Source organism: Kitasatospora sp. NPDC048194, assembly GCF_043202455.1.
Classification (GTDB): domain Bacteria; phylum Actinomycetota; class Actinomycetes; order Streptomycetales; family Streptomycetaceae; genus Kitasatospora.
The window spans coordinates 1-55,871 of sequence record NZ_JBIDAK010000014.1 but is presented as its reverse complement, the minus strand read 5'-3'; the positions used below and the strand labels follow the sequence as shown (position 1 = coordinate 55,871).

Here is a 55,871-nt window from a genome sequence, read left to right as displayed (position 1 = left end):
CCGGGCCCGCGGCGCGGGAGCCGGTGATGGACCTCCCGGACGTCGAGCGGGTGGTCTGGCTCTCCTGGGCCGCCAACCCGGCGCTCCAGCTGACCGCCGCCCTCCTCGGCCTCGGCGCCGTGGGTACGGCGGTGGCCTCCGGCACCGGACTGACCGACCCGCACTGGATGCTGCTCCTGCCGCTCGCCGCCCTCGCCCTCGGCATCGGAGTGGTCTCCTCCGTGCGGGCCCGGGTGACGGCGAAGGGGCTGGTCGTCGGTTTCGGCCCGTTGGGCTGGCCCCGGCGGAGCTGGTCCCCCGCCGAGATCGAGTCGGCACGCGCCGAACAGCGCACCGCCGCCCAGGCGGGCGGCTTCGGCTACCGGGTGAACCGCCTGGGCACCACGGTGATGCTCCGCAGCGGCGGCTGCCTGGTCGTCCGCACCCGCGCGGGCGCCGAGTTCGCGGTCAGCATCGACGACGCCGAGCGCGGGGCGGCCCTGCTCAACGCCCTCGCCGACCGGGCGGACGCCGGAAGGCCCTGACCCGGGAGGACCTGACACGGGAAGGCCCTGACGCGGGAAGGCCCTGACGCGTGAGGAACCTGGCGCGTGAGGAACCTGGCGCGTCAGGGGCCCCGACCGGGTCGAAGTCAACTCCGCTCCGCCGTAAACCACCTGATCCGGCGGTGGACCACGCCTCCGCGCGGGTACACCAGTTCACGGCCGCTTCCGTGCGGTGGCGCCCCTCGACACCGCCCCCACGTGAACCCCCAGCGGCCGGAGGATCCGCGGGTGAGGCTGCCCGTACGGTAGGCGAGGAGGCGTCCGTGAGCGACGACCTGCGCAGCGAGAGAATTCCCGACTCCCCCCAGCGGCACGACACCCAGGACGAACGGACCGTCACCTTCCTGCGCTTCGGCGTCGGGGCGATCGGCATCCTGCTGCCGCCGGCCCTGCCGCTCGGCGACTGGCTGACGGACGAGGTCATGGGGCGCGCCACGGACGGCTTCTGGCCGGCCACGATGAGCGGCTCGTACTACACCAGCACGCGGAACCTCTTCGTCGGGGCCCTGTGCGCGCTCGGGGTGTTCCTGATCTGCTACCGCTTCGACCGGCGGGACGACCGGTGGAGCACGGCGGCCGGGGTGTTCGCGCTCGGGGTCGCGCTGTGCCCGACGACGCCGGGGAGCCCGACGGAGGTGCAGCGCGTGGTCGGGGCCTTCCACCTGGTCTTCGCCTCGCTGCTGTTCGTGATGCTGGCGCTGTTCTGCCTCTTCTCCTTCCGCAATCCGCGCTCGGCGCAGCCGGCCGGGGTCGGCACGGCCTACCTGGCGGCGGGGGTGCTGATCCTGGTTGCCCTGGGAGCGGCCGTGCTGTGCGGGCTGGTCGGGTTCGGTGACGACTGGGCGGTGCAGCCGATGTACCTGAGCGAGTGGGTGGCGACCTGGGCCTTCGGTGCGGCCTGGATCGGCGCGGCGGTGGAGCTGGCGGCCGGGCGGAGCGGACGGACCGGCACGGGGGCGCTCCCGCACCAGGCGGAGCCGCTCCGGTCCGAGGGCTTCCCGCTTGGCGCTCCGGAGGTCCAGCCCGAAGGTTAGGGCCCGTCTGCGAACCCCGCCCGCGGGCCGACGCTCCCCCAGCCTCCGGCCGGGAGGTGCCCCCACCGCATGGACGCTCCCCCAGCCTCCCGCCGAAAGGCCCCCTCCTCCGCCTTGCGATGCACGCGCTCCGGTCGCTCGGCTCGGTGGTGCTCGCGGTCGCGGTGGTCCGGCGCCGCGACCACGGACGGTCAGAACGCCGCGATGCTGCCCGGCGCCCGCTCGGCCCGGCTGAGCGCCCGCAGCACGCCCACCGCGCCGTGCCGCCGGACCGCCAGCCGGGTCAGCAGGGAGATCACGGACTCGGTCGTCTCCGGCGGCAGTTCGGGCGTCGGGACGCCCGCGCTGATCGCCAGGTCGTCGCCGTGCACGGCCAGCTCCATCGTCCGGGTGGCCAGCAGGTCGTCGAACGTCAACGACCACGGGCCCCAGAACGGCAACCGGACCGGCCGGTCCGCGGTCGCTGACGCGAGGAGGGCGTCCATGGTGCCGAGTGCCTCCGCGAGGCGGCGGCTCAGCGCGGCCGGTCCGGGGGCGGCGACCAGCTCGCCGCCCCGCCGGATCCGCACGTTGATGCCGGCGTCCAGCCCGGTGCCGACCCACTCCGAGCGCCGGTAGTGCTCCAGCAGGGCGACCGTGGCCTCCGCCGGTGCCGGGGCCGCCAGGACCTCCGGCACGCACAGCACCTGGTAGGCCAGGTGCCCGGCCAGGCCGCCGACGCTCCACTCGGGCAGGGCGCTCGGCCGGTCCCAGGCCTCGGCCACCTCCGCCCGACGCAGCAACGACTCGGTTGCCCGGGCCGCGGCCAGGAAGTCCACTCGGGGATTCGTCACGACCCCGGCCTACCGCCGCCGCGGCCGTCGGAAACCCCGGTCCCGGCGCTGCCGGACGGCACCTGGGCCGCCCGCCGGTTCGCCACCTCGTCCACCGTCGCCACCAGCAGGGCCAGCAGGACCAGGCCCGCCGCCACCGCGACCCCCAGCTGGAAGGCCAGCGCCCAGTCCGGGCGGCGGCCGCCGACGTGGGCGAAGAAGACCGAGCCGACCACCGCGATCCCGACCGCCGAGCCGACCCGCTGCGCCGTCTGCAGCACGCCACCGGCGCTGCCCGCCCGGGCCACCGGGACCCGTTGCAGGGTGAGCGTCTGGTTCGGGGTGATCACCAGGCCGCTGCCCGCCCCCGCGACCAGCAGCGGTCCGAGCGTCGTCCAGCCCACCGACGGGCCCGACCACAGCTGCACCGCCAGGGCCGAGGCCAGCAGGCCGACGAGCACCAGCACCAGTCCCAGCACCACCAGCCGCCGCCCGAGCCGGCCCACCAGGCGCCCGCCCACCGCGGCCGACACGCCGGAGCCGACCGCGAACGGAGTGATCGCCAGGCCCGCCGTCAATGCCGAGTAGTGCAGGCCCGCCTGGAGGTAGAGCGTGAAGATGAAGAAGATCGCGGTGAACCCGGCGAAGTACACCAGCGACAGCATCACGCCCGCCGCGTACGGGCGCACCGCGAACAGCGCCATGCTCACCAGGGGTTCGTGCCGGCGCGCGTAGTGCCGCTCCCAGCCGACGAAGGCCGCCAGCAGCACCGCCGCCAGCGGCAGCAGCAGCCAGCGGTCCGGGCTGTGCCACTGCTGCTGCTGGACGAAGGGCAGCAGCAGCGCGACCGTCCCGGCGCCGAGCAGTACCACGCCGAGCGGGTCGAAGTCGCGGTGTCCGGCCCGTTCGGCGGCCGGGCGGGGCGGCGGGAGCAGCCGGTAGGCGACCGGGAGCGCGACCGCGCCGATCGGCAGGTTGACCAGGAACACCCAGCGCCAGCCGTTCTCCGGGCCGAACAGGTGGATCAGCAGCCCGCCGAGCAGCGGCCCGACGGCGGTGGACAGCCCAATGGTCGCCCCGAGCGCTCCGAAGGCCCGGCCGCGCTCGGCGCCCTGGAACAGGGTCTGGATGAAGCCGGACACCTGCGGCACCAGCACGCCGCCCGCCGCGCCCTGGAACAGCCGGGCGAGCACCAGCCACTCCTGGTTCTGCGCCGCCCCGGCGAGGGCGCTGGCCAGGGTGAACAGGGCGAGCCCGGTGAGGAAGACGGCCCGCCGGCTGCGGGCGTCGCCGAGCCGCCCGGCCGGGACGAGCACCAGGCCGAAGGCGAGCGCGTAGCCGCTGAGCACCCACTGCAGGCCGCTGTCGGACATGTGCAGCCCGGCCCGGACGGTCGGCAGGGCGACGTTGACGATGCTGACGTCCAGCAGGGTCATGAACCCGGCGACCAGGCACACGGTGAGCGCCCGCCAGCGCCGTTCATCGGCCCGTCCGCCCACGGCGGAGGCGCCGTGTCGCTCGGGCTTCCCCGCGTCGCGGGGGGACTGGGTGGTCATGGGAGCCCCTTCCCGGTGTCCGGGGGCCGGCGTGCCGGGCAGTCGGACACGCCCTCGGCTCCGGCCCATCGTCACCCGGCCCGATCGCCACCGCCACCGGGCCCCCGGGCCGGGCCTCCCTCACCCGAACAGCCGAACCGGATCGCGACCGGCCCGGACCCGCCCGAGGCTGGCCGCATGACTGTCGCCACCGAGACCCAGCCCTCCGCCCCGCCGGTGCTCGACGTACGGCAGCGGAACGTCGTCTTCGCCACCATCATGCTCGGCATGCTGCTGGCCGCCCTGGACCAGACCATCGTCGGCACCGCGCTGCCCACCATCGTCGCGGACCTCGGCGGGGCCGCGCACATGTCCTGGGTGGTGACGTCCTACCTGCTGGCCGAGACGGTCGCCACCGTGCTGGCCGGCAAGTTCGGCGACCTGTACGGGCGCAAGCTGCTGTTCCAGCTCTCGGCGATCGTCTTCATCACCGGCTCGTTCCTGTGCGGCCTGGCCACGAACATGACCCTGCTGATCGCCTGGCGGGCCCTCCAGGGCATCGGTGCGGGCGGTCTGATGGTGACGGCCATGGCGTTGATCGCCGACGTCATCCCGCTGCGGGAGCGCGGCAAGTACCAGGGCGCGATCGGCGCCGTGTTCGGCCTGGCGACGGTGATCGGGCCGCTGCTGGGCGGGCTGTTCACCGACCACCTGTCCTGGCGCTGGGCGTTCTACGTCAACGTGCCGATCGCCGTCGTGGTGGTGGCGGCCGCCGCCCGGACCATCCCGTCAGTGCGGGCGGCGGTGCGGCCGGTGATCGACTACCTGGGCATCGCGCTGGTCGCGGTCGGCGCCAGCGCCCTGATCCTGGCGACCAGTTGGGGCGGCAACCAGTACGCCTGGGACTCCGGCGTGATCACCGGCCTTTTCGCCGGCGGTGCGGTGGCGCTCGGGCTGTTCTGCTGGGCGGAGACCCGGGCGGCCCAACCGATGCTGCCGATGCGGCTGTTCCGCAACCCGGTGTTCGCGGTCTGCTCGGTGCTCAGCTTCATCGTCGGGTTCGCGATGCTCGGCGCGCTCACCTTCCTGCCGACGTTCCTGCAGTACGTGGACGGTGACTCGGCGACGGTCTCCGGCGTGCGGATGCTGCCGATGGTGATCGGCCTGCTGATCGCCTCCATCGCCAGCGGCAACGTGGTCAGCAGGACCGGCCGGTACCGGATGTTCCCGATCGCCGGCACCCTGGTGATGGCCGTCGGCCTGTACCTGCTCTCCCGGTTGGAGCCCGGCACCAGCACCGCGCTGGCCTCGCTCTACATGTTCGTGCTCGGTGTCGGCATCGGGCTGAGCATGCAGGTGCTGACCATCGCCGTGCAGAACACCGTCGACTACGCGGACCTCGGCACCGCCACCTCCGGGGTGACCTTCTTCCGCACCATCGGCAGTTCCTTCGGCACCGCGGTGTTCGGCACCATCTACGCCAACAGCCTCAAGAACGACCTGGCCGACGGCATCGCCTCCGCCGCCCGGCTCACCGGCGCCGACCCGGCCTCCCTCGCCCGGGCCGCCGAAAGCCCGCAGGGCCTGCACCAGCTGCCCGCCGCGCAGGCCGCGCCGATCGTCCAGGGGTACTCCGACGCCCTGCACACGGTGTACCTGTGGACGATCCCGGTGGCCGTGGTCGGCTTCGTGGTCGCGCTCTTCCTCAAGCAGGTGCCCCTGCGCGACACCACCCGGGCCGGCTCCACCGACATGGGCGAGGGCTTCGCCCAGCCGACGACCAGCGACTCCGACCCGCACCTGGAGTACGCCGTCTGCACGCTCGTGCGCGGTGTCGACCTGGACACGGTACGGACCATCGTCGGCGACGCCGACACCCGGGTGGACCTGGCCGGCGCCTGGGCGCTGATGGAGGTGGCCGGCCACACCAAGGCCGTCGGGTACGCCTCGCTGGACCTGATCGCCGCCCGCAAGCGGGTGCCGCCCGAGGTGCTGGAGCCGGTCTTCGACCGGATGGCCGCCGAGGGCTACCTGATCCGCGACGGCGACCGGCTCACCCACACCGAGGCCGGCACCCGCGAGGTGCAGGCCCTCGGCCGCGCCTGGTCCGGCTGGCTCAACGCCCGCCTCGACGCCGACGCCGGCCGCCCCCGCAGCCCCCGACTGCGCACCGCGGCCGACGCCATCGCCTGGCGGCTCCTGGTCGAGGACCTCACCAACGGCCTCCCGGCGCACGCCCGCCCCAAGGAACCGGCACGCTCCTGACGGGCCGCCGGCTACAGCCGGGTGGTGTCGAGCCGGAGGTCGAAGGGCGCCGGCAGCCGGACCGGCGTGCCGAAGGCGTGCGGGCCGCTCTCCACCGCGTAGCCCGGACGGGTCGGTTCGCTGCACAGTGTGCAGGTGCGGTTCTGGCGGTCGATGAGCAGGTGGAGCGGAGCGCCGTACTGGCCGTAGCGGCGGCGCTTGACGAGGCGGTCGGTCTCCGCACCGGACGGGGAAGTGACCTCGACGATCAGGAGGGTCTGGTCCGGCAGCAGCGCGCCCTCGGTCTTCGCGGCGAGGTCGGCGGGGACGACGGCCAGGTCCGGGACGTACCAGTTCTCGCTGCCGGGCAGGTCCAGGTCGCCGGAGCCGGCCACCAGGCCGAGCTGGTCGAGACGGGGAGCGAGCTGCCGGCGGACGACCTCGGCGGCGGACTCGTTCGCCCAGGACGACGACAGCTCGGGGTCACTGACGGTGCTGTAGTCGCCAGGGGCCCGGGGGGCTGTACTCACGACGCGTCTCCTCTCTCACCCGATGCTCCCCCACTCCGGGCCGCCGGAGGGCTGATCCGCCGCCGCACCGCCCGGAGGAGGGGCGGCGCGGCGGCGGTTGACGGGTACCGCCGGGGGCGGCAGCCGCCGGCCGGTGTGGCGGGGCCCGGGGTTCAGCCGGCGAGCGGGGGGTTGAGGCGGGCGAAGGCCTCCTGGCGGCGGTAGGGGAAGTACGGGTACGGGGCGGTGCGGGCGCTGGCCGCGTCCAGGCGGGCCACCTGGTCCTCCGTCAGGGACCAGCCGACCGCGCCGAGGTTCTGCCGGAGCTGCTCCTCGTTGCGGGCGCCGATGATGACCGAGGAGACGGTCGGGCGGCGCAGCAGCCAGTTGATCGCCACCTGGGGGACGGTGCGGCCGGTCTCGGCGGCGATCCCGTCCAGCGCGTCGACCACCCGGTGGAGCAGGTCGTCCTCGACCGGCGGGCCGTAGTCGGCGGTGTCGTGCAGCCGGCTGCCGGCCGGCAGCGGGTGGCCGCGCCGGATCCGGCCGGTGAGGCGGCCCCAGCCGAGCGGGCTCCACACCAGGGCGCCGACGCCCTCCTCCTGGGCGAGCGGCATCAGCTCCCACTCGTAGTCGCGGCCGACGAGGGAGTAGTAGACCTGGTGGGCGGCGTACCGGGGGCGGCCGTGGCGGTCGGCGAGGGCGAGGGACTTCATCAGCTGCCAGCCGGAGAAGTTGGACACGCCGGTGTAGCGGATCTTGCCCGCGCGGACCAGCTCCTCCAGGGTGGCCAGGACCTCCTCGATCGGGGTGCCGGCGTCGTAGGCGTGCAGCTGGAAGAGGTCCAGGTAGGTGGTGCCGAGACGGCGCAGCGAGTCGTCGACGGCTCGGATGAGCCGGGCTCGGGAGGTACCGGCGTCCTGGGGGCCGTCGCCGAGGGGCAGTCCGGCCTTGGTGGAGATCAGCACCTGGTCGCGCCGGCCGCGCACGGCCTGGCCGAGCACCTCCTCGGAGGCGCCGTCGGAGTAGACGTCGGCGGTGTCGAAGAGGGTGACTCCGGCGTCCAGGGCGATGTCGAGCAGGCGGCGGGCCTCCTGGACGTCGGTGGTGCCCCAGGCGCCGAACAGCGGGCCCCGGCCGCCGAAGGTGCCGGTGCCGAGGCTCAGCGCGGGGACCTTGAGTCCGGAGGCGCCGAGTCGGCGGTACTCCATGTCGGCGGCGGGCGTGGTGGCGGTGCTGCGCGCGCCAGTGTCGGTGGTGGCAGTGGTGGCCATGACGGTCTTCTCCCCTCGAAGCCCCTAATGGGACTCCCATTCCGTTAGGATGCCTCGAACGTAGCAGACCTCTGCCAGCTAATGGAACAGGATTCCCGTTAATGGTTGCCGAGCCCGTCGAGACCTCCACCCCCGGCACGCTCCGCCCCGGCGGCCGCACCGCCCGTGTCCGCGCCGCCGTCCTCCGGGCCGCCGAGGACGCCCTCGTCGAGCACGGCTTCGGCGGACTCGACCTCGGCGACATCGCCCAGCGGGCCGGAGTCGGCCGGACCACCGTCTACCGCCGCTGGGGCAGCACCACCGCCCTGGTCGCCGACCTGCTCACCGACATGGCCGAGCAGTCGCTGCCGCGCACCCGCAGCGGCACGCTCGGCGAGGACCTGCGGGCCAACGCCCGGCTCGTCCAGCGCACCCTCGCCGACCCCCGGCAGGGCGCGCTGTTCCGGGCGGTGATCGCGGCGGCCGACGGCGATCCGGGGACGGCCGAAGCCCTGCGGCTGTTCTACCGGCGCCGGGTCGAGGAGTGGGCGCCGTGCGTCGCCGAGGCGGTCGAGCGCGGGGAGCTCCCGCCGGGAACCGACCCGTCGGAGGTGATCCGGGCCGTCTCGGCGCCGCTCTACTACCGGATGCTCACCACCGCCGAGCCACTGGACGAACCTGCCGCGGACCGCGCCGCGGCCGCCGCCGAGGCGGCCGCCCGGGCCGGGGCGTACCGGCGGTAGAGCTCACGCCCCGTCACCTGATCGCGGTCCCCCGGCTGCGGAGCGCGACGAACGTTCGTAGCTTCATGGCCATGACGATCACTTCACCACGTGCGCGCCTGCCCTGGCTCGCCGCGCTGGCCGGCCTGGTCCTCTCGGCCGGCGCCGGCCCCGCCGTGGGCGCCACCGCCACCCCGGCCGACGCGGTCACGGCGGCCACCGCGGCCACCGCGGCCACGCCGACCGCCGCGAGCGTCCCCTACTACAGCCAGCAGCTCAACGACGACTGCGAGGCCGCCGCACTGCGCATGGTCCTGGCCGCGCGGGGTGTGACCACGGACGACCAGGAGGTGCTGGACCGGATCGGCGTCGACCTGGCGCACCCCGAGTTCGGCCACTCCGGCCCGCTGTCCGGCGACCCCTTCGAGGCCTTCGTCGGCGACCCGGACGGCTCGGAGGAGGACGGCACCGGGTTCGGCGTCTACCATCCGCCGGTGGCGAAGGCCGCCCGCGGCTACGGGCTCACCGTGCTGGAGGACGGCCAGGACCTCCCCACGGCGACGCTCAAGGAGCACCTGGCGGCCGGCCACCCGGCGATCGTCTGGGTGGACTACCTGTGGCGTCACCTCGCGACGACCACCTACACGGCCTACGACGGACGGAGCGTCCCGTACGCCGGGCCCGCCGAACACACCGTCGTCGTCACCGGTTTCAGCAACGGCAGGGTGTCGCTCAACGACCCCGCCCGCGGCCGCACGACGGTCTCCGAGAAGGACTTCGAGAACGGCTACGCCACCTACGGCCACATGGCGGTCGTCGTCGACTGACCACCGGGACGCAACCGGCGGTCGGCCGCCGGCGGACCGCACCCGTCGACCGGCCGGACAGCGGTGCGGGCCGCGGGGCACCCCCGCGGCCCGCACCGGCGCGCTCGCCTCCGGACGGTTTAGAAGAAGTCGTCGTCCTCGTAGTAGTTGTTGACGACCACCTCGGGCGCGTCGTCGCTCAGCGCCTCGTTGAGCAGCACCCCGCCGACCAGCCCCGCCGCACCCGCGCCGATCAGCGCGCCGGTGCCGAAGCGCCGGCCCTGCTCGTGCTGGCCGGGCACCTGGGGGTGGCCCTGCTGAACGGGCTGCGGGTAGCCGCCCTGCTGCGGGTAGCCGGCCTGCTGCGGGGTGTAGAACGGCGGGACGGTGGTCTGGACCCGCTGGGCGCAGGCGCCGCACGCCTCGACCTGGCGCGGCACGCCCCACTGCGGCTGCCACAGCACGGCGGTCGAGCCGTAGCCGTGCGAGGGGTCGAAGAAACACGTCACGGGTGAACTCCCTGTTGCTGGCTGGGTCTTCGGAACGGCGGGCGACACGGCGGGGGCCGGCGGCACCGCGGGGAGGGGAGCGGGAGCCGGGGCGGGCGCCGGAGCGGCGGCGGGCGCGGGCTGGAGGACGTCGACGCCGAAGTCCGTCGCGATGCCCGCGAGGCCCGCGGCGTACCCCTGCCCGACGGCGCGGAACTTCCAGTCCGCACCGTGCCGGTAGAGCTCGCCGAACACCATCGCGGTCTCGCTGCCGGCCTCCGGCCGCACGTCGTAGCGGGCCACCTCGGCGCCGCCGTCCGCGTCGGTGAGCCGGATGTACGCGCCGCGGACCTGCCCGAAGGCCTGTCGCCGCTGCGCCGCGTCGTAGATCGCCACCGCGAAGACGATCTTCTCCACGTCGGCGGCGACGTCCGCGAGCCGGACCTCGATCCGCTCCCGGTCGTCGCCACCGCCGCTGCCGCCCTGGTGCCGGACGGAGCCGTCCGGACTCTGCAGGTTGTTGAAGAAGACGAAGTGCTGGTCCGTGAGGACCTTCCCGGAGGCGCCGCAGAGCAGCGCGCTGGCGTCGAGGTCGTACCCGTCGCCGACGGTCCAGCCGAGGCCCACCCGGACCACTCGCAGCCCGGGGGCCTGCTTGCCCAGGGAGACGTTGCCGCCCTTCGTCAGGGCCACACTCATGGGGTTCCCTCCACCACCGTCCGAATCACGCTGTCCGACCACGACAACGCTGTAGATGTCACGCCGGTTCCCACCCTCCACGTCGGAACCGCGTCAGGACCGCGTCAGGACCGCGTCAGCGGCTCGCGGGTGCCCCGCGGGTGTCCGGGTCAGTACCGGACCGGGAGTTCCAGCAGCCCGCGGGCCCGCAGGGCGGGCCGGTGGCGCAGCTGGCCGGCCGGCGCGTCCAGGGCGAGTCCGGGGAAGCGGCGCAGCAGCGCGGTCAGCGCCACGGAGGTCTCCAGCCGGGCCAGCGGGGCGCCCAGGCAGTAGTGGATTCCGTGGCCGAGGGCGAGGTGGCCGTTCTCGCGGCGCCGCAGGTCGAGCCGGTCCGGGTCGGTGAACTGCTCGGGGTCGCGGTTGGCGGAGGCGAGCGAGAGCAGCACCGTCTCCCCGGCCGGGACGGTGACCTCGCCGATGGTCACGTCCTCGCGCGGGAAGCGGCGGATGGCCAGCGGCGCGGGTCCGTCGTAGCGGGCGAACTCCTCGACGGCGCCGGCGATCAGCTCCGGTTCGGCGCGCAGGGCGGCGAGCTGGTCGGGGTGGGTGAGCAGGGCCAGGACGGCGTTGGCGATCAGGTGGACGGTGTTCTCGTAGCCGGCGAAGAGGATCAGGAAGGCGAGCGAGGTCAGCTCGTCCTCGCTCAGGCGGTCCTGTTCGTCCCGGACGGCGATCAGGTCCGAGAGGAGGTCGTCGGCGGGTTCGGCGCGCTTGCGCTCGATCAGGCCGGCGAGGAATCCGAGCATCGAGGCGACGGCGGCACGGGCCTGCTCGGGGCGGGCCGGGTCCGGGGTGATCAGGGTGTCCGCCGTCCAGGCGCGGAAGTCCCGCCGGTCGTCCTCCGGGACACCGAGCAGGTCGCAGATGACGGCGATCGGCAGCGGCGCGGCGTAGTTCGCCAGCAGGTCGGTGCGGCCCAACGGCTCGACGGCGTCCAGGAGTCGCTCGGCCACCCGCTCGATCGGCGCGCGCAGGGAGCCGATCCGGCGCGGGGTGAAGGCCTGGGAGACGAGGCGGCGAATCCGGGTGTGGTCCGGCGGGTCCATGTTGAGGAGGTTGGCGTCCAGTGCGGGCGGCAGCGAGAGGCCCCGGTAGTTCCCGGGAGCGGCGTGCGCCTTGTCGAGGGCGAGCGCCGGGTCGGCGAGCGCCTGGCGGACGTCCGCGTAACGGGTCACCAGCCAGAAGGGCAGGCCGTCCGGCCCGACGATCCGCCGGACGGGCGTCTCGGCGCGCAACTCGGCGTAGGTGCCGTACGGGTCGGTGAGCAGGGACGTCATGGTCGGGTCGGTGGGTGTCACCCGCCCACCCTACGGTCGCGCGGCAGGCGCTCTGGCGGGGCGTCAGCCCGCGACCTATTGTCGGTGGACATGACACAGCTTCGCCGTGCCTCCACCCGCGCCGCCGGACGTGCCGCCCGCCGGGCCGGGCACCCCGCCCCTCGCACCGTCGGACAGACCGTCGGCCGCGCCGCCGCCCTGGCCGCCGCCCTCGCCGGGACGCTCGCCGGCCTGCTGGTGCCGGCGACCGCCCAGGCCGAGCGGGCCGGCTGCCGGAGCGTCACCACGGCCGCCCTGGACGCCGAGCAGACCCGCCTCCAGGACGGCCGGACCGCCGCCTTCACCGAGCACTCCGGCTTCGACGACCTGCTGGCGGGCTTCCCCGCCGCGCTCTGCTCCGCCCGCAACGCCCACCGCGCCGAGCGGGTGGTGGCGGCCTGGGGCCGGGCGCTCTGGCAGGCCGGTGTCGACCGCGCCCAGGGCCGCCGACCGTGCGGCGCGCTGCCCGCCCGCGACGACCGCCCGCTGTACTGGGCCAGGCTCGCCATGACCGTCCAACTCGCCCGCTGGCAACCCACGTTCGACGTCGACCACGCCGACCTGCGGGCCCGCTTCGAGGACACCTCGCGAGGCCTGGACGACGGGTTCACCGGCGACCCGGGCATCCGGCGGATCTTCGTCAGCGGCTTCGACCCGTACGGCCTGGACACCGAACCGCGCCGCGCCAACCCGTCCGGTGCGGCCGTCCTGCAGCTGCACGGCCGGCGGATCACCCTCGCCGACGGCAGCACCGCCGAGGTCCGCGCCGTCGTCCTACCGGTGCGCTACGGCGACTTCGACGGCGGCATCGTGGAACGCGCCTTCGGCCCGCACCTGGTGCCCGGCCCCCAGGCGGCCGACCTGATCACCAGCATCAGCCAGGGCTACCCCGGCCTGTTCACCCTGGAGGCCTGGGCCGGCCGCGCCCGCTCCGCCGACCCGGCCACCGACAACGTGGGCGCCCTCTCCGGCGGCACCAGCACCCACCCGGTCGACGCCCCGGGCCTGGCCGACGGGCCCCAGTTCATCCGCACCACCCTGCCCACCGACGCGATGACGGCCGTCCAACAGCCCTACCCGGTCGAGCTCAACACGCCCGTCACGGAGATCCCCGAAGGCTCCAGCACCCCCGTCACCCGCGACGACGGGCCCACCCCCGGCTCCCGGGCCGTCGCCGGCGGCGGCGGAGGCTACCTCTCCAACGAGGTCGCCTACCGCTCCAACCGCCTCCGCCTCGACCTCGCCCCCGACCTGCCCGGCGGCCACCTGCACACCCCGGTCCTCACCGGCCTCCCGGCCGACGAAGCCCAGGTCACCTCGCCGGAGTTCGAGCAGAACGAGGCCGCGATCTCCGACCAGGTCGGCGCCATCCTGCGCAGCGCCCGGCTCTGACCGCCGGGCGCCGCGCGCGGGCCGGAGCCCGGGGGGGCGGAGAGACGGCCCACTGGGGCGGGAACAGCGGGAGAGGAACCGTTCCGACGGGGGCGGCCGCCCGGAACCGGCAGGCGGCGGGCACGGATCGCGCGCGCCCGCTCCCGCCCCGCCCGGCCCTCGCGCCGCGCTCGCTCCCTCGGCGCCCGGCCCTCGCGCCCGTCCGGCCCCGGCAGCCCGCGCTCGCCTTACGCCGGGTGGGCGAACCGGGTCCCCGCCGCACGGGCGCGGGACTCCGCGATCTCCGCGTACGCCGCCTCCCGCCCCGCCCAGTGCGAGCCCTCGACCGACTTGCCGCGCTCGAGGTCCTTGTACACCTGGAAGAAGTGGGTGATCTCCAGCAGGTCGAACTCCCGGAGGTCGCCGACGTCCCGCAGGGCCGCGTAGCGCGGGTCGCGGGCCGGGACGCACAGCACCTTCTGGTCCGGGCCGCGCTCGTCCCGCATCACCCACATGCCGACCGCACGGCAGGTCAGCACGCAGCCGGGGACGGCCGGCTCGCCCCCGAGGACCAGGGCGTCGAGGGGTTCGCCGTCGCCGCCGAGGGTGCCCTCGACGTACCCGTAGTCGTTGGGGTAGCGGGTGGCCGTGAAGAGGGTGCGGTCGAGGCGGATGCGGCCCGCGTCGAAATCCATCACGTACTTGTTCCGGGACCCCTGGGGGACCTCGATCATGACCTCGAACTCCGGGAACTCCACCGTGGCCTCCTGCTCGGCATCCTGGGGAGATTGTCCGCCGTCCCGGCGCCGGGGGCACCCGCCGGAACGTCCTCCGCTGTTCGGGGCCGGCCGGTACCATCCGGCGCATGGGAACCTGGCGGGTCACGGTCACCGACCACCGACGCGAGCACGGCGGGCGTCCGCAGGGCCGCCCGGAGGGGCCGCTGGCGCGGCGGGACGGGTGGGAGGTGCACGGCCAGGACGGTGAGGTCAGCTGCGTGGACACCACCGGCCGGGTCCGCTGGCGGCAGCCCTGCCCTGGGCGGCCGAACGCGGCGCACGTCTCCTCCGGTCGGGTGCTGGTCACCACCGACTCCTTCGAGTACACCGCCTGGGGCCACCTCGGCCCGGCCCTGCTGCTGGACCTCGCCGACGGCTCCCCGGTCGCCGAGTTGCGCGGCGAACGCGCAGCGGCGCTGGGCGGGGGCCGCTTCGTGCTCGGGCTGGAGGGCTACGGCACCTTCGCCACCTGGGCCCACGACCGGGACGGCACCGTCGTCGACTCCTGGCGCAGCTACGGCCACTACGTGGTCGGCAGCGGGCTGCGGGTGGTCGAGACGGACCGCCGCCACCCCACCGGGAGCCGGGTGGTGCGACTGCTGCCCGGTGGGCGGATCGAGCGCGGCCCGCTGCTCGCCGACCCGCAGGCCCCGGCGCCCCTGGTGCTGCCGGACGGCACCCTGCTGGTCCTGGACGCGGGAGTGCTCCGCGCCGTCGGGCGGGGGCTGGACGACGCCGTGCTGGCCGAGCTCCGCCCGCTGGCCGCGGAGGAGCGGCACCGCTTCACCGGGACGCTGCGCCGGACCGCCGAGGGCCTGGCCGTGACGCTCGTCGAACGCCATCCGACCCGCATGGGCGACTACACCACCCACGCCTGGACCCTCGGTCTGCACGCGCCGTAGGGCCGCCTTCCGGCCCTCACCCGGCGGTCGCCGCCCAGGGGCCGTCCTCGGGCCGCGCCTCGGTGTCCGTACCGGGCCAGGGCGGCATGGTGACGGCCGTGATCCGCAACGGGCCGTCGGCGTCGGCCCGGAACTGGAAGGCGGTGCCCAGCGGTATCGACACGGCCGTCCCGGGCACCAGGCGGACGGTCTGCTCGCGGCCGTCCTGGCGCCGCCACAGCTCGCCGCTGCCCGCGGTGACCTGCCACAGCTCCTGGACGGTGGCGTGCGAGACCGCGCGGGTGACCTGCCCGGGGGCGAGGTGGAAGGCAGCGAGGCTGCCCGACCCGTCCAGGACGAGCAGCGGCCGGACCTCGGCGCCGTCCGGGGCGGTCACCACGGGGGCGGCGTCGACCGCGGCGGTGGCGAAGGGTTGGTGCACCGGCTGGTTGCTCATCCGACGACCCGGCCTCTCTTCCCGCGTCCTCCCGCGTTTCCCGTGCCGGGCCACGACGGGAGCACGGGAGCGGTGACGGCGTTCCTGGGCTCATCCCCCACCGCCGATGAGACCACGGCCGCCCGGCAGGCCGCCAGACCCGGCGCCGCCGGACCCACCGGCCCACGGCACCGGCCCGCGGCTAGTAGGCCCGGTCCGGCACCCCTCCGAACTCGCGCACGGCGTCGGTGACGATGGCCTCCAGCCGCGCGTGGTGGGCGCCCCGCCAGTAGGCCTGCCCGCACTCCTCGCACTGGGCGAAGGCGTCGTAGGAGCGCTCGGTGCCGTCCCGGAGCTGTTCGCGCACCGAGGTCTTGGTCGCGGTCCGCAGCGCGCCGTTGCAGGTGGTGCAGCGGCTCCAGGGGACGAGCGGCGGCGCGAAGCGCGAGAGCACGTCGCGCAGTTGATCGGCGGGGCGGTGGCTGTAGACGTAGGCACCGGCCCACAGTTCGCGGCGGCGCAGCAGGCCGCGGTCGCGGGAGAGCATGATGCGCTGCTCGGCCGCGGAGCGGGCGGCCAGGGCGGCGTCGCCGATGTCGGGGTTCTCGTAGGCGGCGTCGACGCCGAGCAGCCGCAGTCGGCGGGCGAGGGTGCCGAGGTGGACGTCCAGCAGGAAGCGCGGCGGGGCGGCCGAGGGCTGCGGCCTGGGCACGGCCTCGACGGTGACGTGTTCGCCGTCGGCCGGGACGTGCGAGTCCGGGACGGGCCGTCCGTCCACCAGCAGGGCGCCGACCTCGGTGAGCGGGACGCCCAGCGATTCGACGACGTGGCCGAGGGTGGAGGTGCCGTCGGTGTGCAGCTGGGTGCGGCCGGCCCGCCGGGGCGCGGAGACGAACAGGTGCAGCTCCGGGGCGAAGTCGAGCCAGATCAGGGGTCTGTCCACGCGGTCAGCATGCCAGCGCGTGGCGGGCGGGGGCCAGCGCTTTCCGGTTGGCCGGCTCTCCTGCCGCTTCGTCCGTGCCGCGCGCCCGGTCGCCCGGTCACCCCTGGGCCGCGAGCGCCGGGGCGGCGGGCAGGGGCGGGCGGTCGCTCGCCGCCCAGCGGGCGACCGGCCCCATCGCGAGCCCGGCGGCGAGGAAGACCGCGCCGAGGACCAGCCAGCCCGCGAGGCCGCCGTCCAGCAGCAGGGTGGTCAGCAGCAGCGGCCCGGCGGTGCGGGCGACGGCCACGCCGGTGCCGAAGAAGCCCTGGTACTGGCCGATCCGTTCCGGCGGGGCCAGGTCGAATCCGAGCTGCCAGGAGCCGGCCGACTGCCGCATCTCGCCCGCGACCTGCAGCACGGCCGCGACCGCCAGCAGCGCGCCGACCGCCCACACCGGGACGTCCAGCGCGGACAGCCCGCACACCGCGCAGGAGGCGAGCAGCAGCACCCCGGCCGAGCGGACCGCCTTCACCGCCGAGTCCAGCCCGGTGACGTCGCGCGCCGCCCGGACCTGGAAGGCCAGCACCGCCACGGTGTTGAGCACGAACAGCGCCGAGCCGAGCCAGCCGATCCCCGGCGCGCGCTCGGCGATCCACAGCGGCAGCACCAGGCTGAGCAGCGGCATCCGCAGCAGCAGCACGGTATTGACCAGGGTGACGGCGGCGTAGCGCCGGTCCCGCAGCACGGCCAGGCGCGCTCCGGTGCCGGGTTCGGCCGCGGCGGGCGGGACTTCGGGCAGCCGGTGGAGGATCACCGCGCCGGCCAGGAGGCCGAGCGCGGTCACGGCGAAGGCCCCGAGGTAGGCGGTCCTGGTGCCGAGGGTGAGCGCGATGCCGCCGATGGCGGCGCCGACCGCCAGCCCGCCGTTGAGGGTGGACTGCAGGTGGGCGAGCAGCCCGGTCCGTTCGGCGCGCGGTACGAGGCCGGCGACCAGCGCCTGCCGGGCCGCGGTGAGCCCGGACTGTGCGGTGGCGTAGAGGCACACGGCGAGCAGGAACGGCCCGTAGGAGCGGATCACCAGGAACGCGGCGACGACGGCCGCGGTGCCGAGTGCGAGTGCCACCGCCGTACGGCGCGGGCCCCTGCGGTCGGCGAGGTGGCCGAGCGGGACCCCGGCGAGCGAGCCGAGCGCCCAGGCGACGGCGAGGCCGGCGCCGAGGGCGGTGGGCGACATGCCGACCACGCGGGTGAAGTAGAGCGCGGAGCAGGTGTAGTACGCACCGTCGCCCACGGCGCTCGCCAACTGGGCGGCGGCGAGGGTCCGTTGCGGTCCGGCGGGCGGCAGCAGGGCGGACCGGGCGGTGGCACCGCGGCTCGACGCGGCTCTCCTGTTCGGCACTTCTCTCCTCACGGGCGGATGGACTGGCGGCCGGCCCGACGGTTCACCCGGGCAACCGGGAACCGCCGACCGGACGACCGGCGGCATGACGGGCCGGGACGGGCCCGGCCGCGCCGTCGGCGGCGCGCGAGTCCGGTGTTCACAACCACTGTCCGTGGGCTCCCGGCGTCCGGAAACCCAGCCTAGGGTGCGAGTGGACCGTCCGAAAGGTCCAGTGATCTCGAGTTATCCTGGGCCACTTCCGGAGCCGCCACCGCACCGCCGGGCGATCCGTGAACCCTCGTACGACGAGCAGAGGTCGGCCCGCAGCGCCGGTTCACCGCGGCGGGACGGGCCCCACCCGCACGGCCGAAGCGCCGTCCGTACCCGCTCCGCCCCGTCCGGCTCCCACGGTCAGCGGCGGGCCGGGCGGCTCCACCACCCCTGCCAGGGGCCAAGATTGCCGTGTTGACCCGTCAGTAACGCCCTCCTATGCTCATCGGCGTTCGCGATCCGGCACCGGGGCCGGGGCCGTCGGTGCCCGCCCGATCCGGCGCCGTCTCCGGCTCGAAGGGTCCCTCCCATCAGCACCTCCAGCGCGCCCACCGGCACCGCCGACCACACCGGCGGATCGGACCGCGCCGCCGCGTCCGGGTCCACCGGCCGGCGCCGGTTCCTCACCTACCTGCTGGCCGCCCCGACCCTCACCGTCGCCGCCCGGCTCGGCCTGGACGCCGCCGCCCCCGCCGCCGCGCAGGCCACCGCACCGTCCACCGCGAGCACCGCTGCCGCCGCTGCCGCAGCCGCCCAGGACGCCGCAGCGGCACCGCAGTTGCTCGGCCTGCCGGGCATCCCGGACGTCCTCGACCTGGGCGACGCGATGATCCTCGCCGGGCTGCCGACCGCGCACCTGCTGGTACTGGAGATCACCCCCGCCGGTCGTGCCGCGCTGCACCTGCCCCGGCTGGAGGTCGGCCAGGGCCTCACCACCGCGATCGCCATGCTGGTCGCCGAGGAACTCGACGCCCGGCTCACCGACGTCGACGTCCCGCTCTCCGACGGCCGGCCCGAGCTGCTCTTCAACCAGCTGACCGGCGGATCCAACTCGGTGCGCTCGCTCTACGATCCGGTGCGCGCCGCGGCCGCCGCCGCCCGCGCCCGGCTGGTGACCGCCGCCGCCGGCCGCTGGAACGTTCCCGCGGCCACCCTGCGCACCGCCGACTCCGCCGTCCTCGCCCCCGACGGCCGCCGCCTCGGCTACGGCGAACTCGCCGCCGAGGCCGCCGCCATCGCCGTGCCCGCCGTGCCCGGCACGCCCAAACCGGCCGACCAGCGGCGCCTGGTCGGCCGGCCCACCGGCCGGATCGACGCCCGCGACATCGTCACCGGACGGGCCCAGTACGCCGGGGACCTCCGGATCCCGGGCGCCGTGCCCACCGTGGTCGCCCGCCCGACCACCATCAACGGCACCCTCAAGTCCCTGGACGCCTCCGCCGCCCGCGCCATGCCCGGGGTGCTCGCCGTGGTGCAGATCCCCAGCGGTGTCGCCGTGCTCGCCGAGACCTTCGACCAGGCGCTCAAGGCCCGCGACGCCCTGCGCACCGCCTGGAACCCGGGCCCGGTGGCGGACCTGTCCACCGCCGACATCCAGGCCCGGCTGCGCGCCGCCCACGCGCCGTTCCTCCTCCCGCCGCTGCTCACCCCTTACCTGGACGGCGAGTTCGACTTCGCCTTCGTCAACCACGCCCCGATGGAGGTGCTGACCGCCGTCGCCGACGTCCGGCCGGGCCGCGCCGACCTGTGGTTCGCCGCGCAGAGCCCGATCATCGCCCAGCAGACCATCGCCGCCGACCTCGGCCTGCCGCAGGACACCGTCACCGTCCACGTCGTGCGCGGCGGCGGCTCCTTCGGGCGCCGGCTGTTCTTCGACGCGGCCCTGGAGGCCGCCCGGATCTCCAAGGCCGCCGGCCGCCCGGTCAAACTCATGTGGACCCGCAACGACGACATGCGCCACGGCCGGATGCGGCCCGCCAGCCACCACCGGATCCGCGCCACCTACGGCCTGGGCCAGGTCCTCACCTGGGAGCACCGGGCCGCCACCGTCCGGACCGACCTCTCGCACGGCCTCGGCGAGGCGCTCACCGGCGCCGGGTTCGACCTCTCACTGGCCGGCCTCAGCCTCGCCCAGGCCTTCTTCCTGCTCACCGAGAAGAACCCGTACGACGTGGGCATCCCCACCCAGTTGCTCGCCGAGGTCCCGCTGGCCGTGCACACCGGCAGCTGGCGCTCCGTCTACTCCGGCACGGTCCGGGTCGCCGACGAGATCATGATGGACGAACTCGCCCGCCGGTTGGGTCAGGACGAGGTCGCCTTCCGCCGCGCCCGACTGCGCGACGCCGCCGGGCGCGCCGTCCTGGACACCGTCGCCAAGGCCGGCGGCTGGGGCCGTCCGATGCCCCCCGGCCGGGCCCAGGGCGTCGGCTACCACGACGAGAACGGCGGCCGGGTCGCCTACCTGGTCGAACTGGACGCCACCGACCGGGCCAACCCGCGCGTCACCAAGGCGGTGATCGCCGCCGATGTCGGCCAGGTCATCAACCCCCGTGGCCTGGAGGCCCAGTTGACCGGTGCACTGGTCGACGGCATCTCGGTCATCCTCCAGGCCGGCAACCACATCGACAACGGCGCGGTGCGGGAGGGGAGTTACGCCGACTTCCACTATGCCCGGCAGCGGCACACCCCGCCGGTGGTCGAGATCCACCTCATGCCGCCGAGCGGGGCCCCGGGCGGCGCCGGCGAGTTGGGCGTCCCGGCGGCCTCCGCGGCCGTCGCCAACGCCTACGCACGCGCGACCGGCACCAGCCCGCGCTCCTTCCCCGTCAACTTCTGAACCCGCCCCCGACCGAAGCGCCCCGGACCGAAGTGCCCCGGGCCGAACCGTCCCTCCCGACCGAAGCACCGCCGACCGAACCGAGGACCTCGACTCCCCATGCCCACCCACACCTTCGTCCTCAACGGGCAGCCCGTCACCGTCGACGCCCCGGACGACATGCCGCTGCTCTGGGTCCTGCGCGACAAGCTCGGCGTCACCGGCCCGAAGTACGGCTGCGGGGTGGGCGTGTGCCGGGCCTGCACCAGCCACCTCGACGGCCAGGAGTTCCAGCCCTGCACCCGCTCCGTCAGGGACTGCGAGGGCCGGACCGTCACCACCATCGAGGGCCTGGCCGACGGCGACGTCCTGCACCCGGTGCAGGAGGCCTGGATCGACTGCGACGTCGCCCAGTGCGGCTTCTGCCAGCCGGGCCAGATCATGACCGCCGTCGCCCTGCTGCGTCGCACCCCCGACCCAACGGACGCGGACATCGACGAGATCCAGAACATCTGCCGCTGCGGCAGCTACCCGCGCATCCGGGAGGCCATCAAGCGCGCGGCGGCTGCCGGACGGACCCCGGGCTGACGCGGGTGTGCCCCGCCCGGCGAACCGGCGGGGCACACCCGGTCAGCGCCGGCTCAGCTGCACGGGGGGACGGTCGGGACGTGGTAGTTCCAGTTGCCGTCCGTGTAGGCGCCGTAGACGTACCCCGTCCCGTACCAGTAGCCGTAGCCGGCGGAGTACACGGCCGTCACCCGGTACCAGACGTTGCCCTGGCTGTTGATGTCCTCGCCCCGGATCCAGCACACCATGTTGACCGCGTCGCCGGACCAGGAGAACGAGTTGAGGTCGCCGGTGGTCTTGGCCGACCACGAGTACGGCTGCGAGTACACGCCCACCCCGTGGTTGGTCGGGTGGTTGTTGAGGTAGTACCAGCCGACGGCGTTCGCATCGCCTGCCGACAGGCCGATGCCGGCCCCCGCCAGCGCCACCGCCGCCACCGCGGTGCCGCCCCGGCGCCCGATCTTCTTGAGGATGCCCTTGACCATGCCGAGTCTCCTGTCCGGTCGAAACGTCCTGGCGCCGCCGGGCTGACCTCGGCGGCGGACACAGCTGACCGGATCCCCGGTGGTGTTCGGTACCGCCTGACAGGAACTGACAACAGCTGACACCCCGCCGAACGACGCTTACCGGCCTTGTTCTCGACCGAAGTCGACGGATCCCCGATCACCGCCGCCACCCGCCGCTATGATCCGGACCCGACAAGAGAGCAGCGCCACCAAGGGATCTGACATCTGACAACAGGGGGTGCCATGGCGCAGCACGGTCAGGAGCCGCGACCGGGACAGGAACCGCCGGCACCCAGCGCCGCCGAGCGCTTCGCGGGCGAGCTCCGTACCCTCCGACTGGAGGCCGGCCAGCCCTCGTTCCGCACGATGGCCAAGAAGGCCGGGTCGATCTCCCACACCACGCTCTACGAGGCGGCCTGCGGCTCACGCCTCCCCTCGTGGCCCACCACGAGGGCCTTCGTCCAGGCGTGCGGCGGCGACGAGGAGGAGTGGCACCGCCGCTGGACCGCGGCCGTCGGCGGCGAGACGCCCGGCGAGTCCGCGCTCGCCGAGCCGCCGACCGCGGCGCCGGAGCCGGCTCCACCCCCGGCGCCGGCGCTGGGGTCTCGGGAGGCAGCTCGGCCCTGGGGAGCACCAGGTCGGCCGGGTCTACCGGGTCCACCGAACCCAGGAGGCCCACCAGGCACAGCAGGCCCCTCCGGACCACTGGAACCGCCACCCCCGGCCGCGCCGAACCCGGACCTGCGCCCCCGCCGGCTGTGGACCCACGCGCTCAGCCTGCTCCTCGGCCTGGTGCTCGGCGTCCTCGGCACCCTGGGCCTGCTCGCCATCCGCGCGCCCGCCGCGCAACCCGCCGAGCGCGGTTGTCCCTCCACGGGCCCGTACGCCCCCGATCCGCAGCCCACGCCCGCGGCGGAGGACCCGGGCCCGGACACCGCGCCCCGGTCCTGGATCGCCCGGACCGCCGGCGACCAGCAGTCCGCCTCCAGCACGGGGGTCACGCTGCCCGTGCGCGTCGCGGTCGCCCAAGGGGACGCCCTGGTCGTCTCGATGATGCTCACCGGCACCTGCTCGGGCCCGGTCAAGGTCACGGACAGCCACGGCGACCGCTTCCAGCTCCTGGGCGACGTGACCGACTCGCTGCGGCACCGGGTGCTCCTCCTCGCCGCCTTCGACGCCTCCGCGCTGACCACCGCCGACTCGATCCGCGCGGACTACCCGCGCGCCGCCGAGTACCACGTCAGCGTCGACGAGTTCCGGGGCGTCACCGCCGTACGGGCCGTCACCCGCGCCTCGGGCGACGCCGGCGGCACCGCCTTCACCACGGCGGCCAACCCGGCCGCGTGCGTTCCGGGCGACCTCCTGGTGGGCACGGTCGGCAGCAACTCCGGTACTGCTCCCGAGTTCGGCACCGGCTGGACCGCCCTGCCGGTGCTCCCGCCGGCCTCCTCCCGCCTGGTCACCGCGCACCGGATCGCGACCGACACCGGCCACTGCGTCGCCGCCGGCCGGACCACCTCCCAGTGGGCGACCGTCCTCGCCGTACTGCGGTGAACCGCTCCCCCGGCGGCGCGCGGTGGCGGCGCGAACCGACTCCCGCGCTGTTCCGAAGTCCCGCGCCGTTCCGAAGTCCCCTGCCGCTGCGAGGTCCCGTGCCGCTGCGAAGTCCCCCGCCGTTCCCCTGACGGCCGTGCGTTCCTCCCGCCGTGATCGAGGGCGGGTGCCGGGGGCGCGAGGCCCGGTGCCGTCACGCGTCGGTGACCGCCCGGGGGTCGCGGCCGAAGAAACCGGCGAGCCGGTCGTACGGCGGGGCATCCGCCGGGACGGGCACCTCCGGGCCGAAGGCCTGGTGGTCGGCCTCCTCCCCGCGGTACTCGGGTTTGAGTGCGCCGCGGGCCCAGGCGAGCGCCGCGAGCGCGACCTCGCTGTCCAGGCCGTCCGTGGACCGGCCGGTGGCCCGGGCCAGGTCCCAGGCGTGGACGGCGAATTCGGCGGTCTGCTGATCGACCGGGAAGCGCGCCGGGAGGGTGTGGCCGCCGCCCGGGAGTTCCACCACGCCGGTGAGGTCGCCGGCCGACCGCCAGGCGTCGACCAGCTGCTCGGCGCCGGCCTCGAAGGCGTGCGACCAGTCGTCCTCCACCCGTTCGAAGGACTGGGACCAGTCGGGCCGGCCGCCCTGCGCCCGCACGGTGAACTGCCGCAGGTCGAACAGCAGGTGGCTGACCAGGTCGCCGACGTCCCAGGAGCGGCAGGGGGTCGGGTGCCCGGCCAGCTCGACACCGGTCCCGTCGATCAGACCGGCGGTCTGGGCGAGGGCCCGGGCGAGCAGCTCGATCGGGTCGTCCGCAGCGGTCATGGCACACCTCTCGGTCGGTCGGGGACACGGGTCGTGGGGGGGGGGGGGGGGCGCGCGCGCCCCCCCCCCCCCCCCCCACGACACCGGGCCCGGTCCGGTCGGCCGGTCAGGCCGCGAAGCCGCCGTCCACCGCCAGCTGCGCACCGCTGACGTACCGGCCGTCCTCACCCGCCAGGTAGGCGACGGCGGCCGCCACCTCCGACCCGGTGCCGTAGCGGCCGAGCGCCGTGAGACTGCGCTGGAAGTCGGCGGACTCCCCGTCGGCCGGGTTCATCTCGGTGTCGATCGGGCCCGGGTGGACCAGGTTGACGGTGATCCCGCGCGGGCCGAGTTCCCTGGCCAGGCCCTTGGTCAGGCCGATCAGCGCGGCCTTGCTGGTGGCGTAGAGCGTGCCACCGGGGAAGGGGACGCGCTGGGCGATGCAGCTGCCGATGCTGACGATCCGCCCGCCGTCGGCCAGGTGCCCGACCGCCGCCTGGGCGTAGAGGTACGGCGCGCGGACGTTGACCTCCAGCACCCGGTCGAGGTCGTCGAGGCCGACCTCCTCGATCGGTCCCATCGCGCCCACGCCCGCGTTGTTCACCAGGACGTCCAGCCGGCCGAACCGTTCGGCGACCGCCGCGACGGCGGCGCGCACCGCCTCGGGGTCCGCGCTGTCGGCCCGGACGGCCCAGCCGGTCCGGCCCATCGCGGTGATCTTCGCGACCACCTCCTCGGCCCGTTCCGCCGAGTCCTGGTAGGTGAGCGCGACGTCGGCGCCCTCCTCGGCCAGCCGCAGCGCGACCGCCGCGCCGATCCCCCGGCTGCCGCCGGTCACCAGCGCCACCTTGCCGTCCAGCGCCGCCGCGCCGCTCGCCGCCGTCCCGGTCATCTCCATCGTCGTCTCCACCGTCTCCGCCATCGCCGTCGTCGTGGTCATGTGTGCAGAACTCTTCGATCCGTTCTCGGACATGACTCGATCCTCGGTGGGAACGCCCCGCTGTTCCGGCGGTATTCAGACGTCGAGTTCAACGTTCAACTACGACTCCGCACGCCCCCCGTCGCACGACCGGGGTCCGCCGACCGCCCGGCCCAGTCCGGCCCCGTCCGGCCCCGTCCGACCCCGTCCGACCCGACCTGGCCCGTCCGACTCGGTCCGCCCGAGGGTGGGCGCCCGCGCACGAGAAGGGGAGCGGGTGCGTGCACCCGGCGCGCGGTCCCGCGAACGCACCGAGCGGCCACCCCGCGAGGGGTGGCCGCTCGGCCGGCGTCATGACGTGCCGGCAGCTCGTCAGGGCGCGCCGACCCCGGTCAGGACGCGCTCGGACGTCAGACGGTGAGGGTCTGCCCCGGGAAGATCAGGTCCGGGTCGCCGCCGATGGTGCGGGCGTTCTTGCTGTAGAGGGTGGCGGTGTCGACGCTGAACTTCGCGGCGATGTCACTCAGCGTGTCGCCGCTCCGGACGGTGTAGCTGCCGCCGGAGGTGTTCTTCTCCGCGGTCGGCGCCGACTGGGCCGGCTTGGCCGACGGCTGGCCGTTCGCGGCCTTCGGCGCGGCCTTGGCCTTGGGCGCGGCCTGCTGGGCGGCCTTCGGGGCCGCAGCGGGCTTCTCCGCCCGCTTCGCGGGCTTGGCCGCGTCGGCGTCGGCCGAGGTGTCGACGGCGGCCGGGGCGCCGCCCTTGCTCAGGCCGGCCTTCTTCGAGCAGACGGGCCAGGCACCCGGCCCCTGGGAGGCGAGGACCTTCTCGGCGACGGCGATCTGCTGCGCCTTGGTCGCCTGGTTGGCCTGAGGGGCGTACGCCGTGCCGCCGTACGCGGCCCAGGTGGACGGGGTGAACTGCAGTCCGCCGTGGAAGCCGTTACCGGTGCTGATGCTCCAGTTGCCGCCGCTCTCGCACTGGGCGACGGCGTCCCAGGCGGAGGTGGTCGCGGCGGAGGCCGAGGTGGCCGTGACGAGGCCGGCCACCGGCAGGGCCGCGACGGCGGCACCCGCGAGGACCGCCATCCGCACGCGGTTGCGCTTGGGGCCGGCGGTGGTGTCGGTGGCAGCGGCGGTCTCGTGACGGTGAGTCATGAAGTTCCTCTCGACAATCCCCGGGCGGGCAGCCGGAACCAGGCCCGGGACATGGGCGGGTGGGTCGCGCTTGCCTCGCTCGTCGGGCGGCCGCGCACGTGTCGGACGTGCCGTGCCGCCCCGGCCACCTCCGCTCGCCGACGGCCTGTTCGAGCCGGCCTCGTCGGCGGGCACCGCCCTTGCGCCGGGGGTCAGTCGGCGGGCAGTGCGTCGGGGTGAACCCGGGTGGCGCTCGTTGCGCCGCCAAGAAAGCTAGGGGCGATGTCCGGGGCGCAGCAAGCGCTTCTGGGAAATCGCAGGTCAGTTGACTGTTACCGGTGGTAAGGATCAAGGAACTGCGGTCGATTTGACCGGTTTTGACCGTATTTCCAGGATGAAACGATCAACTTCCGTGCCATCACTCACATCTGTCCGGCCGTCAGACCGGGCACACCATCGACGCTCCGTAGCGAAAAACTGACGTTCCGTCATCACGGCAACCGGAGTTCCCGATTCAGGGCTCAGATCCAGTGGGATCCGCCACAGCGGGCACCCAGAGTGTTGACCCGGACACGCTCAGCTGCGGCCATCGAGCTCCGCGTCCCGCGCCAACAGCGCCGCCTGGACCCGGTTCTCGCAGCCCAGCTTCGCCAGGATCCGGCTGACGTACGTCTTCACCGTCGCCTCGCTCATGTGGATCCGCGCCCCCGCGTCCGCGTTGGACAACCCCTCGCCGAGCAGCGCCAACACCTCCAGCTCGCGCTCGGTCAGCACCTCCAGCCGGCGCCGGGCCTGCGCCCTGCGCGCGGCCGCCGAGCCGCTCCGGCCGGAGGCCAGCGAGTCGACGATGTGCCGGGTGGCCGCCGGCGAGAGGAAGGCGTTGCCGCTGGCCGCCGCCCGTACGGCCTGGATCAGCTCGTTCGGCGCGGTGTCCTTGAGCAGGAACCCGGCGCCGCCCCCGGTCACGGCGCGCAGGACGTTCTCGCGCTCTCCGAAGGTGGTGAGGATGATCGCCCGCGCGCCGGGTGCGACCCTCGCCAGCTCCCCCAGCGCCGCCAGCCCGTCCAGCACGGGCATCTGGATGTCCAGCAGCACCACGTCCACCCGGTGCGCCCGGGCCAGCTCCAGCGCCTCCCGGCCGTCGGCGGCCTCCGCGACCACCTCGATGTCGTCGGCCGAACCGAGGATCATCCTGATCCCGGCCCGGATGAGCGGCTCGTCGTCGGCGACGAGGACTCGGATCACTGGTGGTCATTCCCCTCGAACGGTGGTGCGGCTGCGGCACCATCCTCACATCCCGCCGCGCCCGCCTCCCGCCCGGGCGGCCCGGTGGCAGGGCGCTCGGACGGTCGGACGATCGCACGGTCGGGCGCTCAGGCGGCGGTCCGGTCGGACGGTCGCACGGTCGGGCGCTCAGGCGGCCGTCCGGTCGGGCACCCGGGCGCTCGGACGGTCGGACGGTCGGACCGTCGCACGGTCGGGCTCGGGACGCTCGGGCTGCTGCACGGTCGCGCCGTGAAACGCCCGGCGGTCAGTCCTTGGTGACGTAGTCGACCTTGTCCACCAGGACGCCGCCCTTGAAGCAGAACCGCGCCACGTGGCTCTCCGACCAGGACTCGGAGCCGCTCTTCGACAGCGAGTACCAACGGCAGTGCGCGCCCTCCGGCCGGTCCGGGCCGCTGCGCTCGTAGTCGGAGGTGAAGAACTCGTTGCCGGGCGGCAGCTCCCGCATCACGTCGGCCTTCGACTCGCCGAGCCGGATCCGGTCGTACACCGACTGATCCACCGTGGAGTCGCCGGCGCCCCGGACGAAGGCCAGCGCGCCCCAGACCACCAGCCCCACCACGACCAGGGTGACCGCCCCCACCCCGGCCGCGCAGCCGACCGCCGGGCTGCGCCGCCCCTCGCCCGCGCCCTCCGCCGCGGGCAAGCCCTCCAGGACCCAGTCCTCCTCGCCGGCCGGACCGGCCGCGCTCTCGCTCTCCGACCCCTGGTACGGGAGGACGGCCGCGAGCCGGAAGCCCTCCTCGGGCGTCGCGCCGGCGTGCACCATGCCGCCGACCAGCCGGGCGCGCTCCCGCAGCCCGGTCAGCCCCTGTCCGCCGCTGACGACCGACCCCGCGCCGACGGGTGCGCCGACGAGCTCCGGCGCGCGGGGGTTGGTGACCTCGACGACCAGCGCGTCCGGCTCGTAGCGGAGCGCGACCGCGATCGGCGCACCGGCGGCGTGCTTGTGCGCGTTGGTAAGCGCCTCCTGCACGATCCGGTAGGCCGCGTTGTCGACCGCGGCCGCCAGCGGGCGCCGCTCGCCCTCGGTCGAGAACGCCACCTCCGCGCCGGCCGCCCGGGAGGAGGCCACCAGCTCCGCGATGCCTTCCACCCCGCCGCGGCCCGGCGCCGCGCCCTGCGCACCGACCGCCGGCGGCAGCGCCGTCGACTCGTCGTGCAGCACCCCGACCACCTCGCGCAGCTCGCGCATCGCCGCGACGGCCGCCTGCCGCAGCACGCCGACCGCCTCCCGCTGCCGGTCGGTGAGGGTGCGGTCCACCTCCAGCGCGCCCGAGTGCACGGAGATCAGCGCGAGCTGGTGGCCCAGGCTGTCGTGCATGTCCTGGGCGATCCGGTGCCGCTCCCGCAACCGCGCCTGGCGCACCACCATGACCCGTTCGCGCACCAGTTGGTCGTTGCGCTCGCGCAGCGCGTCCAGCAGGGCCTGCCGCTGGGCGCGGTAGCGCCCGTACAGCGCGGGCAGGACGGCGAAGACGAGGAACATGCCGAGCGACAGGCCGACGATCAGCTTGGGCGAGGCCGAGGCGCCGTCCTTCACCGTCCCGGTCACGGTGAACAGCAGATAGCTCAGTACGACGGAGCCCAGCAGCCGCCCGACCCGCCGGATCCGAGCCCCGGCCGCCCAGCCCGCGCAGACCAGCATCGGCACCGGCCCGAGCGACCAGCCCGCCATGGCCCCGACCAGGACGAGCACGGCGCCCGGGAACCCGCGGCGCAGCACCCACAGCACCGCGACGGCGGCTCCGAACGGCACCGCCAGTCCGGTCCGCGCGAGCACCTCGAGCAGACCGGCGACCCCGCCCATGAACAGGGCCTGCACCGCCTCGCCCACCACCCGCCGACGGGGCCAGGGCCCCGGCAGCGCCGTCCGTACCGCCCCCGACCAGGCCCGTGCGATCGCATTCACCCGTCGAGGCTAACCGGGGCGCCGCCCCGGGCGCGGTCACCCTTCGTCGCCCGGCGCATCGACGAAAGTCGCCGGTCGGTAGGCGGTGAGCAGCAGCGCCACGTCGTCCACCCGGCCGGTCGAGCCGACCTCGCGCAGCAACCGCTCGGCCAGCTCCTCCGGATCCTCTCCGGACCGGCCGTGCGCCAGCGCCGCCCGCAGCCGGTCCACCCCCTGATCGATCGCCAGCGCCGGGTCCTCCACCAGGCCGTCGGTGTAGAGGGCGAGCAGCGATCCGGGCCGCAGCCGCAGCTCGCTGGCCGGGTAGGCGGCTGCTCCGTCCACCCCCAGCAGAGGCCCGCCGGGGACGTACAGCGCCTCGGCCCGGCCGTCCGGGTGGCGCAGCACCGGCGGCAGGTGCCCGGCGCGGGCGACCCGGACGGTGCCGTCCGCGGGGGTGAGGCGGACCAGGCAGCAGCTGGCGAGCAGCCCCGGGTCGAGGTCCAGCAGCAGTCGGTTGGTCCGCCCGAGCACCTGGTCGACCGGCTCGCCGCCGCTGGCGAAGGCGCGCACCGCGCTGCGCAGCTGGCCCATCGCGGCGGCGGCGGCGACGCTGTGGCCCTCGACGTCGCCGATCACCAGGGTGAGGTCCGCGCCCGTGAGGATCGCGTCGTACCAGTCGCCGCCGATCTCCATGCCCTGGGTGCCGGGCAGGTAGCGGGCGGTGATCCGCACGCCCGGCACCTGGGGGAGGCGGTGCGGCAGCAGCCCCTGCTGCAGGCCGCGGGCCAGTGCGAACTCGGCGTCGTAGAGCCGGGCGCGCTCCAGCGCCTGGGCGATGAAGCCGCCCAGGCCGGTGAGCAGGCCGCGCTCCTCGAGGGTGAAGGCGTGCGGGCGGTCGAAGCCGAGGATGCAGCTGCCGACCGGACGGCCGGAGGCGAGCAGCGGCAGGAAGGCCCAGGCGCCCATCTCGTCCAGGGCCAGACCGGGGTAGGCGGCGGCGAGTTCGTGCACCGACTCGAAGAAGATCGGGGTTCCGGTGCTGAGCGTCTCCGCCCCGGGCACCCGGGCGTCGAGCGGGGTGCCCTCGAAGCCGTCCAGGAAGCCGTCCGGGTAGCCGGACTGGGAGACGAGGTGCAGCCGCTGTTCGTGCACCGTGTAGATGGCGAGTTCCTGGCCGCCGAAGGCCGGGAGGATCTCCTCGGCCACCGCCCGGCACACGTCGCGCACGGTGACGGCCTCGGTGAGGGCGCTGGCGAGCTGGAGCAGGTGGAGGGTGCCGCCGACGCCGGTCGCGGCGGTGGACGGTGGCGGGGCGGCGGGCGGTTCGTCCGCGCCCGGCGGGGACTCGGCGGCGACCACCCGGCCGGTGACGCCGTGCGCGTCGGGGTAGAGCGAGAAGGCGAGCCAGCCGCCCGGCGGGCGGGCGGCCAGGAAGGCGGTCGGCTGCTGGGAGAGCAGGGCGGCGCGGTAGCGGTTCTCGTAGAAGGGGTCGGCGAGCCAGGGCAGCACCTCCCACGGGTGGTGGCCGACCAGTTCGTCCCGGTCGGCCCGCAGCAGCGGCTCGGTGGCGCGGTTGGCGTAGGTGATCAGGCCGTCCGGGTCGAGCGCGAAGACGCCCTCGCGCATCCGCTCGACGGCGGCCGCGGCGGCGGTCACGGTACGGACGTCCAGCACGGCGCCGACCAGGTGGGTCCGGCCGTCGGCGATCGCGCCCGGCACCCGGGCCCACAGCTCCACCGGGTACGGGCGGCCGTCCGCCCCGAGCACGCGCACCCGGGCGGCCAGCACCTCGCCCCGCTCCATGGCGGTCCGGGCCGCCGCCCGGAACCCGGGCACGTCGCCGGGGGCGATCCGGCGGGCCAGGCAGCCCACCGTGCCGTCGAACTCACCGGGGCCGAAGCCGAAGATCTCCTGGAACAGCGCGTCGGCGGCGAGCGCGCCGGTGGTGGTGTTCCAGTCGAACAGCCCCACCCGGGTGGTCGGGGCGGACGGCGGTGGCACCTCCACCACGGCGGCGTCCCCGGACGGCTCGGTCAGTCGCCCGGCCTGCGCCAACCTGTCCAGGCCCGCGCCCAGGCGGGCGGCGACGGCGTCCAGCCGGGCGGACTCCCGGGCCGGCGCCCCCTCGACCCCGGCGGGCCACAGCACGCTGAGCACCCCGAACCGCTGCCCGCCGTGCTCCACCGGCAGGCAGGCGGAGACGAAGTCGTACGGCAGCCCGACCGCGAGCTGGGGGAAGCGCCGCATGGCGTCCTCGGTGTCGGCCAGCGCGATGGTCCGCCCGGTCCGGAAGCAGACCGCGACTGGCAGCGGCCCGGCGGCGGCGATCCGCCGGAACGGGCTGATGATCGACAGCGGCACCCCGGCGACGGTGAGCAGCACCAGCGACCGGTGGTCCCGCGACCGCAGGTACACCATCGCCCCGTACGCCCCGGTGGTCCCGAGCACCTGACGGACGGCCTTCGCCAGCAGTTCGTCCCGCTCGTCCACCGCCTCCGGCAGCACCCCCGGGCCCGGCTCCACCCCGGTCTCCGTCTCCGCGCCCGGCTCCCGGACCACGCCCGAGCCCGCCTCCGGCCCCTGGTCCAGGACCGGTGCCGGCAGCGTTTCCGGGACCGCCGCGCGGACCGGCTCGTCGGCCCCGCCGGTCGCCTGCGGATGGCGCATGCTCCCTTGCTACGTCCGCCCCGGAGCACTGTCAAGGCGAGCCCGGCGGCCCGAGCCGCCCCTCCGCCGACCGCCGACCGGGGTCAGAGCCCGGAGAGGTCGATCTCCACGGGGTAGGGCACCGCGGCCTTGACGACCCCGCCGAACACCTCGCCCGCCTCGTACGACCGGCTCGCGGCGTCCAGTACATACGTGTGGACGATCGGCACCCGGGCGACCGCCTGCTCGACCCGCCAGTAGAAGGGGACGCCCGCCGTGGCGTACTGGTCGGGCTCGACCACCCGGTCGGTGGTCTCCGAGCCCGGCGAAACGACCTCGACCAGCAGCAGCACGTGCTCCGGCCTGGTCGGCGACTCGTCGATGCTGTCCGCGCGGTAGACCACCACGTCCGGCCGCCGGTTGTTGAGCGGTACGTCCTGCAGCCGCACGTCGAAGTTGGTGTCGGCGTTCCAGTCCTCGCCGCCCGCTTCGTCCAGGGCGTTCGCCAGGAGGCGCGCGATGCGGTTGCGGCGCTTGGAGGCGCTCGGGCTGACGACGACCATCCCGTCGACGATCTCGATGCCCGCGCACTGCTCCTCGGTCCAGGAGTCGTACTGCTCACTGGTGATCTGCCGGTGCATCCACTCGGGTGCGGTCATCTCGGCCGTCACGGCGTACCTCCCCGGTCTCCTGGGCGGCCCTGTGCTGTGCGCCACAGCTTAGTACAGCCGCAGTCGCCGCCCCGGATGGTTCGCGGGCCGTCCGCCCGCCCTCCCGGGCGGCGGGCGACGTCGTTCTCGAGGGGTCCTCGCATGGCGGTGGCACGGAGGCGGCAGGATGGCCTGGTGCAGGTACGCCCGATCTCCCCCGACAAGCTGGCCGAACTGCTCGCCGACCGCATCACCGCACTGCCCGGCGCCGGCGAGCGGTGGCTGCGGGTCGCGGTGGACGGTGCCGCGGCCGCCCGGCCCGAGGTGCTCGCGGACGCCCTGGTGGAGCCGCTGCGGCTGCGCGGGCGCCCCGCGCTGCGGGTCTCCGCCGCGGACTTCCTGCGCCCGGCGTCGATCCGGCTGGAGTACGGCCACCAGGACGCGGACGCCTTCCACGACCTTTGGCTGGACGACGGCGCCCTGCTGCGCGAGGTGCTCGATCCGCTGGAACCGGGCGGCAGCGGCCGGGTGCTGCCCTCGCTGCGCGACCCGGCCACCGACCGCTCCACCCGGGCCCCCTACACCGAACTCCCGCCCGGCGGGGTCCTGGTGCTGGACGGCGCGCTGCTGCTCGGCCGCTGGCTGCCGCTGGAGCTGACCGTGCACCTCGCGCTCAGCCCGGCCGCGCTGGCCCGCCGCACCCCCGCGGACCAGCAGTGGACGCTGCCCGCCTTCGCCCGCTACGACGCGGAGACCGGACCGGCCGAGGCCGCCGACGTCACCGTCCGGGTGGACGACCCGCGCCACCCCGCCCTGGTCGAGCGGACGTGACGGCCGGGGCCGGGCCGCGCTGGCAGGAGGGGCACCAGAACACCGCACGGTCCAGCGGCGGGTCGCCCTGGCGCCCGGTCCGCACCGCCGTGACGCAGCGCGGGCAGGGCCGGCCCGCCCGGCCGTAGACCCAGTGCCGGTGTCCGGGCCGGGTGTCGCCGGTGGTGATGTGGCCGGAGCGCAGCTTGTTGGCCTCCAGCATCTGCTGGGCGCGCTCCACCAGCCGGTCGGGGTGGGGGAGTTCGCCGACCGCGGTCCACGGGGTCAGACCGGCCACGAAGCACAGTTCGTTGGCGTAGACGTTGCCGATCCCGGCCAGGTTGCGCTGGTCGAGCAGGGCCTCGGCGAGCGGGCGGCCGGGGCGGGCGAGGAGGCGGCGGACGGCCTCGACCGGATCCCAGTCGGGGCCGAGCAGATCGGGGCCGAGGTGGCCGACGGCGCGGTCCTCGTCGACGGTGCGCAGCAGTTCGACGACGGGCAGCCGGTAGCCGACGGCGGTGCCCCGCTCGGTGCCGAGGAGGGCGCGGATCTGCCAGGCGGGGCCGCCGCTCCAGCGTTCGCCCGTGCGGTAGAACTCCCAGCGGCCGTCCATCCGCAGATGGGTGTGCAGGGTGAGGCCGCCCTCCAGGCGGGTGAGCAGGTGCTTGCCGCGTGGGACGACCTCCAGCACCCGGCGGCCGGCGAGCGCGGCGGTGGCGTGCGCGGGCACCCGCAGCTCGGCGGCGGTCAGCAGTTGTCCGGCGAGGGCCTCGTGCAGCCGGGCCGCCACGCGGTAGACGGAGTCACCTTCGGGCATGACTCCATTGTGGTCCGGGTGGCGGCCCGGCGGGACGCCGGCCCCTGCGTCCGGGGGCTACTCGGCCGTGTCAGCCGTGAGGCCTTGGCCCTCGCGGACCACGACCACCGGGCAGGGCGCGTGCTCGGTGAGGTGGCGGCTGACGGAGCCGAGCAGGACGCCGGAGAAGCCGCCGAGGCCCCGGCTGCCGACCACCAGCAGCGCGGCGCCCTTGGCGGCCTGGAGCAGGGCCCCGGCGGCGTTCCCCGGCACCACGTTCTCGCTGATCGGCACGCCCGGCTCGGCGCCGACGGCCTTGGCGACGCTGTCGGCGAGCGTCCTGCCCGCGACGTCCTCCGGGTTGTAGACCTCGGCCGGCGCACTCGTGCCGCCCCAGCCGAAGAAGGCGGGGTACTCCCAGGCGGTGACCGCGTTGACGGCGCCTCCGACGGCCTTCGCGTACTCGACCGCCCAGCGCAGCGCCTGTTCCGAGGCGGGCGAGCCGTCCACACCGACGACGATCCGGGGCTTGGCACTCATGACGTGTCTCCTTCGGTATGCTCCTGCCGGTCCCGATCACCCCCGGGACGGGCCGTATCGGACGTCCGGCCGGTGTCCGCCGCGCGGCCGCATGGCCGACCGGACGCGGCCCCGAGGCCCGCCGTCGACTCAACTGCGGTACGCCGCCCAGGTGTTCGCCATCCGCTCGGCCTGGCCGGAGGTGAACCTGCTCATGCAGGAGTCGTAGCTGTAGTCCATGAAGTTGTGGATCGGGTCGAGGCCGGGGGCCGGGCAGGTGTCGCGGCCCTCGGGGCAGCCGTAGGCGGGGCTGCGCTCCGGCGGGGTGTCGTCCACGTAGTCGCCCGGGGCCAGGCAGCCGCCCTGGAAGGTGTGGAAGAGGCCCAGCCAGTGGCCGATCTCGTGGGTGGCGGTGTTGCCCTCGTTGTAGTGGACGGCGGGGCCGCCGGGCAGCGAGTCGTCGAGGACGACCACGCCGTCGCCGGTGGGGTCGGAGCGGTAGGTGTTCGGGAAAGTCGCCCAGCCGAGCAGGGACTGCCCGAGGTGGGCGGTGTACAGGTTCAGCGTGCCCTGGTCGCCCTTGTGCAGGGCCTTCTTCATGGCCTGCTCGGCGGTGGAGCCGGGGGTCATGCCCCGGTACCAGCCGGCGTCGTCCGTCCAGTCGGTGCCGGCCAGCTCGAACCGGAACCCGGTGGGTGTGTTCGCCTCGCCCTGGCCGCCGTAGGTGGCGTTGAGGTGGTCGATCTGGGCGAGGACCGCCCCCTGGTCGAGCCGGCCGGCGTCCCCGGCGTGGATCACGTGGACGTACACCGGAACGGTGGTCGGGGCGGAGGCCAGCGGGACGTGCGCGGAGCCGAGCGCGGCGAGCCGGCCGGCCAGGTCCGCCTGCATCGCCCGGGCCTCGGCGGCGCTGACGGCGTTCGGGTCCTTCCCGGCCTGGCTGCCCGCCGGCCTCCGGGCGGCGGCGTCGGCGCCGTCGCAGACGGCGGCCGCGGCCGCGGCGTGGTGCGGGGCCGGGGTGGCGAGCTGGCTCAGTCCGGCGGCGGCGACCAGCGCGGCGGCGCAGGGGAACAGGCGGGGGGCACGCGAGCGCACCCGGGCGGTACGGCGCATCAGCGCTCCTGTCAGGCGAGGGAGGTGACGGGGTGTCGCCCGCGCCGGCGGGCCGGCCCCTCGGCGACCGCCCACCGACGACCGGGCGGGCACGGCGGTCGGGTGCGGCGGCCGGGTGCGGCGGGCGGCGGCGCCCGGCGCGGATTCGCCGAGACTACGACGCCGTGAAGTCGATCACCCGTAGGGCGCGCGCGGCGCTCCGGTCGAGTACCACGGCCGACGCACAGCCGGCCGGCGGCCGGCGCGCCCCGAGGAGCCGTCGGCGCAGCCGGCCGGCGGCGGCCCGGTGCCGGGCGAAGGCGTAGCGCGAGACGCCGCGGGCCCGGCGCCGCTGGCCGGCCAGGGCATCGGCCGGGTCGACGTCGAGCAGCAGCAGGTGCACCCGACGGCCCTGCCGGGCGGCGGTGCGGATGAGCCACGCCCGTACGAAGGGGAGGGTGCCGCAGTCGTGCACGGCGAGCGGGCCGCCGTCCAGGACGGCGCGGCGCAGCCGGCGGTAGTGGGCGATCCGGGCGAGCGGGCGGTACAGCACGTACGGGAGGCGGCCGGGCAGCCGGGCCGCGTACTCCTCGCGGACCTGCTGGGAGTCGACCAGCGGGGCACGGACGCTGCGGCGCATCAGGGTGCTCTTGCCGCTGCCGGGCAGGCCCGTGACGACCAGCAGGTCACCGGGCGGGTAGTGCAGGGCGGTCGGGCCCGGGCCGCGCAGCTCGTGCAGGCCCGCCCGGAGGACCCGGCCGTCGGTGGCCCGGGGCGGCGGCACCGACGGCACCGCCGACGCCGCCGCCCGCGCCGTTCGTGTCCCGGCCACCGACCCTCCCCCGCCGTTCTCCTGCTCCCCTGGAGCATGGCGCATTCCCAAGGGCGAGTAAAGGCCCGTGGTCAGGGGCGGGCGGGGGCGGCCGGGACGCCGGTGCTAGCCCAGCTGCGGGGCGACCCGGGCGGCCACCAGCTCCAGGTGGTCCAGGTCGTCCAGGTCGAGTACCTGGAGGTAGACCCGGCGGCTGCCGACCGCCGCGTACCGGCCGATCTTCTCCACGACCTCGTCCGGGGTGCCGGCCAGGCCGTTGGCCTTCAGTTCGTCCACCTCCCGGCCGATCGCGGCGGCCCGGCGGGCCACCTCGGCGTCGTCCCGGCCGACGCAGAGGACCAGGGCGTTGGAGTAGACCAGCTCGTCGGCGGAGCGCCCGGCCCGCTCGACGGCCTCGCGGACCCGGCCGAACTGGGCGGCGGTGTCCGCCACGGAGGCGAACGGCAGGTTGAACTCGTCGGCGAAGCGGGCGGCCAGCGCCGGTGTGCGCTTGGGGCCGTTGCCGCCGACCAGCACCGGGATGCGCTCCTGGGCGGGCTTGGGGAGCGCGGGCGAGTCGGTGAGGGTGTAGTACTCGCCGGCGAAGTCGAAGGTGTCGCCGAGCTTGGTGCGCCACAGCCCGGTGATGATCTCCAGCTGCTCCTCCAGCCGCCCGAACTTCTCCTTGGGGAAGGGGATGCCGTAGGCGGCGTGCTCGGCCTCGTACCAGCCGGCGCCGAGGCCGAACTCGACCCGGCCGCCGCTCATCGCGTCGACCTGGGCGACCTGGATCGCGGTGACGCCGGGCAGCCGGAAGGTGGCGGCGGTCATCAGGGTGCCGAGGCGGATGGTGCTGGTGTCGCGGGCGAGGCCGGCCAGGGTGATCCAGGCGTCGGTGGGACCGGGCAGGCCGTCGACGTCGCCCATCTTCAGGTAGTGGTCGGAGCGGAAGAAGGCGCTGAAGACGCCGAGCTCCTCGGCGGTGCGCGCGACCTTCAGGAGGGTGTCGTAGCTCGCGCCCTGCTGGGGCTCGGTGAAGATGCGGAGATCCATGCGGACCATTGTGGTACGGACCACCGGCGTTCGTGAGCGCAGGGAACGGACCGCGCCACGGAACGTTCCGAGCGTGGCCAAGGTCTCAGCACGGAAGCGTCTCGGGCCGGCTCCCCCGCTCGGCGGCTCGCCTACCGTGGACGGATGTTCGCGACCCCCGACGAATCGTTCCGGCCCTCGCCCGACGGCCCGGCCGGTTGTCCGCTGCCCGGCATCGTGGCCTCCTTCACGCCGCGGCTGGCCGAGTTCGCCTTCGAGCCCGGCTTCGTCGCCGCGGTCGACCAGCACGCGGCGATGCTCCGGGAGCTGCTGTACGCGCAGGGGCCGGAGCTCGCGCCCCGGCCCCTGGACCGTGAGGAACTGGCGGACTACGCGTTGGGCTTCCTGGACGCGCTCGCCGAGATCGGCTGGCGGGAGCCGGTGGGGTACGACTACGCCGTCACCCGGCTGACCGCGATCTGCTGGCTGGTGCGCGAGCAGCGCCTGTTGGAGGCCTGAGCCACCCGGACCGCCGGGCCCGGGCCGTCCGGCCGGACCCGGCCCGCGCCGCCCGGGTTCTAGCTCCGGCCCGGGTCGATGCCCGGGGTCGGCGGGTTGCCCGGGCCCGCCTGGGTGGTCGGCCGGACCGGCTGGTTGCCGAGCGCGTCGGCACGACCGGCCTGGTAGGCGGAGCCGCGCAGCCGGGCGGTCTCCTGCTCGGCGCTGTCCAGCCACCGCTCCCAGCGCTGGCGCATCGGCATGATCAGGCCGCCGCCGACACCGACCACCACCACGCCGGCGATGGTGGCGAGCGCCGCGATCAGCACCGGCCCGGTGATCGCGGTGGCGATCCCGGCCTGGCCGAGCGCCGCGATCACACCGAGGGCCACGATGAACCCCCAGACCACGGTGGAGACGGTGCGGCCGTACGAGGCGCCGGAGAGCGCGTTGCCGACGATGTCACGCACGCCGTTGGCGATGGCCATCGCGACCACCAGGATCGCGACGGCGACGATGGCCCGGGGCAGCCAGGCGACGATGCTGTGGATCATCACGCTGATCGGGTTGGGGCCGAACACGCCGAAGGCCAGCTGCAAGGCCATCAGCAGGATCGCGTAGTAGACGATCTTGCAGATGATGCCGGTCATGTCGTACTTGGAACCGGCCAGGTAGCGAGCCATCCCGGCCCTCTCCGCGACCCGCTCCGAGCCGACGCGGCGCAGCACGCGGTCCAGTACCCGGGCGATCGCCTTCGCCACGAACCAACCGATGACCAGGATCGCCAGGAAGGCGAGGAACTGCGGGATGACCTTGGCGATCTTGGACCAGGCCTGGGTGAAGCCCGACCCGAAGTCGACGGACAGTGCGAGCTGCTGGGCCACGGAGTCCTCCACTCGGTGACGCGGCGCCATCGACGGCGCCTGCTGTCCCCCACCCTTCGTGGATAACAGCACCCCGCCCGGGCTGCGCGCGCCCGGTGTGCGCGATGGTTCCGTCGGGTGAACACTCCCGCCGTCCGCCCGCGTACAGTGGCGGTCCGGAGGAACGGCCACGGGGGCGGGAAGGGGTGCGAAGGTGATCGGAACCGGCGCGGACGGCAGCGGCACGGACACCGGCGGCGCAGGGCGTGGCACCGACGCCGCTCGTGCCGCGGACACCCGCCGTGACCCGGGCACCGGTACGGCCGCGCACCGGGTGCTGCGGTGGTGGGCACGGCCCGCGGAGGTGCGGGCCGCGGTGCTCGTGCTGCACGGCGGCGAGGAGCACAACCTCGCCCGGCCCGGACGCCTCAACCTGCCCCTGCTGCGGATGCACGGCTTCCTGCGCTCGCTCGAACGGGACACCGCGGGCGCCGGGATCGCCCTCGGCACCGTCCGCTACCGCCACCGCGGCTGGAACGGCGAGCGCGCCGACGCCGCCCGGGACGCGCTGGCCGCGCTCGACGAGGCCGCCGCGCTGCTCGGCCCGGTCCCGACCGTCCTGATCGGCCACTCGATGGGCGGCCGCGCCGCCCTGCGGGCCGGCGGCCACCCGTCCGTGACCGGTCTGATCGCCCTCGCCCCGTGGTGCCCCGCCGGGGACCCGTGCGACCACCTGGCCGGCCGCGACGTCCTGCTGCTGCACGGCGACCGGGACACCGTCACCCCGCCCGCCGACACCCGGGCCTTCGCCGCCCGCAGCCGCGCCGCCGGCGCCCGGGTCTGCGGCTACACCGTCACCGGCAGCGGCCACGCCATGCTCCAGCGCATCCCCGACTGGCACCGCGCCACCACCCGTCTCGCCACCGCACTGCTGGGTCTGCGCCCGCTGCCGGCCGAGGCCGCCTCGGCGCTGGCGCTCCCGCCCGCCTCCCGGGAGGCACTGAGCCTGCCGCTGCCCCGGCAGCCGCGGACCGCCCCGATGCTGCCGTCGGACGGCTGAGCGGGGGCCGGTCCGGGGCAACGGCCGTTCGCCGTACGGGGCGCGGCCGTTCGCCGTCCGGGGCGCGTCGGTCCGCCGTCCGGCACAGGCCGCTCACCGCGCGTCCGGCGCCCGGGGCCGGGGGCCGGGGCCGGATCGCACCGGCGCCGGGCGCCGACCGGCTCAGCCCAGCTCGGCCGCCGACTCCACCACCACGCCGTACAGGTCCCCGATCGTGGCCAGGGCGCCGCGGTGGACCTGCTCGGCGGGCAGCTCGGCCCCGCCGGAGGGCAGCGGCCGGGTCGCGGAGGCGTCGGCGACGACGGTGGGGCGGTTGCCGCGCAGGAAGGCGCCGGCGGCGGTGAAGGCGACGCACATGTGGGTCATGAAGCCGGCGATCACCACGTCCTGGTGGCCGGCCGCGTCGACCAGGGCGTCGAGCTCGGTGCCGACGAAGGCGTCCGGGGCCTGCTTGACCACCACCCGCTCGCCCTCCACCGGGGCGACGTCGGGGTGGATCGCGCCGATCTCGGCACGGATGTCGTACGGGGTTCCCTCCCCGCCGTCGTTGACGACGTGGATGACGGTGGCGCCGGCCGCCCGGGCGCGGGCGAGCAGGTCGGCGGCCGCGCCGAGGGCCTGCCGCCAGCCGGTCAGCTCCATCACGCCGCGGGTGTAGGTGTTCTGGTAGTCGATCAGGATCAGCGTGGACGAGCCGAGCACGGCGGGCTTCTCGTCCAGGCCGGTGAGGGCGCGCAGGGTGGTGGTGGGCATGGCTGTACCGCCTTCTGCTGGATCGGGGTTCGGCAGGTCACGCCGGGTGCGGCCTGCCTCCGGAACGCTACGGGCGGCCTCGGCACGGCGGCAATGTCGCCTAACATGCAGATTCCGACATCGAATCGGACATCGGATCGGACGGCGACTCCGACGACGACTCCGACGACGACTCCGAGGGCGACGACTCCGAGGGCGAGTCCGACGGGGAGTCCGACAACGAGACACAGGGGGGCCGGTCCAGTGGATTCCACCGGGAGCAGCACGGCGGCGCAGCTGCTGATCGTCATCGTCCTGTTCGAGGGCGTCGACCTGCTGGACGTCACCGGCCCGCCGGAGGTGTTCTCGCTGGTGCGCCGGGAGACCGACGACGGGAGCGGCTACCGGGTTGTGCTCGCCGCGGCCGGCCCCGGGCCGGTCACCACCGCGGCGGGGGTGCGCATCCTGCCCGACCTCACCTTCGACCAGGCCGCCGAGCGTCCCATCGACACCCTGCTGGTGCCCGGCTCCGTCGAGGTCGACGGCGAGGGCCGGGTGCGGGCGCTCACCGACCCGGCCGTGGTCGAGCGGGTCCGCGCGCTGGCCGCCCGGGCGCGCCGGGTCGCGTCCGTCTGCGTGGGTGCCCACCTGCTGGCCGCGGCCGGGCTGTTGGACGGCAAGCGGGCCACCACCCACTGGTCGACGGCGGGCCAACTCGCCGCCGAGTACCCGGGGATCGAGGTCGACGCCGACCCGATCTTCGTCCGCGACGGCGAGGTGTGGACGGGCGCGGGCATCAGCGCCTGCCTGGACCTCTCGCTCGCCCTGGTCGCCGAGGACTTCGGCGAGGAACTCGCCCTGCGGGTCGCCCGGCAGCTCGTGATGTACCTCAAACGGCCGGGCGGCCAGAGCCAGTTCAGCGTCCCGCTGGAGCCGGTCTCCGCCACCCGGCGGATCGAGGGGCTGCGCCACCACATCCGGCGCAACCTCACCGGCCGGCTCACCGTGCCCGACCTCGCCGCCCACGCGCACGTCAGCGAACGGCAGTTGGTCCGCATCTTCAAGGCCGAGCTGGGCACCACCCCGAGCGCCTACGTCGAGTCGGCCCGGGTCGAACTCGCCCGCCACCGGCTGGAGTCCACCGACGACACCCTCGAACGCATCGCCGCCGCCTGCGGGTTCGGCACCACCGACACCCTGGTGCGGGCCTTCCGCCGCCGGCTGGACACCACGCCGACGGACTACCGGCAGCGCTTCCGCACCGTCACGCCGCCGGCAGCCGCACGGTGAACACCGTCCGACCGGGCCGGCTCGCCACCGTCACGGTGCCGCCGTGCGCCTGAACGACGGCGCGGACGATGGCCAGGCCGAGCCCGGTCGAACCGGTGGCGCGCGAGCGGGCGCGGTCGCCCCGGACGAAGCGCTCGAAGACCCTGTCGAGCACCTCGGGTGCGATCCCCGGCCCGTCGTCCGCCACCTGCAACTCGACCTGACCGGCGGCCGGTCGCAGGCCCAGCTCGACGCCCGTGCCGGGCGGCGTGTGGGTACGGGCGTTGGCCAGCAGGTTGGCCACCACCTGGCTGAGCCGGTGCTCGTCCCCGGTCACCAGCACCGGTTCCTCGGGCAGGGCGAGCCGCCACCGGTGGTCCGGGCCGGCCGCCCGGGCGTCGGCGACGGCGTTGAGCGCGATCCGGGTCAGGTCCACCTCGTCCGCGGCGAGCGGCCGCCCCGCGTCCAGGCGGGCGAGCAGCAGCAGGTCCTCGACGATCGCGCCCATCCGCAGCGCCTCGGCGTCGATCCGCTCCAGCGAGTGCCGCACCGGCCCGGGCACCTCCCCGGGGTGGCGCAGCGCCAGCTCGGCGTGGCCGCGCACCGTCGCCACCGGGGTGCGCAGCTCGTGGCTGGCGTCGGCGGCGAACCCGCGCAGCCGCTCCTCCACGGCGTGCCGGCGGGCCAGCGCGTCGCCGACGTGCCCGAGCATCCGGTTGAGCGCCACTCCGACCCGGCCGACCTCGGTGCGCGGGTCGTCGTCCGGCACCCGCTCGGCGAGCATCACCTCACCGCTGGCGAGCGGTAGGGCGCTCACCCGCTCGGCCATCCGCACCACCCGGCGCAGCGGGCGCAGTGACCAGCCGACCCACACCGCTCCGGCGGCGCCGGCCGCGGCGACGGCCACCGCGAAGACGGTCAGCTCCAGGGCCTCGAGCCGGGCGACCGTGTCCTCGGCCGGGCGCAGCGGCAACCCGCAGACCAGCACGTCGCCGTCCCGCCCGGCCACCGCGCGGACCCGGTAGCGGCCCAGCGCCCCGCCGGGGACGAAGGTGCGGGCGGGGCCGTCGACCGGAAGCGCGGCGAGCGAGCGCTCCTGGTCGGGCGTGAAGGTGACCCGGTCGTCGCCGCTGGGGTCGTCGTCGCCGTCGTCGGCGTCGCCGTCCACCACGCCGGCGGCGGTGACGCGGCCGCCCACCAGTCGCACGCCCAGGGTGCCGGGGGTCTGCGCCCGGGTGTCGGGAGCGGCGCCCGTACCGGCGTGTTCCAGGCTCGCGGCGTAGCGGCCGCCGGACTCGGCGAGTTGCTGGTCCAGCCGGTCGACCAGGAAGTGGCGCAGGGCGGCCGTGGTGGCGAAGCCGACGGCGGCGCAGGTGACCACCAGGAGGACCAGCAGGCCCGCGATCAGACGGGCCCGAAGCGTCCGGGGCAGCAGCGAACGGGCGTACCGCAGAAGGGCGTTCGGCGTGCCGGCCTTCGGCGTGCGGCGCGGCCTCCGGGCCGGGGTCACTGCGCGGCCTTGATCAGGTAACCGGCGCCGCGCACGGTGTGGATCATCGGGCTGCGGCCCGCGTCCAGCTTCTTGCGCAGGTAGCTGATGTACAGCTCCACGATGTGCGCCTGGCCGCCGAAGTCGTACGACCAGACCGCGTCGAGGATCTGCGCCTTGCTGAGCACCTGCCGGGGGTGGCGCATCAGGTGCGCGAGCAGCGCGTACTCGGTCGGGCTGAGCTCGATGCTCTCGCCGCCCCTGGTCACCTCGCGCGCCCGGTCGTCCAGGACCAGGTCGCCGAGCACCAGCGCGTGTTCGGGCACCGGGCGCGGCCCGGCGGGCGGGGCCGCGCGGCGGAGCAGTCCGCGCAGCCGGACCACCACCTCGGCCAGGCTGAACGGCTTGGTCACGTAGTCGTCGCCGCCCGCCGCGATGCCGGCGATCCGCTCCTCCAGGGCGTCCCGGGCGGTGAGGAAGAGGACCCGCACCTCGGGCTGCCCGGCGTGGACGCGGCGCAGCACCTCCAGGCCGTCGAGGTCGGGCAGCATCATGTCGAGCACCACGGCGTGCGGGCGCCAGTCCACCGCCTGGCGCACGGCCTCCAGCCCGCTGGTCGCGCCGCGCGCCTGCCAGCCCTCGTAGCGCACGGCTCCGCAGACCACCTCGACCACGTCCGGTTCGTCGTCGACGACCAGGACGCGCCAGTCCGGGCGGTCGGTGCCGGTGTCGTCCATGGTGCTCCTCGACTCGGTGGCGGCGGCCCGATGGCGGGGCGGCGTTCATTCTGGCCCGCCGCCATGAGAAACCGGTGAGATCCAGGAGCACGGTTCGTACACCTGCCGGCCCGGTCCGACCTGCACGGACCCCCTTCCAGGCCGGCGTACTTCAGAGGGAGCTCAGAGCTTGCGGTGCGATCGTGGAGCGCCTCGGCGGGGCCGCGCCGCCGCCGGGAGTCGAGGAGGATCCGATGACCACTGCCACCGCACCGAAGTCCCTGCCGGGTGCCGCCGGCCCGCGCCACCGGGCGGTGCCGCGCCCGCCGCTCGCCCTGCCGCCCCGGGCGGCGCTCGCCCTGATCGCCGCCGGAACGCTCGGTGTGCTCGGACTGTGGTGGCTGAACACGCCGTCCGTGGTCGGCGCGGCCGGCTGGCTGACCGGTGCCGGGCGGATCACCGGGCTGCTCGCCGGGTACGCGGCGCCGGTGCTGCTCCTGCTGATGGCCCGGCTTCCGCCGGTGGAGCGCGGGGTGGGCGCCGACCGGCTCGCCCGCTGGCACGCCTTCGGCGGGCGGTGGCTGGTGGCCCTGGTCTCGGTGCACGTGCTGACGGTCGTCTGGGGCTACGCGCTCACCGACGGGCGCGGGCTGGTCGGCGAGGGCGTGGAGATCGTCTTCCACTACCCCGAGATGCTGAAGGCGACCTTCGGCACCCTGCTGATGCTCGGCACCGGCGCCGTGTCCGCCCGGGCGGCGCGGCGGCGCCTCTCCTACGAGACCTGGTACTACCTCCACCTGGCCACCTACCTCGCCGTCGCCCTGGCCTTCGCCCACCAGCTGGCCACCGGCGCCGACCTCGGCGGCGGCCCCGGCCAGGCCGCCTGGTACGCCCTGTACTTCGGCACGGCGGCGCTGCTCGGCTGGTTCCGCCTGCTGCGGCCCTGGCTGCTCGACCGGCGGCACGGACTGCGGGTCGCCGAGGTGCGGCCGGAAGGCGCCGGGGTGGTGTCGCTGTTCCTGTCCGGTCGGCGGCTGGACGAACTCCGCGCCGAACCGGGCCAGTTCTTCCGGCTGCAGTTCCAGGCCCCCGGGCTGCGCTGGGCCGCCAACCCGTACTCGCTCTCCGCGCCGCCGCACCCGGAGTTCCTCCGGTTCACGGTCAAGGACCTCGGCGGGCACAGCGCGGCCGTCGCCGGACTGCGCCCGGGCACCCGGGTGCGGGCCGAGGGACCGTACGGGGCGTTCACCGGGCGGCGGCAGCGGCAGCGCAAGGTCCTGCTGCTCGGGGCGGGCGTCGGGATCACCCCGCTCCGGGCGCTGTTCGAGACGCTGCCGGGCCGGGTGACGCTGGTCCAACGGGCCCGGCGCCCCGAGGACGTGCTGTTCCGGGCCGAACTGGCCGAGGTCGCCCGGCGGCGCCGCGCGGCGGTGCACGAGCTGCTCGGCTCGCGGGAGCAGGTCGGGGACCTCGGAACGGCCCTGCGCCGACTCGTCCCGGACCTCGCCGAGCACGACGTGTACCTGTGCGGGCCGGAGCCGCTGGCCGAGGAGGCCGTGCGCGCCCTGCGGGCGGCCGGGGTGCCGGCCGGGCGCATCCACCGCGAGTCCTTCGTCTTCTGAACCCGGCCGGCCGTCCCCTGTCCCCCTTCGTTCCCGAGGAGTTGTCCCGCTCATGCGTCGAGCCGTCGTGACCAGTGCCGCCACCGCTGCCGGGGTGGTGCTGCTGCTCTCCCTCAAACCGCACGAGGCCTCCGGGCCGGCGCCGGTGATCGGCTCCGGATCCGGGTCGTCGGGCACGGTCGGGTCCTCCGGATCCGGTGCCGGTTCCGGCTCCTCCGGCTCCGGGTCCTCCGGTTCCGGTTCCGATTCCGGGTCCGGGTCCGGGTCCGGGTCCGGGTCCGGGTCGGCCGCCGGCGCCTCCGGCCCCTCCGCCTCCCCCGCGCCGGCCGCCTCCGGCGGAGCCACCCGGAAGGTCAGCGGGGACACCGTCAACACCCGCTACGGGCCGGTGCAGGTGCAGATCACCCTCTCCGGGAGCCGGCTCACCGCCGTCGACGTGGTCAAGTACCCCAGCCAGGAGCGCCGGGACCTCGAGATCAACAGCAGCGCCCTGCCCCTCCTCAACCAGGAGGCGATCTCCGCGCAGAGCGCCCAGATCGACGTGGTCAGCGGCGCGACCTACACCAGTGACGGCTACGTCCGCTCGCTGCAGAGCGCCCTCGACCGGGCGAAGGGCTGAGCCCCGTGCTGCGCCACGCCGAGCCCGTGATGGGCACCGTCTTCTCGATCGCCGTCCGCGACCCCGGCCCGGACACACCCGGGGCGCTGCGGCGGATCGTCGAGCGGCTGCACCGGATCGACGCCGTCTTCTCGACCTACCGGGCGGACAGCGACATCAGCCGGCTGGGGCGCGGCGAACTGGCCGTCCAGGACTGCGACCCGGAGGTCCGGACGGTGCTCGCGGCCTGCCGCGAGGTGGCCGCCGAGACCGACGGCTACTTCACCGAGCGGCCCGGCGGACGGCTCGACCCGAGCGGCTGGGTCAAGGGCTGGGCGGTCGCGGAGGCGGCCGCGCTGCTGCACGCCTGCGGCGCCCGGCAGTACTGCGTCAGCGGCGGCGGGGACGTCCAGACCTCCGGCGGCCCCTGGCGGATCGGCATCGCGGACCCCCACCGGTCCGACCGCCTCACGGCCGTCCTGAGCGGCGAGGGCCTCGCGGTGGCCACCTCCGGCACCGCCGAGCGCGGCACCCACATCCTCGACCCGCACACCGGCCGCCCGGCGGACGGCCTCGCCTCCCTCACCCTGGTCGGCGCCCCGGGCACCGGCATCGCCCGCACCGACGCCTGGGCCACCGCCGCCTTCGCGATGGGCCCCGACCGGGCGCTGTCCTGGGCCGCCCGCCGACCGGGCGTCGAGGCGCTCGCCGTGCTGCCGGACGGGACGAAGCGCTGGACACCCGGCCTGCCGGCCCACCTCCCGCCGTCCGGCCCGGCCGACTGGCACCTCGCGGCGCGCTGACCGGCCCGCCCCCGCCACGCCGCCCGATCGGCCGGCGTCACCAGCGGGCGCGCTCCTGCTGCGCCGCGCGCCACGCCTCCCGCGCCACCAGCGGCGCCAGGTACGACCACCGGTGGGAACCGTCCGGACACTCCCCGCCCTCCACCAGCGCCGAGACCACCCGGCGGGTGAACGGCACCCACGCCGCCATGTCGTGCTCGAACGTGCTGTGGCAGGCCTCGCGCCGCCGGTCGATCTCGGCGGCGTCCAGGCGCGCCCGGACGGTGGCGACCAGCGTGTAGCAGGAGGCCCGCTCGCTCCAGCCCAGCCAGCCGATCACCGGCGGCCCGACGTCCTCCGGCAGCAGGCCCAGCTCCTCCTCCAGCGCCCGGTGGACCAGCCCGTGGAAGTCCTCGGCCGCGCCCGGCTCGTCGCGGTACTTCATCGTCTCGTTGATCCCCACCGTCCACTGCGCCGGGAAGGTGTTGACGGCCAGCGAACGGCGGAGCAGCAACAGCCGCCCGGCGCGGTCCCGTACCGCGACGCAGGCGCTCACCATCGTCGGCGGCGCGACGGCGACGAACGCCGTCAGCCCCTGCCCCAGCGCCTCCCGCATCAGTCGGCCGGCCCGCGGGTCCTCCCGCCCCAGCCGGGTGGTGGCCATGCACTCGGCGTAGTCGCTCTCGGTGATGCCCACCTCGCACACCCGCGCCGCGCTGTGCTCACCGTGATCGACCGTCAACCGCGTGATGTAGGCGGTACGCCCCGCCGCCCCGGCCGCACGCTGGCGCGCCACCTCCTCGGCCCAACCCGTGCCGTCCAGCACGTGCGGACGCCGCAGCCGCCCCTCGTAGCGCGTCACCAGCGACCCCGGCGTCAACGGCCGCGCCGCCGACCAGGTGATCAGCGGCACCAACCCGTCCGCGCCCACGTCGTGCGCCCGCGCCCCCGCCGACAGGTGCGCCCGCCGCACCCGCGCCAGGGGAAGCCGCGACCCGCCGAACTTCACGAAGTCGTAGACCAGGTTGGTCACCACCCCGAGCAGCAGCGCCCCGCCGATCCCCAGCAGCCACCCCACCTGTGCCCCCCACGCTCGTGCCCGACGGGATCATTGTGGCGTTCCGGCCCGGCGGCGCGAACCCCTTTCGCCCCGTCACGGGGGGCGGCCGCCGGCAGCGGGGCCGACTCCGCGTCAACCGGCGCGGTCCACCTCACGGGTGACATGCACCCGGTCGCCACCCGGCGCGGGCTGGGCGGGTCGCGCACGCAGCGACGGCGATGCCGCGGCGGCCCGCCGGGCGTCCCCATAATCGCGTGGTGATCACCTCCTACGACGAAGCGATCGACCGTCTGCGTACCCGGCCGGGACTCTCCGTCAGCCGTCGGCCCCTGGTCGTGCTTCCCCTGCTGCGGGCGGGCTGCCTGTCGACGGTGCTGAGCGTCGAGGCCGCCGACGCGGACTGGGCGGGCGAGTTCGGTGTCGAGTTCCACTCCCTGGAGGCGGCCACCCGGGTCCGCGGCCACCTGGGCCTCCGTCCGGGGATCGACGAACTGCTGCGCCGCCTCCCCGAGCGCACCGGCCGGGCGTGGCACGGGCGCGAGTTCGGCCTCCACTCCTACCTGGCGTTGCACGCGCCCTGGCAGGCGGCCCTGGCGGAGCTCGGCGCCCGGGTCGTGCCGCCGCACCCCACCCCGGCCCTGCCGGTGCTGAACGACAAGGTCGCCCAGCGCGAGTGGTTCCGGTCCATCGGGGTGGCGACGCCGCCCGACACCGTGGTCGGAGAGCTCGACCACCGGGCGCTGGGCCGGCGGTTCGGCGAGGTGTACGTCGTGCAGGCCCCGCAGGGCTCCAGCGGGCAGGGCACGTACCTGGTGCGCGGCGAGGAGGACCTGCGCCGCCTCGCCCCGGCCGAGCGGTGGCTGGTGAGCCGCTACACCGAGGGCACCGCGATCAACGTGCACGGGCTGGTGTCGGTGGACGGTGCGGTCTCGGTGCTGCGCACCTCCGTCCAGCTCACCCGGGTCGACGGCCTCGGCACACCGTTCGGCGCCTACGCCGGCTGCGACTTCGAGGCGCCCGCCGCGCTGCCCCCGCGGGCACTGGAGCGGGCCGATGCGACGGTGGCCCGGATCGGCGCGGAGCTCGCCGGGCTCGGCTACCGGGGGCTGTTCGGCGCGGACTTCGTCCTCGACGAGGACCGCAACCCCCTGCTCCTGGAGCTCAACTGCCGGATGCAGGGCTCGACATGGCTCCTGGGCGAGCTGGAGCTGGCGGAGCGGGCGGTGCCCGCCGCCCTCCGGCACGTGCTGGAACGGTACGGCCACGCCACCCGCTCCCCCGCCCGGTTGGACCCGGTCGGCGGCACCCAGCTGCTGGTCCCGCACACCGGCCCCACCGCCCGGCTCACGACCGCTCCGGTCGGCGGGCTGCACCGGCTCAAGGACGGCGGGCTGCACCGCTGCGGCGACGGCCTCGGCCTGCTGGAGTGCGGGCCGGACGACTGCGTGCTGCTCCAACTGCCCGGCGCCGGCACGGTGGTCCACACCGGTGCACCGCTCGGCCGGATCGTCACCCGCTACTCGCTGACCACGGCCGACGGCACGACGCTGAACGCCGTGGGCCGCCGGCTGGTGGACGCGCTGCGCGCCCGGTTCGCCTTCGAGCCGTGCTGACGCCGGCGGCGCCCGCCCCGCTGTACCTGCGCGCCGCCGTACCGGCCGACCTCGACCGGCTGGCGGCGCTGCGGGCGGACGCGGCGGCCTGGATCGGCCGCGAGCACGGCTCGACGCAGTGGTCGACGCCCCTGAACGCCGAGAACGCCCTCGCCTCGATCGAGCGCCGGGCCACCGTGGTGGCGATGCTGGCGCCCGAGGGGCCGCCCATCGCCACCCTGACGGTCCGGCCGACCGGGAGCAGCAGGCTCTGGACGGCGGAGGAACTGGCCCGACCCGCCCACTACGTCAGCCGCTTCACGGTCGACCGCCGCCACGCCGGCCGGGGCATCGGAGCGCGCCTCACCGACTGGGCCCGGTGGCGGGCGGCGAGGGCGGGCGCCGAGCTGGTCCGCGCCAACGCCTGGAGCGACAACACCGCCCTGCACGCCTACTACCGGGCGAACGGCTGGCGGCTGGTGCGGATCGTCGAAGGCGTGCGGTCGGGCGCGCTGCTCGAGGTGCCGGTGCGCCGCACGCCGGCCGCGGAGGTCCACGAGCTCGGCACCGCACCGCTGCGGCTCGGCTGACGGCGGGCTCGCGGCCCGGTCGTCAGCGGCCCGGGGCGCTGACGACCGGGCCGGGGGCACGTCAGGGCAGGGCCACTCGGACGGTCGCGGCCCAGATGCTGTCGGTGGACGCCGTGGGAGCGACGGCGCTGCCCCAGGCCAGCACCAGGCGGGTGGGCGACAGCGCGGAGAGGCCGAAGGTGTCCCCGGGCCACACGGTGCCGGTGCCGAAGTCCCGCGAGACCTGGACCGGGGCGGACAGCCAGCCCCTGGTCGTCGAGAAGGTCCGGAGGTACTGGGCGTAACCGCGCGGGTCGCTGCTGGACAGCCAGCCCACGTAGGCGGTTCCGGGCGGGCCGGCGACCACCTGCATGATGTGGGGGACGTCCAGCGTGTCCGCGGGCACCCGGACCGGTGCGGACCAGGTCGAGCCGTGGTCACGCGAGTACGCCAGCCAGCCGGTGTCGCTGTCCGGGCCCTGGGTGTCCCAGGTCGCGTACAGCGTGCCGTCCGGGCCGAGCGCCTCGCTGCCGTCGATCCACCACTCGCTGTTGTTCATCGTCCCGGCGTCGGCGCCGATCCGGACCGGCGGCGACCAGCTCGCCCCGCCGTCGGTGGAGCGGGTGGCGTAGGTGTGGGCGACGGTCAGGTCGTCGGTCGGGATGTCGGTGACGACGTAGCCCTGGTAGAGCACGTCGAGCGAGCCGTCCGGCTCGACCACGACCGGTGCGCTGTCGGCCCCGCTGTTCGGGTAGCCGGGGCTGATGTGCGTCATCGGGCTCCACGTCCGGCCGCCGTCGGTGGACTTCTGCAGGACGGCGTTGACGTCGCCGGTGGCGAAGGCGCAACTGCCGCTCGGCGAGCAGACGAAGGTCACGGCGGCCGCGCTCGGCCCGTAGTCCCAGGTGAGGTAGAGCGTGCCGTCCGGCCCGGCGGCGATGAAGTCCCGGTCGCCCCAGTTGCTCGCGTCCGGAGGGGTGATCGCACCGGCGGTCCTGAAGGTGGCGCCGTGGTCGGTGCTGACGTCGACCACGGGATAGGTGAGACCGGAGCGCGCGACCATGAACGCGACGTAGACGGTGCCGTCCGGCGCCACGGTGATCGCCGGGTCCCAGCTCCGGCCGCCCTTCTGGCCGACGCTGCCCGGCAGGGTGACCGGTGCGCCGAACGTCGCCCCGCCGTCCGCCGAGCCCGCGAAACCGATGCCCCTGCAGCCGATCCAGGCGTCGTACACGGCGTTCGCGGCCGGATCCACGGCCTGGATGGTCTCGGCGTTCTGCCCCGCGCACGGCGCCGAGAGGTTCGCCGGGGTGCCGATCGTGTACGTGGCGGTCGCCGGCGAGCCGAACTGATCATTCGTCATGGCGGCTCTCGGGGCGTGGCTCCGCCCGGGATCCGGTGCGGCCGGCGCCGGCCCCGCCGCGACGGCGAGGAGGGTGAACCCGGCGCAGAGGCCGGACATCAGGGACCGGAACGGCGTGGTGCGTCGTGGGCCTGCGGGCACGGCTGGCCTCCTGCGGGTGGAAGCGGGTCGAGGGTGGTGGGCCGTCAGCACCGGCGGGCGGCGCGTCCGGCCCCGGACGGGATTCCCCCGCACGCCGCCTCCGAAGCCCCGCGGGGGAACGGCAGGAGCGGTGCGCGCGAACGGTTCCGCCCCGCGGCGAACTGCCGTAGCGTGGCCGGGTGGACATCGACGCGTCAGCCTCCCGCCCCGGTTCACGCTCCGCCCGGCACGACGTCGTGATCGTCGGCGGCGGGCACAACGGACTGGTCGCGGCGGCCTACCTGGCGCGCGCCGGACGGCGGGTGCTGGTGCTCGAGCGGCTGCCCGAGGTGGGCGGGGCGGCGGTCTCCACCCAGGCCTTCCCGGGGGTGGACGCCCGGCTGTCCCGCTACTCCTACCTGGTCAGCCTGCTGCCGCGGAAGGTGATCCGGGAACTCGGGCTCCGGCTGGAGCTGCGACGGCGCCCCATCGCCTCGTACACCCCCGCCGTCCGCGACGGGAAGCCGACCGGCCTCCTGGTGGACGCCGGGAACCCCGACCGCACCCGCGAGTCGTTCCGGGCGCTGACCGGCGCCGACCGCGAGTGGCAGGCCTGGCGGCGCTTCTACGGGATGACCGGGCACGTCGCCGAGCGGGTGTTCCCGACGCTCACCGAGCCGCTGCCCACGCGCGCCGAGCTGCGCCGGCGGATCGGCGACGAGACCGCCTGGACGGACCTGTTCGAGCGGCCGCTCGGCGAGACGGTCGAGCGGACCTTCACCGACGACCTGGTGCGCGGCGTGGTCCTGACGGACGCGCTGATCGGCACCTTCACCCACGCCCACGACCCCTCGCTCCTGCAGAACCGCTGCTTCCTCTACCACGTGATCGGCAACGGCACCGGCGACTGGGACGTCCCGGTCGGCGGGATGGGCGCCGTCACGGCCGAACTGGCCCGGGCCGCACGGGCGGCCGGCGCGGAGATCCGGACCGGCTGCGAGGTCACCGCGATCGCCACCGACGGCCGCGGCGACGCCGAGGTGTCCTACCGGCACCGGGACGGCGAGGCCGTCGCGGCGGCGCGCCGGGTGCTGGTGAACGCCGCACCGGCCACCCTCGCCCGGCTGCTGGGCGAGGACCCGGGGCCCGCGCCGGAGGGCTCCCAGCTGAAGGTCAACATGGTGCTCCGTCGCCTGCCACGCCTGCGGGACACCGCCGCCGACCCGCGCGAGGCCTTCGCCGGCACCTTCCACATCGCCGAGGGCTACCGCCAGCTGGAGGCGGCCCATGCGGAGGCCCGGGCCGGCCGGATCCCCTCCGCGCCGCCCTCCGAGATCTACTGCCACACCCTCACCGACCCCACGATCCTGGGCCCGGAGGCCGCCCGCCAGGGCCTCCAGACGCTCACCCTGTTCGGTCTGCACATGCCGGCCCGCTTGTTCGAGGACCCGGCGGCCAAGGAACGCGCCCTGGCCGCCTGCCTGGCCCAGCTGGACGCGGTCCTGGCCGAACCGCTCGCCGACTGCCTGGCCACGGACGCCGACGGGCGGCCCTGCATCGAGGCCAGGACGCCGCCGGAGCTGGAACGCGAGATCGGCCTGCCGGGCGGCCACATCTTCCACCGCGACCTCGCCTTCCCGTTCGCGGCCGACCCCGGCGCGGTCGGTGGGTGGTCCGGCAGCCTCGACGGGCAGGCCGGCCTCTTCGCCGCCCCGGCGGGCGCCGGCGCCGCCGCCCGGTGGGGCGTCGCGACGGCCCACCCCAACGTCATGCTGTGCGGCGCGGGAGCCGTCCGGGGCGGCGGGGTCAGCGGCATCCCCGGACACAACGCGGCTCGGGCCGTCCTGGAGGAGGACGGAGGGTGACGGGTCGCACCAGCAGGTGACGGACAGCGACCACCCGAGGGTCGGGCCACCCAGGACAAGCGGCCCGGTTACCGCTTCGCTCCCGTGGCAGGTCACTCCCGGTAGCGATTTACTGAGAGTGAGCAAGGCAGGAGGGAGGCCCTCCGATGGAATGTCCACACCCACCCGGGTTCCACGCCGAGGTCCGGGAACGCTACGTCGCCGCCGTGGCGGAGGTGACCCGCCTGCTGCGGGCCGTTCCCGAGGACCGCTGGACGGCACCCACACCGTGCCCCGACTGGGACGTCCGCGCCCTGGTGAACCATCTCGCCGCACAGCACCTCTGGGTGTGCCAGGCGGTCGCCGGCTACACCCCCGCGGAGATCGGCCACCGCTTCGAGGGCGACGTGCTCGGGCGCAACCCCCTCGGCGTGTGGGCCATGGCCGCCGACACCGCCGTCCGCGCCCTCCACCGCCCCGGCGTCCCCGACGCCCTGGTGCACCTCCCGTACGGGCTGCGCGACGTCGGCGGATACGCCCGCGAACTCACCGCCGAAACCGTCGTGCACGCCTGGGACCTCGCCCGGGCCCTGGGGGAGAACGGCCGCATGCCGCCGGGCGCCGCCCGCTACGCCCTCGCGGAGTTCATCGGCTACCGCAACCTCGCCGGCACCGGCCTGTTCGGCCCGCCGCTCACCCCGGACCCCGGGGCCGACACCCAGGACCAGCTCCTGGCCCTCACCGGCCGCGATCCCCACTGGTCCGCCGAACGCATCTGAGCCGGACGGCGCCGCCGGGTCCGCCGGGGCCGGCGGCCGCGCTGCGGCCAAGGGACGGCATGGTCGGGCAGCGCCGCGGCCCGGTGCGCCCGCCGGCTCCGCCGACCGAGTCCGAGATGTGACGTGACCCTGTCTAGTTCGTTCGCGTCCCGTGTGGTGGGATGTGTGGCCACGGGGTGACGAACGTTTGCTGGGGGTCAGAGGTGCGAAGTGGACGGCTGCTGGGCCTGGACGGGGACGCGGCGCGACTGGTCGCCGTGGGGTTGGTCCGGCTCGGGGCAGCAGAACGGCTGGGTGCCGCCGGTGGGGCACCCGCCTGGGTGAGCGGGCTGCGAGCGGCCTCGTTCGCGGACGCGTGGCTCTCCTTCGGCGACGCCCCGGCACCCGGGCTCCGGGTGCCCGCACCCGCCGTCCTGCACGCCGTCGCCGCGCAGGCCGCCGAGCTGGTCCTGCGCTCCTGCGGCGACGACGGCCCGACGGCACTGGGGTGGCTTGGGCAGCGGTCCGCCGAGGCCCGCGAGCAGGCCCGCCGGGAGGACGTGACGCACCCGGCCGAACCGTGTGCACTCACCCTGGTCTGGCACGGGGTCCAGGCGCTGGCCACCGGGGACGGCCCGGCCCACCGCAGGCACCTCCAGGCCCGCGCCTCGGCCTACGTGCGGGACCGGTACCGCCGCCAGGACACCCTGGCACTGGTCCTGTGTTGTGCCACGATCGCCGCGGCCGCGCTGGTCGACCTGAGCGACGCCGACCCGCAGCGCGTGGACGGCTGGCTGGAACAGGACGCCGCGCGCGCCATGCCGCGCGTCGGCCCCGCCCCGCTGTGGGTGCCGAGCCGCCTGCCGCAGCCCGCCGGCTGACGCCGCCCCGGCACCGGGCGTCCGCCGCCCGACCCGACCCGGTCCCATTCCGTCCCGTTCCACTCGATTCCGTTGCGTTCCGTTCCGGAAATGCGAGAAGGCCCTGCCCGGGAACCCGGGCAGGGCCTTCTCAGAAGAATTGTTCGGCGGCGTCCTACTCTCCCACAGGGTCCCCCCTGCAGTACCATCGGCGCTGTGAGGCTTAGCTTCCGGGTTCGGAATGTAACCGGGCGTTTCCCTCACGCTATGACCACCGAAACACTATGAAACTTTTCGACCCGCCGACAGGGCGGTCGTTGTTTCAGAACAACACAGTGGACGCGAGCAACTGAGGACAAGCCCTCGGCCTATTAGTACCGGTCAACTCCACCCCTCACAGGGCTTCCATATCCGGCCTATCAACCCAGTCGTCTACTGGGAGCC

50 protein-coding genes, 2 rRNA genes and 1 pseudogene (1 of these 53 running past the window's edge) are annotated in these 55,871 nt (G+C 75.3%); 22 read left to right on the top strand and 31 right to left on the bottom strand.

The features are described from left to right. Together ACGF07_RS18825 and ACGF07_RS18820 are read left to right on the top strand one after the other, a co-directional pair. On the top strand, positions 1-524 hold the 3' portion of the coding sequence (locus tag ACGF07_RS18825; RefSeq protein ID WP_392900038.1) for a DUF1648 domain-containing protein. Its footprint begins 484 nt before the window's first position; 524 of the gene's 1,008 nt are visible here — the last part of the coding sequence; the start codon falls outside the window, past its left edge; it ends in the stop codon at positions 522-524. Between the two features lie 284 nt (positions 525-808). Next, positions 809-1,579, top strand: coding sequence for a hypothetical protein (locus ACGF07_RS18820; RefSeq protein ID WP_350745764.1), 771 nt, complete (start codon positions 809-811; stop codon positions 1,577-1,579). A 191-nt stretch (positions 1,580-1,770) separates the two neighbouring features. Here ACGF07_RS18820 and ACGF07_RS18815 read toward each other — a convergent pair whose 3' ends face one another. Continuing rightward, the gene (locus ACGF07_RS18815) at positions 1,771-2,412 is read right to left on the bottom strand and encodes a maleylpyruvate isomerase N-terminal domain-containing protein (protein ID WP_392900035.1); all 642 of its coding nucleotides are present in this window, start codon (positions 2,410-2,412) and stop codon (positions 1,771-1,773) included. Then, entirely contained in the window at positions 2,409-3,947 is a 1,539-nt protein-coding gene (locus tag ACGF07_RS18810) for an MFS transporter (RefSeq protein WP_392900032.1), read from the bottom strand. Before ACGF07_RS18810 ends, ACGF07_RS18815 begins: the two co-directional genes overlap by 4 nt. 177 nt (positions 3,948-4,124) lie before the next feature. On the opposite strand from ACGF07_RS18810, the gene ACGF07_RS18805 reads away from it, so the two are divergent. Continuing rightward, positions 4,125-6,191, top strand: a complete 2,067-nt coding sequence (locus ACGF07_RS18805; protein WP_392900029.1) for an MDR family MFS transporter — start codon at positions 4,125-4,127, stop codon at positions 6,189-6,191. Between the two features lie 11 nt (positions 6,192-6,202). On the opposite strand, the gene ACGF07_RS18800 is transcribed toward ACGF07_RS18805, so the two are convergent. Together ACGF07_RS18800 and ACGF07_RS18795 are read right to left on the bottom strand one after the other, a co-directional pair. Next, complete coding sequence (locus ACGF07_RS18800) at positions 6,203-6,700, bottom strand: Uma2 family endonuclease (protein ID WP_392900026.1); 498 nt, start codon at positions 6,698-6,700, stop codon at positions 6,203-6,205. Positions 6,701-6,852: 152 nt separating this feature from the next. Then, positions 6,853-7,890, bottom strand: a complete 1,038-nt coding sequence (locus ACGF07_RS18795) for an aldo/keto reductase (protein WP_392900325.1) — start codon at positions 7,888-7,890, stop codon at positions 6,853-6,855. A 164-nt stretch (positions 7,891-8,054) separates the two neighbouring features. On the opposite strand from ACGF07_RS18795, the gene ACGF07_RS18790 reads away from it, so the two are divergent. Beyond that, entirely contained in the window at positions 8,055-8,675 is a 621-nt protein-coding gene (locus tag ACGF07_RS18790) for a TetR/AcrR family transcriptional regulator (protein WP_350745752.1), read from the top strand. A gap of 71 nt (positions 8,676-8,746) precedes the next feature. Beyond that, positions 8,747-9,481, top strand: coding sequence for a C39 family peptidase (locus tag ACGF07_RS18785; protein ID WP_392900023.1), 735 nt, complete (start codon positions 8,747-8,749; stop codon positions 9,479-9,481). Between the two features lie 614 nt (positions 9,482-10,095). Here the strand turns inward: ACGF07_RS18785 and ACGF07_RS18780 are convergent. Together ACGF07_RS18780 and ACGF07_RS18775 are read right to left on the bottom strand one after the other, a co-directional pair. Continuing rightward, positions 10,096-10,647: pseudogene (locus ACGF07_RS18780) on the bottom strand (TerD family protein); the annotation flags it as partial. A 149-nt stretch (positions 10,648-10,796) separates the two neighbouring features. Continuing rightward, on the bottom strand, positions 10,797-11,963 hold the full coding sequence (locus ACGF07_RS18775) for a cytochrome P450 (protein ID WP_392900323.1): 1,167 nt from the start codon (positions 11,961-11,963) through the stop codon (positions 10,797-10,799). A gap of 90 nt (positions 11,964-12,053) precedes the next feature. Between ACGF07_RS18775 and ACGF07_RS18770 the strand changes: the two genes are divergently transcribed. Further along, on the top strand, positions 12,054-13,394 hold the full coding sequence (locus ACGF07_RS18770) for a pyroglutamyl peptidase (RefSeq protein ID WP_392900020.1): 1,341 nt from the start codon (positions 12,054-12,056) through the stop codon (positions 13,392-13,394). A gap of 227 nt (positions 13,395-13,621) precedes the next feature. Here the strand turns inward: ACGF07_RS18770 and ACGF07_RS18765 are convergent, their stop codons facing one another. Further along, a complete protein-coding gene (locus tag ACGF07_RS18765; RefSeq protein ID WP_350739737.1) occupies positions 13,622-14,107 on the bottom strand; it encodes an inorganic diphosphatase in 486 nt (161 codons plus the stop codon). Positions 14,108-14,238: 131 nt separating this feature from the next. Here ACGF07_RS18765 and ACGF07_RS18760 point away from each other — a divergent pair, with 131 nt between their 5' ends. After that, positions 14,239-15,054 carry a hypothetical protein gene (locus ACGF07_RS18760; protein WP_392900017.1) on the top strand — a complete coding sequence of 272 codons (816 nt, stop codon included), beginning with the start codon at positions 14,239-14,241 and terminating at the stop codon, positions 15,052-15,054. A 16-nt stretch (positions 15,055-15,070) separates the two neighbouring features. Here ACGF07_RS18760 and ACGF07_RS18755 read toward each other — a convergent pair whose 3' ends face one another. The 3 genes from ACGF07_RS18755 to ACGF07_RS18745 all read right to left on the bottom strand — a co-directional run bounded on the left by ACGF07_RS18755 (position 15,071) and on the right by ACGF07_RS18745 (position 17,790). Continuing rightward, the gene (locus tag ACGF07_RS18755; protein ID WP_392900014.1) at positions 15,071-15,490 is read right to left on the bottom strand and encodes a cupin domain-containing protein; all 420 of its coding nucleotides are present in this window, start codon (positions 15,488-15,490) and stop codon (positions 15,071-15,073) included. Between the two features lie 181 nt (positions 15,491-15,671). Further along, entirely contained in the window at positions 15,672-16,412 is a 741-nt protein-coding gene (locus ACGF07_RS18750; protein WP_392900011.1) for a Mut7-C RNAse domain-containing protein, read from the bottom strand. 97 nt (positions 16,413-16,509) lie between these two features. After that, on the bottom strand, positions 16,510-17,790 hold the full coding sequence (locus tag ACGF07_RS18745; RefSeq protein ID WP_350739713.1) for an MFS transporter: 1,281 nt from the start codon (positions 17,788-17,790) through the stop codon (positions 16,510-16,512). A gap of 811 nt (positions 17,791-18,601) precedes the next feature. On the opposite strand from ACGF07_RS18745, the gene ACGF07_RS18740 reads away from it, so the two are divergent. Together ACGF07_RS18740 and ACGF07_RS18735 are read left to right on the top strand one after the other, a co-directional pair. Beyond that, a complete protein-coding gene (locus ACGF07_RS18740) occupies positions 18,602-20,659 on the top strand; it encodes a molybdopterin cofactor-binding domain-containing protein (protein WP_392900008.1) in 2,058 nt (685 codons plus the stop codon). Positions 20,660-20,758: 99 nt separating this feature from the next. Continuing rightward, the gene (locus tag ACGF07_RS18735) at positions 20,759-21,226 is read left to right on the top strand and encodes a (2Fe-2S)-binding protein (RefSeq protein WP_350739707.1); all 468 of its coding nucleotides are present in this window, start codon (positions 20,759-20,761) and stop codon (positions 21,224-21,226) included. Positions 21,227-21,279: 53 nt separating this feature from the next. On the opposite strand, the gene ACGF07_RS18730 is transcribed toward ACGF07_RS18735, so the two are convergent. Then, on the bottom strand, positions 21,280-21,690 hold the full coding sequence (locus ACGF07_RS18730) for a hypothetical protein (RefSeq protein WP_392900005.1): 411 nt from the start codon (positions 21,688-21,690) through the stop codon (positions 21,280-21,282). Positions 21,691-21,954: 264 nt separating this feature from the next. Between ACGF07_RS18730 and ACGF07_RS18725 the strand changes: the two genes are divergently transcribed. After that, complete coding sequence (locus tag ACGF07_RS18725) at positions 21,955-23,265, top strand: helix-turn-helix domain-containing protein (RefSeq protein WP_392900003.1); 1,311 nt, start codon at positions 21,955-21,957, stop codon at positions 23,263-23,265. 193 nt (positions 23,266-23,458) lie between these two features. On the opposite strand, the gene ACGF07_RS18720 is transcribed toward ACGF07_RS18725, so the two are convergent. From ACGF07_RS18720 to ACGF07_RS18690, 7 genes are all read right to left on the bottom strand, one after another. Beyond that, entirely contained in the window at positions 23,459-24,067 is a 609-nt protein-coding gene (locus ACGF07_RS18720; protein WP_392900000.1) for a TIGR03086 family metal-binding protein, read from the bottom strand. A gap of 106 nt (positions 24,068-24,173) precedes the next feature. Beyond that, positions 24,174-24,944, bottom strand: coding sequence for an SDR family NAD(P)-dependent oxidoreductase (locus ACGF07_RS18715; protein WP_392900321.1), 771 nt, complete (start codon positions 24,942-24,944; stop codon positions 24,174-24,176). Positions 24,945-25,375: 431 nt separating this feature from the next. Further along, on the bottom strand, positions 25,376-26,119 hold the full coding sequence (locus ACGF07_RS18710) for a transglycosylase family protein (protein ID WP_392899998.1): 744 nt from the start codon (positions 26,117-26,119) through the stop codon (positions 25,376-25,378). Between the two features lie 555 nt (positions 26,120-26,674). Beyond that, positions 26,675-27,343, bottom strand: a complete 669-nt coding sequence (locus ACGF07_RS18705; protein ID WP_350739693.1) for a response regulator transcription factor — start codon at positions 27,341-27,343, stop codon at positions 26,675-26,677. A gap of 286 nt (positions 27,344-27,629) precedes the next feature. Next, complete coding sequence (locus ACGF07_RS18700) at positions 27,630-29,294, bottom strand: sensor histidine kinase (protein ID WP_392899995.1); 1,665 nt, start codon at positions 29,292-29,294, stop codon at positions 27,630-27,632. A gap of 36 nt (positions 29,295-29,330) precedes the next feature. Further along, positions 29,331-31,943 (bottom strand): SpoIIE family protein phosphatase, encoded by a 2,613-nt coding sequence (locus tag ACGF07_RS18695; protein WP_392899992.1) that lies wholly within the window; start codon positions 31,941-31,943, stop codon positions 29,331-29,333. A gap of 83 nt (positions 31,944-32,026) precedes the next feature. Beyond that, positions 32,027-32,593, bottom strand: a complete 567-nt coding sequence (locus tag ACGF07_RS18690) for a Uma2 family endonuclease (protein ID WP_392899989.1) — start codon at positions 32,591-32,593, stop codon at positions 32,027-32,029. Between the two features lie 174 nt (positions 32,594-32,767). Between ACGF07_RS18690 and ACGF07_RS18685 the strand changes: the two genes are divergently transcribed. Beyond that, positions 32,768-33,403, top strand: coding sequence for a uridine kinase (locus tag ACGF07_RS18685; protein ID WP_392899986.1), 636 nt, complete (start codon positions 32,768-32,770; stop codon positions 33,401-33,403). Here the strand turns inward: ACGF07_RS18685 and ACGF07_RS18680 are convergent. The 5 genes from ACGF07_RS18680 to ACGF07_RS18660 form a co-directional block, all read right to left on the bottom strand. Then, positions 33,351-34,199: a DNA-formamidopyrimidine glycosylase family protein gene (locus ACGF07_RS18680; RefSeq protein ID WP_392899983.1), complete on the bottom strand. Its 849-nt coding sequence runs from the start codon at positions 34,197-34,199 to the stop codon at positions 33,351-33,353. The genes ACGF07_RS18685 and ACGF07_RS18680 overlap by 53 nt on opposite strands. A 57-nt stretch (positions 34,200-34,256) precedes the next feature. Continuing rightward, entirely contained in the window at positions 34,257-34,718 is a 462-nt protein-coding gene (locus ACGF07_RS18675) for a universal stress protein (protein WP_392899980.1), read from the bottom strand. 129 nt (positions 34,719-34,847) lie between these two features. Continuing rightward, entirely contained in the window at positions 34,848-35,810 is a 963-nt protein-coding gene (locus ACGF07_RS18670; protein WP_392899977.1) for a zinc metalloprotease, read from the bottom strand. 154 nt (positions 35,811-35,964) lie between these two features. Then, positions 35,965-36,666: an AAA family ATPase gene (locus ACGF07_RS18665; RefSeq protein WP_392899975.1), complete on the bottom strand. Its 702-nt coding sequence runs from the start codon at positions 36,664-36,666 to the stop codon at positions 35,965-35,967. 60 nt (positions 36,667-36,726) lie between these two features. Then, the gene (locus tag ACGF07_RS18660) at positions 36,727-37,653 is read right to left on the bottom strand and encodes an LLM class F420-dependent oxidoreductase (RefSeq protein WP_392899972.1); all 927 of its coding nucleotides are present in this window, start codon (positions 37,651-37,653) and stop codon (positions 36,727-36,729) included. Positions 37,654-37,797: 144 nt separating this feature from the next. Between ACGF07_RS18660 and ACGF07_RS18655 the strand changes: the two genes are divergently transcribed. Further along, positions 37,798-38,151, top strand: a complete 354-nt coding sequence (locus tag ACGF07_RS18655) for a DUF6401 family natural product biosynthesis protein (protein WP_392899970.1) — start codon at positions 37,798-37,800, stop codon at positions 38,149-38,151. A gap of 59 nt (positions 38,152-38,210) precedes the next feature. Here the strand turns inward: ACGF07_RS18655 and ACGF07_RS18650 are convergent, their stop codons facing one another. After that, complete coding sequence (locus ACGF07_RS18650) at positions 38,211-39,014, bottom strand: hypothetical protein (protein WP_350739663.1); 804 nt, start codon at positions 39,012-39,014, stop codon at positions 38,211-38,213. A gap of 193 nt (positions 39,015-39,207) precedes the next feature. Here ACGF07_RS18650 and ACGF07_RS18645 point away from each other — a divergent pair, with 193 nt between their 5' ends. Next, entirely contained in the window at positions 39,208-40,053 is an 846-nt protein-coding gene (locus ACGF07_RS18645) for an alpha/beta hydrolase (RefSeq protein ID WP_392899967.1), read from the top strand. A gap of 162 nt (positions 40,054-40,215) precedes the next feature. Here the strand turns inward: ACGF07_RS18645 and ACGF07_RS18640 are convergent, their stop codons facing one another. After that, on the bottom strand, positions 40,216-40,806 hold the full coding sequence (locus tag ACGF07_RS18640; protein WP_392899964.1) for an isochorismatase family protein: 591 nt from the start codon (positions 40,804-40,806) through the stop codon (positions 40,216-40,218). 243 nt (positions 40,807-41,049) lie between these two features. Between ACGF07_RS18640 and ACGF07_RS18635 the strand changes: the two genes are divergently transcribed. Next, entirely contained in the window at positions 41,050-42,075 is a 1,026-nt protein-coding gene (locus ACGF07_RS18635; RefSeq protein ID WP_392899961.1) for a GlxA family transcriptional regulator, read from the top strand. On the opposite strand, the gene ACGF07_RS18630 is transcribed toward ACGF07_RS18635, so the two are convergent. Next, positions 42,050-43,507, bottom strand: coding sequence for a sensor histidine kinase (locus ACGF07_RS18630; RefSeq protein WP_392900319.1), 1,458 nt, complete (start codon positions 43,505-43,507; stop codon positions 42,050-42,052). The genes ACGF07_RS18635 and ACGF07_RS18630 overlap by 26 nt on opposite strands. A 53-nt stretch (positions 43,508-43,560) precedes the next feature. Further along, the gene (locus tag ACGF07_RS18625; protein ID WP_350739651.1) at positions 43,561-44,280 is read right to left on the bottom strand and encodes a response regulator transcription factor; all 720 of its coding nucleotides are present in this window, start codon (positions 44,278-44,280) and stop codon (positions 43,561-43,563) included. A gap of 233 nt (positions 44,281-44,513) precedes the next feature. Here ACGF07_RS18625 and ACGF07_RS18620 point away from each other — a divergent pair, with 233 nt between their 5' ends. The 3 genes from ACGF07_RS18620 to ACGF07_RS18610 are packed head-to-tail and all read left to right on the top strand — an operon-like array spanning position 44,514 to position 47,282. Further along, the gene (locus ACGF07_RS18620; protein ID WP_392899958.1) at positions 44,514-45,881 is read left to right on the top strand and encodes a ferric reductase-like transmembrane domain-containing protein; all 1,368 of its coding nucleotides are present in this window, start codon (positions 44,514-44,516) and stop codon (positions 45,879-45,881) included. Positions 45,882-45,933: 52 nt separating this feature from the next. Then, positions 45,934-46,500, top strand: coding sequence for an FMN-binding protein (locus tag ACGF07_RS18615; protein ID WP_392899955.1), 567 nt, complete (start codon positions 45,934-45,936; stop codon positions 46,498-46,500). A gap of 29 nt (positions 46,501-46,529) precedes the next feature. Then, positions 46,530-47,282, top strand: coding sequence for an FAD:protein FMN transferase (locus ACGF07_RS18610; RefSeq protein ID WP_392900316.1), 753 nt, complete (start codon positions 46,530-46,532; stop codon positions 47,280-47,282). A 37-nt stretch (positions 47,283-47,319) separates the two neighbouring features. On the opposite strand, the gene ACGF07_RS18605 is transcribed toward ACGF07_RS18610, so the two are convergent. After that, a complete protein-coding gene (locus ACGF07_RS18605) occupies positions 47,320-48,339 on the bottom strand; it encodes a hypothetical protein (RefSeq protein ID WP_392899952.1) in 1,020 nt (339 codons plus the stop codon). A gap of 239 nt (positions 48,340-48,578) precedes the next feature. On the opposite strand from ACGF07_RS18605, the gene ACGF07_RS18600 reads away from it, so the two are divergent. Both ACGF07_RS18600 and ACGF07_RS18595 read left to right on the top strand, forming a co-directional pair. Then, entirely contained in the window at positions 48,579-49,934 is a 1,356-nt protein-coding gene (locus ACGF07_RS18600; protein WP_392899950.1) for an ATP-grasp domain-containing protein, read from the top strand. Further along, positions 49,928-50,503 carry a GNAT family N-acetyltransferase gene (locus tag ACGF07_RS18595; protein WP_392899947.1) on the top strand — a complete coding sequence of 192 codons (576 nt, stop codon included), beginning with the start codon at positions 49,928-49,930 and terminating at the stop codon, positions 50,501-50,503. Before ACGF07_RS18600 ends, ACGF07_RS18595 begins: the two co-directional genes overlap by 7 nt. Positions 50,504-50,564: 61 nt before the next feature. Here the strand turns inward: ACGF07_RS18595 and ACGF07_RS18590 are convergent, their stop codons facing one another. Further along, on the bottom strand, positions 50,565-51,845 hold the full coding sequence (locus tag ACGF07_RS18590) for a hypothetical protein (protein WP_392899945.1): 1,281 nt from the start codon (positions 51,843-51,845) through the stop codon (positions 50,565-50,567). A gap of 320 nt (positions 51,846-52,165) precedes the next feature. On the opposite strand from ACGF07_RS18590, the gene ACGF07_RS18585 reads away from it, so the two are divergent. From ACGF07_RS18585 to ACGF07_RS18575, 3 genes are all read left to right on the top strand, one after another. Beyond that, on the top strand, positions 52,166-53,830 hold the full coding sequence (locus tag ACGF07_RS18585) for a phytoene desaturase family protein (RefSeq protein ID WP_392899942.1): 1,665 nt from the start codon (positions 52,166-52,168) through the stop codon (positions 53,828-53,830). Between the two features lie 146 nt (positions 53,831-53,976). Continuing rightward, the gene (locus tag ACGF07_RS18580; RefSeq protein ID WP_350749506.1) at positions 53,977-54,588 is read left to right on the top strand and encodes a TIGR03086 family metal-binding protein; all 612 of its coding nucleotides are present in this window, start codon (positions 53,977-53,979) and stop codon (positions 54,586-54,588) included. A gap of 203 nt (positions 54,589-54,791) precedes the next feature. After that, positions 54,792-55,448, top strand: coding sequence for a hypothetical protein (locus tag ACGF07_RS18575; protein ID WP_350749509.1), 657 nt, complete (start codon positions 54,792-54,794; stop codon positions 55,446-55,448). Positions 55,449-55,589: 141 nt separating this feature from the next. On the opposite strand, the gene rrf is transcribed toward ACGF07_RS18575, so the two are convergent. After that, a 5S ribosomal RNA gene (gene rrf, locus ACGF07_RS18570) occupies positions 55,590-55,706 on the bottom strand. A gap of 72 nt (positions 55,707-55,778) precedes the next feature. Next, a 23S ribosomal RNA gene (locus tag ACGF07_RS18565) occupies positions 55,779-55,871 on the bottom strand; the annotation flags it as partial.

What these genes read in the sequence shown, in the direction of transcription:
- ACGF07_RS18810 (WP_392900032.1), bottom strand. Translation starts at nt 3,947, where the DNA reads ATGACCACCCAGTCCCCCCGCGACGCGGGGAAGCCCGAGCGACACGGC.
- ACGF07_RS18805 (WP_392900029.1), top strand. Translation starts at nt 4,125, where the DNA reads ATGACTGTCGCCACCGAGACCCAGCCCTCCGCCCCGCCGGTGCTCGAC.
- ACGF07_RS18795 (WP_392900325.1), bottom strand. Translation starts at nt 7,890, where the DNA reads ATGGAGTACCGCCGACTCGGCGCCTCCGGACTCAAGGTCCCCGCGCTG.
- ACGF07_RS18790 (WP_350745752.1), top strand. Translation starts at nt 8,055, where the DNA reads ATGGTTGCCGAGCCCGTCGAGACCTCCACCCCCGGCACGCTCCGCCCC.
- ACGF07_RS18785 (WP_392900023.1), top strand. Translation starts at nt 8,747, where the DNA reads ATGACGATCACTTCACCACGTGCGCGCCTGCCCTGGCTCGCCGCGCTG.
- ACGF07_RS18775 (WP_392900323.1), bottom strand. Translation starts at nt 11,963, where the DNA reads ATGACGTCCCTGCTCACCGACCCGTACGGCACCTACGCCGAGTTGCGC.
- ACGF07_RS18770 (WP_392900020.1), top strand. Translation starts at nt 12,054, where the DNA reads ATGACACAGCTTCGCCGTGCCTCCACCCGCGCCGCCGGACGTGCCGCC.
- ACGF07_RS18765 (WP_350739737.1), bottom strand. Translation starts at nt 14,107, where the DNA reads ATGATCGAGGTCCCCCAGGGGTCCCGGAACAAGTACGTGATGGATTTC.
- ACGF07_RS18760 (WP_392900017.1), top strand. Translation starts at nt 14,239, where the DNA reads ATGGGAACCTGGCGGGTCACGGTCACCGACCACCGACGCGAGCACGGC.
- ACGF07_RS18755 (WP_392900014.1), bottom strand. Translation starts at nt 15,490, where the DNA reads ATGAGCAACCAGCCGGTGCACCAACCCTTCGCCACCGCCGCGGTCGAC.
- ACGF07_RS18735 (WP_350739707.1), top strand. Translation starts at nt 20,759, where the DNA reads ATGCCCACCCACACCTTCGTCCTCAACGGGCAGCCCGTCACCGTCGAC.
- ACGF07_RS18730 (WP_392900005.1), bottom strand. Translation starts at nt 21,690, where the DNA reads ATGGTCAAGGGCATCCTCAAGAAGATCGGGCGCCGGGGCGGCACCGCG.
- ACGF07_RS18725 (WP_392900003.1), top strand. Translation starts at nt 21,955, where the DNA reads ATGGCGCAGCACGGTCAGGAGCCGCGACCGGGACAGGAACCGCCGGCA.
- ACGF07_RS18720 (WP_392900000.1), bottom strand. Translation starts at nt 24,067, where the DNA reads ATGACCGCTGCGGACGACCCGATCGAGCTGCTCGCCCGGGCCCTCGCC.
- ACGF07_RS18715 (WP_392900321.1), bottom strand. Translation starts at nt 24,944, where the DNA reads ATGGAGATGACCGGGACGGCGGCGAGCGGCGCGGCGGCGCTGGACGGC.
- ACGF07_RS18710 (WP_392899998.1), bottom strand. Translation starts at nt 26,119, where the DNA reads ATGACTCACCGTCACGAGACCGCCGCTGCCACCGACACCACCGCCGGC.
- ACGF07_RS18695 (WP_392899992.1), bottom strand. Translation starts at nt 31,943, where the DNA reads ATGCGCCATCCGCAGGCGACCGGCGGGGCCGACGAGCCGGTCCGCGCG.
- ACGF07_RS18680 (WP_392899983.1), bottom strand. Translation starts at nt 34,199, where the DNA reads ATGCCCGAAGGTGACTCCGTCTACCGCGTGGCGGCCCGGCTGCACGAG.
- ACGF07_RS18675 (WP_392899980.1), bottom strand. Translation starts at nt 34,718, where the DNA reads ATGAGTGCCAAGCCCCGGATCGTCGTCGGTGTGGACGGCTCGCCCGCC.
- ACGF07_RS18670 (WP_392899977.1), bottom strand. Translation starts at nt 35,810, where the DNA reads ATGCGCCGTACCGCCCGGGTGCGCTCGCGTGCCCCCCGCCTGTTCCCC.
- ACGF07_RS18665 (WP_392899975.1), bottom strand. Translation starts at nt 36,666, where the DNA reads ATGCGCCATGCTCCAGGGGAGCAGGAGAACGGCGGGGGAGGGTCGGTG.
- ACGF07_RS18660 (WP_392899972.1), bottom strand. Translation starts at nt 37,653, where the DNA reads ATGGATCTCCGCATCTTCACCGAGCCCCAGCAGGGCGCGAGCTACGAC.
- ACGF07_RS18655 (WP_392899970.1), top strand. Translation starts at nt 37,798, where the DNA reads ATGTTCGCGACCCCCGACGAATCGTTCCGGCCCTCGCCCGACGGCCCG.
- ACGF07_RS18640 (WP_392899964.1), bottom strand. Translation starts at nt 40,806, where the DNA reads ATGCCCACCACCACCCTGCGCGCCCTCACCGGCCTGGACGAGAAGCCC.
- ACGF07_RS18625 (WP_350739651.1), bottom strand. Translation starts at nt 44,280, where the DNA reads ATGGACGACACCGGCACCGACCGCCCGGACTGGCGCGTCCTGGTCGTC.
- ACGF07_RS18620 (WP_392899958.1), top strand. Translation starts at nt 44,514, where the DNA reads ATGACCACTGCCACCGCACCGAAGTCCCTGCCGGGTGCCGCCGGCCCG.
- ACGF07_RS18615 (WP_392899955.1), top strand. Translation starts at nt 45,934, where the DNA reads ATGCGTCGAGCCGTCGTGACCAGTGCCGCCACCGCTGCCGGGGTGGTG.
- ACGF07_RS18610 (WP_392900316.1), top strand. Translation starts at nt 46,530, where the DNA reads ATGGGCACCGTCTTCTCGATCGCCGTCCGCGACCCCGGCCCGGACACA.
- ACGF07_RS18590 (WP_392899945.1), bottom strand. Translation starts at nt 51,845, where the DNA reads ATGACGAATGATCAGTTCGGCTCGCCGGCGACCGCCACGTACACGATC.
- ACGF07_RS18580 (WP_350749506.1), top strand. Translation starts at nt 53,977, where the DNA reads ATGGAATGTCCACACCCACCCGGGTTCCACGCCGAGGTCCGGGAACGC.